A 49074-nucleotide genomic window follows, 5' to 3' on the forward strand; every position below is an offset into this window, starting at 1 on the left:
ACCCGCTTAAGACCGCCAAACTCTAGAAACTCTTTAACTACCTTTAGCTTGAACTGCTTGCTGTACTTGCTCATAAAACAAAACCCCCTTGGTTGGACAAAGCGTCCAACTTTTGGGGGTCAGTTCATTCGGGTGGTTTTTTTATTGAAGAAGACTGGCGACTGAAATCAGCTGCGTCCTGTACTTCCAAACCCACCAGCTCCGCGACTACTCTCGGTGAATTCTTCAACCACCTTAAGTTCTACCTGTTGGACTGGCATGACTACTAGCTGAGCTAGGCGCTCCATTGGCTCTAGTTTGAATGCTGTAGATCCGCGATTCCAGGTGCTGACCATCAGCTGGCCTTGATAGTCCGAGTCAATTAATCCCACTAGATTTCCGAGAACGATGCCATGCTTATGGCCTAGGCCAGAGCGGGGAAGAATAAATGCCGCATAGCGAGGGTCCTCTACATAGATTGCGAGACCTGTTGGGACAAGTACTGTTTGTCCTGGAGCAATTTCAATAGCCTCATCAATGCAGGCGCGCAGATCTAATCCGGCACTACCTGGGGTCCCGTAGGCAGGCAGTTGATCGCGCATACGTTCATCGAGAATTTTGACTTGAAGTTGTTGCATGGAATTTCCTAAAACGGGATAAAAATAATTGGAATAAGTTTTTGGTGAGACTAGATTTTTTTGGCGACCAGCTGAATCAGTTGACGTGCAAGTTGGAGCTTTTCAGCTTTAGCAATTTTCTTGCTGCCACTCTCATCAATGATGAGGAGTTGGTTAAGATCGCTGCCAAAAGTATCTGGGCCAATATTGCCAACTACCATCGGGATGCCTTTGCGCTTACGCTTCTCTTCAGCATGCTTTTGGAGGTCGGTAGATTCAGCTGCAAAGCCCACGCAATAAGGGTGTGCCTTGCCACCTTTGGTTTTGACCGTTTTAGCCATATCGGCAAGGATGTCTGGGTTAGCCACAAACTCTAAGTTTGGAGCTTGCTTACCTTGGCGCTTGATCTTTTCTTTCGCTGGCTTGGCAATACCCCAGTCAGCCACCGCAGCAACTGCAAAGAAAATATCGCAGTCAGAAGATTGCATAGTGGCTGCATGCATTTCTTTAGCGCTGACTACGTTAGTGCGGGTAATTTTTCCAGTTGCGGCGAGTGGTGTATCCAAGTCGCAAGGACCAGCAATCAGGTGCACTTCTGCGCCAGCTTCAACAGCTGCACGAGCGATCGCAAAGCCCATCTTTCCAGAGCTACGATTGGTGATGCCGCGTACAGGATCAATCGCTTCAAAGGTAGGGCCAGCAGTAATGAGTACACGCTTGCCTGCTAATGGTTTCTTCTGAAAGAAGGCAATCAGTTGCTCAGTAATTTCAGCGGGCTCGAGCATGCGTCCGTAGCCTACTTCGCCACATGCCTGAAAGCCACTTGCTGGGCCGAGTAATGTAACTTTATCTGCAAGGAGGCGCTCGGCGCTTCTTTGTGTTGCTGCGTGTTCCCACATCTGTTTATTCATGGCGGGAGCCATCAATAGTGGACAATCTCTTGCTAGGCAAAGAGTGGAGAGCAAGTCATCTGCCAAGCCGAGAGAAAGCTTAGTCATAAGATCCGCGCTTGCAGGTGCAATCACAATTGCGTCTGCTGCTCTGGAGAGTTCAATATGGGCCATATTGTTAGCAATACTGCTATCCCATTGGCTGGTGTAAACCGGGTTGCCAGTGAGTGCCTGCATAGTAACTGGCGTTACAAATTGCTGAGCAGCTTCTGTCATCACCACTTGTACGCTCGCACCTTCTTGCATCAGCTGGCGCGCTAGCTCGGCAGACTTATAGGCTGCAATGCCACCGGAGATGCCAAGAACGATTTTCTTATTTAAAAGTGATTGCATGGCGCCAGCTTAAAGGGATTGGGAAGTTTTGCCAAATGACTTGCGTAGCTCACCCCAAATAATGAGGGCCGCACCGATGCAAATGGCGCTGTCAGCAATATTGAAGGCTGGCCAATGCCAATTGGCGTAATGCAGGTCAATAAAGTCCACTACAGCGCCATACATAATGCGATCGAGGACATTGCCTAGTGCGCCACCCAGAATGAGGCTGAGGGACCAGCAGAGCATTTTGTCGCCTAGGCTCTTGCGCAGCAGCCAAAGGATATAAGTGGAGGCCGCCAAACCAAGAACTGTAAAGAACCAGCGCTGCCAACCAGAACCCTGCGCTAAAAATGAAAACGCAGCTCCTGGATTAAATAAAAGGAGCCAGTTCATAAATGGCAAAACAGGTTCAGGTACCCCTAACTGCAAATTACTTAAGGCAGACCATTTACTCAGCTGGTCTAGCAATAGCGTAACAATTGCAATCGCTAGATAACGGAGAAATGATAGGTTTGCGTTCATAGATCTTGATTGGTTTGCGTATCGTTTACTTACGCAAACAAGCGTGACTCGCCATCACCAAAAAGATTGCTGACGCAACGACCACATAACTCTGGATGTTCCGCATTCGCGCCAACATCGGCAGTGTGATGCCAGCAACGACCGCATTTCTTATATTGGCTGCCACGTACGAGAACTTCAAGGCCTGCATTGCTTAGTTCGAGATTGGCGCTGGAGGTGATAGTCACAAAGCGCAAGTCATCTTCCAGGGAATGCAGAATTGCGAAATCGACGTCACCAACTTTGATGGTGAGTTCGGCTTGCAAGGATGAGCCTACGTTACCTGCTTCACGCTCAATCTCAATTGCTTTAGTCACTTCGGAACGAATTTCTCGGACACGATTCCATTTGGCAAGAAGTTCAGTGGCTTGGGCAATTTCTGGGAAAGTGCCGAATTCTTCCATGAAGATGGATTCACTTAACTTCTCATCCGCACCATGCGGGAATGACAACCAAGCTTCCTCAGCCGTAAAGGAGAGGAACGGCGCTAGCCATTTAAGTAGATTGCGCGTGATATGGAAGAGAGCATTCTGCGCTGCACGACGCTCTTTCGAATCTGGTGCGCTGGTGTAGAGACGGTCTTTCAGAATATCTAAGTAAAAGCCACCCAAATCTTCTGAGCAGAAGGTGAGCATGCGCGCTACAGCTGGCTGGAACTCATAAGCCTTGTAGTGTGCTTGTACATCTTGCTGTAGCTGATTGGCGAGAGCAACAGCATAGCGATCAATTTCCAACCATTCACTTGGGGGCATCGCATGCTTGCTTGGATCAAAGTCAGACAGGTTGGCCAACAAGAAACGCAATGTATTACGAATACGGCGATAGCTTTCCACTACCCGTTTCAGAATCTCATCGGAGATGGTCATCTCGCCGGAGTAGTCGGTAGAGGCTACCCAGAGACGAATAATTTCAGCACCTAACTTGTCGGCAACTTGTTGCGGAGCAATCACATTGCCAACAGACTTACTCATCTTGCGGCCTTGACCATCAACGGTAAAGCCGTGAGTCAGGAGTGCCTTGTATGGCGGCTTGCCATCGAGCATAGCGCCTGTAAGCAGGGAGGAGTGGAACCAGCCGCGGTGTTGGTCTGAGCCTTCAAGATATAAGTCGGCTAAACGGCCATCTGCATTCGCAGACTCGGGGCGATAGAGTTCATTGCGGTGTGAGCCACGAATAACGTGCCAGTGCGTAGTCCCAGAGTCAAACCAGACATCCAAGGTATCGCGATTCTTTTCGTATTGAGCAGCTTCTTCGCCAAGTAGTTCAGCCACTTCAAGTTTTTGCCAAGCTTCAATACCTTCTTTTTCAACACGCCTTGCAATTTCTTCAAGCAACTCAACTGTGCGTGGATGTGGCTCACCACTTTCTTTGTGAACAAAGAAAGCCATTGGGACGCCCCACTGACGCTGACGTGACAAGGTCCAGTCGGGACGGTTGGCAATCATGCTGTTAAGGCGTTGCTTGCCCCACGCTGGGAAGAACTCCGTGTTCTCGATACCTGCCAATGCCGTCTCACGCAAACTTGCGCTGCCATCAGATGGTTTTTTGTCCATGCTTGCAAACCACTGTGAGGTCGCGCGATAAATGATCGGCGACTTGTGGCGCCAGCAGTGCATGTAAGAGTGGGTGTAAGTTTTATCTCGTAAGAGGCTGCCTGCTTCACGCATGGCTTCAACAATCTTCGGATTAGCTTTCCAAATATATTCGTTGGCAAAGAGTGGCAACCAGGATGCGTAGACGCCATTACCCATGACTGGGTTCAAGATATCTTTATCAGCCAGTTTATTTGCCTTGCAAGACTTAAAGTCTTCCTCACCATAGGCTGGAGCAGAGTGCACCACACCTGTACCAGTATCTAAAGTGACGTATTCGGCAGGGTAGATTGGTGAGAGGCGTTTATATCCCTCATGCAATGGAGCGAGTGGATGCCAGAAAGAGATATTGGCTAACTGGCTGCCCAAACAAGTGCCAATCACTTTACCTTCAAGACCAAAGTCTTCCAAGCAAGTTTCCACACGGTCTTCTGCCAAGATGAGCAACTTGTCGCCAGTGTCCACCAAGGCATAGCTGAGCTCAGGATGAACATTGAGTGCTTGGTTTGATGGAATGGTCCAAGGTGTTGTAGTCCAAATCACAATCATTCCAGGCTTAGTTGGAATCTCAGGCAGGCCAAATGCTTTTGCGAGTTGTGGGCGCTGTGCATCATCAAATGCAAAGCCAACATCGACTGTTGGGTCAGTCTTATCTTGATATTCCACTTCAGCTTCAGCTAATGCAGAGCCGCAATCAAAACACCAGTTGACAGGCTTTAGGCCACGGAAAACATATCCCTTTTCCCAGATCTTCCCAAGTGCACGAATTTCATCGGCTTCATTGCGGAAATTCATGGTGAGGTAGGGGTTGTTCCAGTCGCCTAAAACGCCCAAGCGCTCAAAGTCGATCTTTTGCTTGTCTACTTGCACTTGCGCATAGGCTCGAGCCTTAGCCTGCACTTCTGCCGTTGGGAGATTCTTGCCAAACTGTTTTTCAATCTGAATCTCAATCGGCATGCCATGGCAATCCCAGCCTGGGACATATGCAGAGTCAAAACCCATCAACCAGCGAGACTTCACAATCATGTCCTTGAGGATCTTATTTACCGCATGACCAATATGAATATCACCGTTTGCGTATGGAGGGCCATCATGCAGAATGAATTTCGGTTGATTGGCGTGTGCCGCACGAATCTTTTCGTAGAGTTTATTTTTCTGCCATTGAGCAACCCATTGAGGCTCACGCTTTGGTAGGTCTCCCCGCATTGGGAACGACGTCTCTAGAAGATTGACGGGATAAGAGTTTTCTTTTTCAGACATAAGCTTTTTTCTGGAAATAATTTCTGGCATGCGCTGCATCGGATGCAATCGCTTTGGTAAGGGTGTCGAGGTCAGAGTACTTCGCCTCGTCACGAATTTTTTCTAAGAGCTCTACGGTAATAATTTTTCCGTAAACATCTGCGTTGTAATTAAAGATGTGCGTCTCCAGGAGAACACGACCTTCATCTTCGACGGTTGGTCTTACGCCAAGACTGGCTACGGCGGGAAGTGGCTTATCCCCAAGCCCTAATACTTGCGCGGTGAAGATGCCGGAGCATGCAGGCTTACGATGATGCAGGTGATTGGCTACCGCTAAGTTCAGTGTTGGGAAGCCCAAGGTGCGCCCTAACTTTTGACCATGAATCACATGACCAGAGATGCCGTAAGGCCGACCTAATAATTTGGTGGCTTGATCCATATCTCCATTAGCCAATGCATTGCGTAATGCTGAGCTAGAAATTCTTTCACCATCTTCTTGCACGGTGTGAATACTGGAAACTTCAAAACCAAATTGTTCGCCAGCAGCCTTGAGGCTTGCAAAGTTGCCGGCGCGTTTTGCGCCATAGCAAAAATCATCCCCAATCAAAATCCATTTAGCGTGGAGTTGTTTAACGATGATTTCAGAAACAAATTCTTCAGGTGTGAGACGAGCGAATGCCGAATTGAAATGCTCCACCACTACACGATCAATACCAATGTCCGCAAACGCAGCAAGCTTGTCACGCAAATTCAGAATCCGTGGCGGAGCTTGTTCTGGAGAAAAGAATTCCTTGGGGTGCGGCTCGAAAGTCATCACGCAACTCACCAAGCCACGCTCTTGGGCGCCGTCCTTCAGTTGTTTGAGCAGGGCGCGATGACCCCTGTGCACGCCATCGAAATTACCGATGGTTAAGGCACAAGCTGGTCCTGCAGAAAACTGGGTAGGGCCACGGAATACGTTCACTAAATCGCTTTCAGGGTCGCTTTCGGGGTAACCATCAATTATATTGTGGGCATGCCATCTATCGTCACCTTAATCTCAGGCCGCGGATCCAATTTCGAGGCCATCGTCAAAACAGCTCAAAAAGAGCGGTGGCCCGTCACTTTTGCAGGGGTGATTGCTAATCACTCTGCAGCTAAGGGCCTTGATTTTGCTCGCTCTCAGGGCATTCCTGCCTTTGCTATTGAACACAAAGAACATGCCACGCGTGAGTCCTTTGATGCCGCCCTGATCGAGAAAATCGATGAATTGGGTGCGGATTTGGTCGTTCTGGCGGGTTTTATGCGCATTCTGACCCCCGGCTTTATTCGTCATTTTGAGGGTCGACTCATCAATATTCACCCCGCTTTGTTACCAGCCTTCCCGGGTTTGCATACCCACGAGCGGGCTTTGGAGGCTGGCGTAGCCGAACATGGAGCCAGCGTGCACTTTGTAACCGAGGGCGTGGATGAAGGCCCCATCATTTGCCAAGCCTCAGTTCCAGTGCTTCCGGGCGATGATGCGGATAGCTTGGCGGCACGAGTTTTGGCTGCCGAGCATCAGATTTACCCGCGGGCCGTAAAATGGTTCCTAGATGGACGATTGCGAATAGAAGGTAATCAAGTTCAGGTTCAACCACCGGAGTCGCAATTAATAAAATTATGAGTAAAGAACGTTCATCCCGCGGAGCCGGTACTGGCTCAAAGTCTGGATCTAGATCTGGATCACGCCTAGGCCCACAAAAAAGTTACGCCGCTAAATCTAAAGATCCATTGCGTCGCCCAGAGCGTCGAAATGCGAGTGGAAACATCATTGCGCCCGAAGGCCAAAAAAACTTTTCTAATGCCAAGGCTTTGCCTCAGCATGCAATTCATTTGGAGCGCCTGCTTCCAGAGTTGTTGAATTTTGAACAACCGGCAGATCGTGTTGTTAGTCGTTATTTCCGCTCTGAACCGCAGTTAGGTAATCGTGATCGCGCCTTAATTGCTGAGAGTGCTTTTGCTATCTTGCGTCGTAAAAATGAGTTCTCACAGTTCGCTTCCAGTGGCGAGGGATCACAGGCTAGACGCTTAGCCCTATTGGGTTTGCTGTCTGCTTTGTCTGAAGGTGGTTTAGGTTCTGCCAACCGTGCTGAGAGTGCGATTGCTGATTTAGCCCACGTATTGAAGACAGGTGAGTACGAGTGGTTGCAACGTTTTGCAACGGTCGATCCATCAGCGCTTAATCCCTTAGTTCGAAATAATTTGCCCGAATGGTTATGGGATGCTTTTGGAAAATATCCTGGTGAAGAGTCACGTGAAGAGTTAGCTAAATCACTCATGCATCCAGCGCTTTTGGATTTGCGCGCAAACACCATGAAGACAACTCGTGAGCAATTGCTTGCAGAGATGAATGCTCTTGGTGGTCGCTATCAAGCAATCCCAACTCCGTATGCTCCTGATGGTGTTCGCATCATGGGTAAGCCTGCTTTGCAAAATACGGTTGGCTTTAAAGCAGGGATGTTTGAGGTTCAAGACGAAGGTAGTCAGTTGTTGGCTTATTTGCTTGCCCCTAAACGCGGTGAGATGGTGGTGGACTTTTGTGCAGGTGCTGGCGGCAAGACTTTGGCGATTGGGGCAATCATGCGCTCTACAGGTCGTTTGTATGCCCTAGATACATCTGAGCGTCGCTTGGCCAATTTGAAGCCACGACAAGCCCGTAGCGGCCTCTCTAACGTGCACCCCGTATGGATTGATAGCGAGAATGATTCCAAGATCAAGCGCTTGGCTGGCAAGATTGACCGCGTTTTGGTGGATGCTCCTTGTAGCGGTATGGGCACTTTGCGCCGCAACCCAGATCTCAAATGGCGTCAGACCCCAGAAGGTGTTCTGGAGCTCAATCAAAAGCAGATGAATATCTTGGCCTCCGCAAGTCGCTTGCTCAAGCCGGGTGGCCGCTTGGTTTATGCCACCTGCAGCCTATTGCCACAAGAAAACCAGCAAATTGCAGAAGATTTCTTGGCAAAGCACCCTAATTTTGAGGCTGTTCCTGCGGCTGAAGTACTTAAGCCATTGTTTCCAAAGGATAAAATTCCATTGGGATGTAGTCCTGATAACCCCTGGTGGCAGTTATGGCCCCATATTCACGGTACAGATGGCTTCTTTGGGGCTGTTTTTCAGAAAAAAGCGGCTGTTTCTGCGGTAACTGTCGATAAAGATGACGAAAAGTCGGTAAAAGTCAAAAGCAAGAAAGTGGTTAAGGAACTAAAATAAGGGTTTAGACCTCTCCGGGGATACCCTTTTGAATACAGTTTCAGGTTTTGATGCATTTCTCAGTTGGCTTGCTAATGGCTACTTAGATTGGGCTTGGTGGCAGATCCTCGTTTTTACGCTTGTGGCTACCCACATCACTATTGCTAGCGTCACCATTTTTTTGCATCGCTGCCAGGCGCACCGCGCTTTGGAGTTGCATCCCATCATGTCGCATTTTTTCCGTTTTTGGCTCTGGCTGACAACGGGTATGGTCACTAAGGAGTGGGCTGCGATTCATCGCAAACACCACGCCAAGTGTGAGACTGTGGATGATCCACATAGCCCACAAGTTCTCGGCATCAAGACCGTACTTTCTCGCGGCGCTGAGTTGTACAAAAAAGAATCACGCAATCAAGAGACCTTAGATAAGTTTGGTCATGGCACGCCGGATGATTGGCTCGAGCACAACATCTATTCCAAGTTTTCTTGGCAAGGTGTTGCCTTGATGTTGATCATTGATGTGATCTTGTTCGGCGCAATTGGTTTAACTGTCTGGGCAGTACAGATGCTGTGGATTCCGATTACTGCTGCTGGAATTATTAATGGCATTGGTCACTACTGGGGTTATCGTAACTATGACTTCGAGGACGCATCAAGAAACATTTTCCCTTGGGGAATTTTGATTGGTGGTGAAGAGCTACATAACAACCATCACACCTTTGCTACAAGCGCCAAGCTCTCTAGTAAGTGGTACGAGTTTGATATTGGCTGGATGTACATTCAGATGATGAGCGCAGTGGGCTTGGCCAAAGTGAAGAAGACTTCTCCCAAGCCGGTTCTAAGTGACTTGCGTCCTGCCGACCAAGGTACGCTCGAAGCCATCATTGCTAACCGTTATGAAATCATGGCTCGCTATAGCAAGACCCTGGGCGCCTTCTTTAGCAATGAAGTTCAACACATGCAAGTCTTAGCCACTCATTTAAAAGATGCGCGCGCTTGGTTAGGTAAAGATGAATCTCGTTTGACCGCGGATGAAAAAATCAAGCTGGAAGAGCTCATGGCAAGCAATGCGCAGCTACGAAAGATGATTGAGATGCGTCGTGATTTGCAAGCCATCTGGAGTCGTTCTAACGCCACGGGTGATCAATTGGTATCTCAATTACATGCTTGGTGTCAGCGCGCCGAAGAGAGTGGTCTCTCGAGTTTGCGCGACTTCTCATTGAGATTGCGTCGCTACGCTTAGGAAAAAAATCTAGGCAATAAAAAACCCGCTGATGTAGCGGGTTTTTTATTTGCTGCAAATAAATATCGAATCGATAAATTACTTGAGCTTTGTTTCTTTGTAAGCAACGTGCTTGCGAATGGTTGGATCGAATTTCATGATCTCCATTTTCTCAGGCTTTGTACGCTTGTTTTTTGAAGTTGTATAGAAGTGACCAGTACCAGCTGATGACTCTAATTTGATTTTTTCTCTGCCGCCTTTAGCCATTTGTGCGCTCCTTAAATTTCGCCACGTGCACGGAGATCAGACAACACAGCATCAATGCCGTTCTTGTCGATAACGCGCAAACCAGCATTGGTTAAGCGCAAGCTAATCCAACGGTTTTCAGATTCAACCCAGAAACGACGGTTTTGCAAATTCGGCAAAAAGCGACGCTTCGTTTTATTGTTTGCATGGGATACATTGTTGCCAACCATCGGCTTCTTCCCAGTGACTTGGCAAACTTTTGCCATGACATAACTCCATTAATTGCGAAAAAAGAAGATTGTATCAGTCTCCGAGCACTTTGATCTACCCCTAATTGGCTTTAGTTTTAAGGATTTGGCTATCTAGCCGCTAATACTGGTGAAAAAAGCCCTATAAGTTAGTGATTACTTCTAATTAAAGTCATTTTTCATAAGACCTGCATCTGAAAATGAGAAAAAACCGCTCTCACTGACAATGCAATGGTCCAGGAGGGGAATATCCACCATTTGTAAGGCTTTTGACAGCATCCTTGTTAATTCCTGGTCAGCTATGCTGGGAAGTGGGTTTCCGCTGGGGTGGTTATGGGCCACGATGAGGGCGCTGGCGTTCCTTGCTAGGGCTTCCTTGAGGATTTCTCGGGGGTATACGGCAGTGTGGGTTAGGGAGCCTCTAAAGAGCTCCTGGCACTCAATCAGGTGCAAGCGGGAGTCCAGATGCAGGCAGAGGAAGACTTCGTGTGGCAGGCGCCCAAATCGGGCTTGTAAGAACTCTTTGACATAACCGGGGGATGAAAAAACCGAGTCTTGGGAGAGGGATTCTTCAAGACTGCGCTTCACGAGCTCATAAGCGGCTTGAATTTGTGACCACTTGGAAATACCCATGCCATGAATCTGGGTTAATTCTTCTGGGGTGCAGGACAGTAAGCGCGGCAAATTGCCGAAATGGTGAAGAAGATCCTCTGCCAATGCCACTGCAGATTTGCCTTTGACGCCAACACGCAGAAAGATCGCAAGCAGCTCCGCGTCGCTCAGTGCTGCTGCCCCAAGGGCGCGGAGTTTCTCTCGGGGCTGCTCCATTTTTGGCCAATCCGTGATGGGCGAGTGCACGCTGGGGTCAGGCCTAGATACAATTACCTTATGACTAAGCTTACGGTTTTGCCCAACTCCTTCCTGACTCTCAACTATCGGCTGACTTTGCCTAGTGGGGATGATTACATCAATACTTTTATCGATCGCCCTGCGACGGTGCTGATGGGTTCTGGACAATTTGCGCCTTGTTTTGAAAAGGTGTTGATCGGGTTAGCTGTGGGTGAAAAGAAGAGTGCCTTGTTGCCTCCGGAAGAAAGTTTTGGAGAGCGTAAGGAAGAATTGATTCAGTGGGTTTCTTTGGGTGCGCTCAAAGAAGGTCGCGATGATGATGTGGAATTTAATCCTGGCGACGTGATTGAATTTAATGCGCCTGGTGGCGCGCAATATGCTGGTGTACTGCAATCGATTAATGAAGAGGGTGCTTGGTTTGATTTCAATCACCCGCTTGCTGGAAGGCCTGTCACCTTCGAAGCGGAAATCGTCGCGATTCTCTAACGAATGAGTAATCAAGCCCCAGCAGAAATTTTGATGGCGCAGCCCCGCGGCTTTTGCGCGGGCGTTGATCGTGCAATCAATATTGTTAATGAAGCTCTGACACGTTTTGGCGCACCGATTTATGTACGCCATGAAATTGTTCACAATGCCTATGTCGTAAACGGCCTGCGTGAAAAAGGTGCCGTGTTTGTTGATGAGTTGGATGAAGTGCCTAAGGGCGGCATCGTCGTGTTTAGTGCTCATGGGGTTTCTCAAGAAGTGCGCAAGGATGCTGAGGCGCGCGGACTGCAGGTGTATGACGCCACCTGTCCTTTGGTGACTAAGGTTCATCTTGAGGTCGTCAAGATGTGTAAGGATGGTTTCACGGTCTTGATGATTGGTCATGCTGGACATCCCGAAGTTGAAGGCACGATGGGGCAGGTAAAAGAAGGCGTTCATTTGATTGAAAAAGTAGCCGATGTTGCCAAGCTGCCTTTTGCTGAGAGTGAAAAAATTGCTTTTGTAACGCAAACCACACTCTCCGTAGATGAGACGAAAGAAATCGTCGACGCCTTAACTCAAAAATTCCCAAATATTGTTCAGCCTCGCAAACAAGATATTTGTTATGCCACTCAGAATCGACAAGATGCCGTGAAATTTATGGCACCTCAGGTTGAGGTAGTTATTGTGGTGGGTAGCAAGGCAAGTTCGAACTCGAATCGTTTGCGTGAATTAGCTGAAAAACTCGGTGTACCGGCTTACATGGTCGATGCGCCAGAGCAGCTTGAACCCCAATGGTTTGAGGGTAAGAGGCGAGTGGGCCTCACTGCGGGTGCGTCAGCCCCCGAAAGTCTAGCGCTCGCGATTGTGGAAAAGATTCAAGAATTCGGCCCTCGCAGTATTCGTAATTTAGAGGGTGTTGTGGAAGACATTACATTCTCTCTGCCAAAGAATTTAGTTGGCTAGCTATAAAAAATAAAGGGGCTTAAAGCCCCTTTATTACATCGTACTCAATTGTTCCTAGACAACTTGCTTGAGTAGCTCTCTCAAGATGTTGCACATCTGACGGATTTCATCATCGGATACATTCAGGGCTGGCATGAAGCGCAATAGATTGGGTCTTGGTGAGTTAATTAGCAATCCCTCCGGGCCTCTATCGCGAGCTAGCTCAACCAGCTTGCCGCCAATATCACTGCTCAACATCAGTGCGCGCAGTAGTCCTTCGCCACGCTCGCCATTCAGATTAAATTCTACTGAGATAGAAAGCAATTCATTGCTGAGCAATTCACCCTTTGCGCGGACTGCATCCAAAAAACCTGGAGCGAGTAATTGTTCAATCACGCTGATGCCTACTGCAGTCATGAGTGGGTTGCCGTTATAGGTACCGCCTTGGTCGCCAGGAACAAAACAGGCGACAGCATCAGTGGCCATCAGCGCTGCCAATGGAACACCGCCACCAATGCCTTTGCCCAGGGTCATGATGTCTGGTTCGATACCGTAATGTTGATAAGCGAACAGTTTTCCAGTGCGACCACAGCCAGCCTGCACTTCATCCACGATCAACAAAATATTATTTTCTTTAGTGAACTTACGCAGGCTTTGCATAAATTCTTTAGTGACGGGGATTACGCCGCCTTCGCCTTGCACCGGCTCAAGCATTACTGCGACCGTTTTATCAGTCACCAGTTTTTTAACGGAGTCCAAATCATTTAAATCCGCCTTCGGAAAGCCTGGAACTTGTGGGGCAAACATCGTGTCCCAACCTGGCTTACCAGATGCGCTCATCGTCGCTAAAGTACGACCGTGAAAGCTGTGATCAAAGGTGATGATTTCAAAGGCGCCAGACTTATTGAGTTGACCCCATTTGCGTGCCAGCTTGATAGCGCCTTCATTTGCCTCGGCGCCGCTATTAGCAAAAAACACTTTGTTAAAGCAGCTGTTATCAGTCAGTAGATTCGATAGGCGAATCATCGGCTCGTTATAAAAAGCCGGACTCGGATTAATGAGTTTCTTGGCCTGTGCATTCAGCGCTTCAATCATGCCGGGATTACTATGGCCTAAGCAGTTCACTGCCCAACCTTGCAAAAAGTCCAGGTAACGCTTGCCATTGTTATCGGTGAGCCATGAGCCTTTACCCTCAACCATCACTACTTCTGGTCGCGGGGTAATAAACATCACTGAATGGGCATCTACGGATTGGGCTGGCTTATTCATATCGTGTGCAAAGTGAGATCAAATGAGGTTTCTATTATCACGCTTAGTAAGTTAGTTGGTGGCGAGATCCGCTGCGCTGGTAAAGGAGTCCGCAAAGAATTCTTCCTCAGGTAAATGACAATGAGATGAAAAGTCCTGGCGGGCTGCATTGACCATGACGGGTGCGCCACAGGCATAGACCTGGTAATGGCTCATATCCGGATGGTCGGCGATCACGGCTTGATGGACAAAACCGGTTCGTCCAGCCCATTTATCCTCTGGAAGGGCATCAGAAATAACTGGGATGAACTTGAAGTTAGGAATGTCTTTGGCCCATGACTGACAGAGTTCATTGAGGTAGAGGTCATTGGGGCGGCGTCCGCCCCAATACAGGTGAATAGGGCGATGAATCTTCTTAAGCTGCATTTGCTCAACGATGGACTTGATAGGTGCAAAACCAGTACCTGCTGCAACAAAGATAATGGGCTTCTTGGAGTCTTCTCTGAGGAAGAAACTGCCCAAGGGCCCTTCAAAACGCAGAATATCTTTTTCTTTCAGTGCAGGATCTTTCGTGCCGAAAACAAAATCGGTAAAGAGTCCGCCTGGTAAGTGGCGAATATGTAGCTCGAGAGGGCCTTCTTGATCTGGGGCATTGGCAATCGAATAAGCGCGACGTTGCCCATCTTTGAGAAGGAACTCTAAATATTGCCCGGCCAGAAATTGAAAGCGCTCAGCAGCCGGTAATTGCAATTTCAGAATCGCTACATCGGCACTCGGTTTTGTAATGCTGTTCACGCGACAGGGAACTTTGCGGACAGCAATATCGCCGGCGCCTTGAACTTCGCGTGCTTCAATGAGGAGGTCTGATTTAGGGTGGGCGCAGCAAAACAAGGCGCCCCCAGAGGCTTCATCAGCAGGGCTTAAGGCGGCAGCGCTATGTTGGCCATGCTCTACCTGACCCTCTAATACTTTGCCCTTGCAAGAACCGCAGGCACCGTTTTTACAGCCATAGGGAAGGGTGATGCCCTGTTGTAGCGCTGCTTCAAGTAGGGTTTCATCCTTCTGGACAGTAAATTGTTTGCCGCTCGCCTTGAGCGTGACTTGATAAGACACTCTCATTCCTTTCAATAAATCGTTACGATGTGACCTATGCAATCTTTTGGTAAATCTCGAATCCTAATCATCGGCTGCGGCCACATTGGCCTTCGTGTTGCCAAGCAACTTGCCCATAGTCATCGTGTTTATGCCTTAACTTCCCAGAAAGCACGTTTTCAGGAGTTGAGAGCGGTTGGCGCGATTCCGATTTTGGGGGATCTGGATAAGCCCGATAGCTTGTGGCGTTTAAGTGGATTGGCACAAACCGTAATCCACTTGGCACCACCCCAAAATACAGGTCATCGTGATTGCCGAACTCGCAACCTCTTGCGAATTTTATCCCAAGGCTCTGATACTGTTGGGCGCTTGATTTATGTGAGCACTACCGGGGTGTATGGGGATCATGGGGGCGCTAGGGTGAGTGAGGTAACACCGGTGAATCCGCAAAGTGAGCGCGCCAAGCGACGGGTAGATGCAGAAAAGTGCCTACGGCTTTGGGCGCCGGCTCACGGTGTGGCCCTGACCATTTTGCGTGTGCCTGGGATTTATGCGGCCGACCGATTGCCGGTTGAGCGCATTCAGACGGGAACACCTGCCCTAATTGCGGCACAGGATGCCTACTCAAATCATATTCAGAGCGATGATTTGGCGAGATTGATTTGTGCCGCTGTTTATCACGGCAAACCACAGCGTGTCATTAACGCTTGTGACGGTGGTGAGACCAAGATGGGTGATTATTTTGATGAAGTAGCTGATGCGTTTGGTTTGGATCGACCACCAAGGTTGCCAGCTGAGCAGTTGGAGAAAATCGTATCCCCGATGTTGTGGTCGTTTATGCGGGAGTCACGACGCGTAACGAATACGCGACTAGTGGAATTAAAAACCCCGCTACGCTATCCCAGCGTCGCAGAGTTTCTAAAAACTATTTCCAAGAATCCTTAAGTCCGACCGTACGATTAAATACCGGTTGACCTGGTTTAGAGTCGCTTTGATCCGCAACAAAGTAACCATGACGTTCAAACTGAAAACGATCTTCCGCTTTAGCGTCTTTCATGCAAGGCTCTAAGTACGCAGTAATCGTTTGCTTAGAGCTTGGATTGATCGCATCAAGGAAATTTTTATCGCCGCTATCTGGATGCGGGTCATTAAACAAATGGTCGTAAAGGCGCACTTGTGCAGGTACAGCTTCTGCTGCGCTGACCCAATGAATGTTGCCCTTTACCTTGTAATTATTTGAGCCAGGAGTGCCGCTCTTACTATCTGGGAAGTGAGTCGCATTCACTTGAGTCACATTGCCATCGGCATCTTCTTCAAAGCCGGTGCACTCGATCACAAAGCCATGACGTAAGCGCACGCGTCCACCAGGCTGATCACCAATCGGTGGATAAAGCCTGAAGAATCCCTTAACAGGCTCCTTCATAAAGTCATCTTCTTCAATCCACAATTCTTTTGTGAAAGGAAACTCGCGATTACCCCACTCAGGATGTTGTGGATGGCGCGGAGCGGAGCAAGGCTCGCTTGCGGAAGCATCAAAGTTTTCAATCACGAGTTTGAGTGGCTTGAGAACCGCCGTGGCCCGTGGGGCCTTGGCCTCAAGATCATCGCGTAAGGCTTGATCCAGAGTGCTCATGTCAATCCAGCTATCTGCTTTAGAAACGCCAATGCGTTCACAGAACAAACGAATACTCTCTGGTGTGTAACCTCTACGGCGGATGCCTACGATGGTTGGCATCCGCGGATCATCCCAGCCATCAACATGTTTTTCTTCTACCAATTGCAGTAACTTGCGCTTGCTGGTGATGGTGTAAGTGAGGTTGAGGCGGGCGAATTCATATTGATGTGGAACTGGATTTTTGAATATCCCTAGCTCTGCCAGTGAGGCTACGATCCAGTCGTAGAGCGGGCGATTATTTTCAAACTCCAATGTGCAAATGGAGTGTGAAACATTTTCCAGTGCATCAGAAATGCAGTGCGTGAAATCATATAAAGGATAGATACACCACTTGCTACCGGTACGGTGGTGATCGGTGTGACGAATTCGATAAACCACGGGGTCACGCATCACAATATTCGGATGCGCCATATCAATCTTCACGCGCAGAACATGCTCACCGTCTTTGAATTTGCCATCACGCATCTCGCGGAATAAAGCTAGATTCTCATCGGGCGCGCGATCGCGGTAAGGACTATTTTTTCCAACTTGGCCAAAGTTACCGCGATTGGTATGAATGTCATCCGCACTTTGACTATCCACATACGCTTTGCCATTCTGAATCAGAATTTCCGCAAACTCATAGAGTTGGTCAAAGTAATCACTTGCGTGATAAAGGTGTGTACCCCAATCAAATCCCAACCATTTAACGGCATCCAAAATGCTGTCAGCGTACTCAATATCTTCTTTAACTGGATTGGTGTCGTCCAAGCGCATATTGCAACGTGCGCCACCCGCTTGATTGTTGTAGTCCGCAGCCAGGCCAAAGTTCAGGCAGATACTTTTGGCGTGACCAATGTGGAGGTAGCCATTGGGCTCTGGTGGAAAGCGGGTAATGATGGAGGGGATAGCTTGACCACTTCGATCGCTACGGTTCTGGTATGCGCCACTCGCCAGGTCATGGTCGATGATCTGGCGCAAAAAGTTGGAGGGCTCAGCAACAGTGCCGGCAGGCGATTTGGAGGGTTTGCTATCTTGGGACATGCGCCCATTGTAGAGAAAAGCCCTGCCTATAAAGAAAAAGCCCGCAAACTGCTGCGGGCTCGTTTCTGGGAAGCGTTCGAGAATTAATCTTCTACGAAAGCCTCTTCACGGGTTTTCTTAACCGCAGGCAGAGCCACGATCACAACCAAGAGGGCCGCTGCGATGAGCAGGCCTAGAGATAGTGGGCGGGTTACGAATGTTGAGAAATCACCGCGTGACAACAATAGAGCGCGACGGAAGTTCTCTTCCATCATTGGTCCGAGCACGAAGCCGAGCAGCAATGGAGGGGGTTCGCAACCGAGTTTGAAGAATAAGTAACCAATCAAGCCAAAGCCCGCAGTTACATAAACATCAAATACCGCGTTATTTACGGTGTAAACGCCGATACAGCAGAACACCAGAATCGCTGGGTAGAGGAAGCGATAAGGAATCTTCAAGAGCTTTACCCAAATACCAATGAGTGGCAAGTTCAAGAGAATCAACATCACGTTACCAATCCACATGGATGCGATCAGACCCCAGAACAAAGCTGGGTTGCTGGTCATCACTTGTGGGCCTGGCTGAATGTTATGAATCGTCATCGCACCAACCATCAAAGCCATTACCGCGTTTGGTGGGATACCCAAAGTGAGCAATGGAATGAAGGAGGTTTGAGCGGCAGCATTGTTAGCTGCTTCAGGACCTGCTACACCTTCAATCGCACCTTTACCAAACTCATGGCTGTACTTGGAAGATTTCTTTTCAACTGAGTAAGCGCCAAACGCTGCCAAAGCCGCACCGCCGCCTGGCAGAATTCCCAAAATTGAGCCGATGGTAGTACCGCGCAAAATGGATGGAACCATGCGCTTGATATCTTGCTTGGTGGGAACCATGCTGGTGAGCTTATTGAGGAAGCCCTCGTCGTCACCAGTCTTTTCAAGGTTGCCCATGATTTCCGCAAAACCAAATACACCCATTGCAACGGCTACGAAACCAATGCCGTCACTCAATTCAGGGATGTCAAATGCATACCGAGATACACCCGAGTTCACGTCAGTACCAATCAAGCCCATCAAGAGACCCAGGATGATCATGCCGATCGCCTTGATCAAAGAGCCTGAGGCTAGAACAACCGCACCAATTAACCCTAAAATCATTAGGGAAAAGTATTCGGCGGGACCAAACTTAAAGGCAAGCTGAGACAGTGGGGCAGCAAAAGCAGCCAAAACCAATGTAGCTACGCAACCAGCAAAGAAGGAGCCCATGCCGGCAGTAAAGAGCGCTACGCCCGCTCGACCATTTCTGGCCATTTGGTAGCCATCAATCGCCGTCACCACCGAGGACGTTTCCCCTGGGATATTGAGCAAAATTGCAGTTGTAGAGCCGCCATACTGGGAGCCGTAGTAAATACCAGCCAACATGATCAAGGCAGCGATTGGAGGCAATGCATAGGTCGCTGGCAATAGCATCGCAATTGTTGCGATTGGGCCTAAGCCTGGCAAAACACCAATCAAGGTACCCAAAATACAGCCAATAAGGCAATACATGAGGTTTTGTAAAGTAAAGGCGGTATCAAAACCGAGGGCTAAGTTAGCAAATAAATCCATTTTTCAGAGTCCCGGTTCGTTATTGTTGTAGGAATACAGGCAGGAGTGGGAACTGAAGCTTGAGACCCACAACAAACACTGAATAGGTAAAGATTACTAGGAAGCCCGCGTTCAGCAGGGAGCCTTTCCAGGTGAACTCTTTGCTAGCACTGGCGGAAACGAGCACCAAGACCACTACAGCCACCAAGAAGCCCATACGTGGGAGAAGTAGGCCATAGAGCACCACAGAGCCTGTGATTTGAGCCATGATCTTCCAGTTGAACTTCGGGATGGACTCAATTGCAGCTTTAGCGCCCATGGACTTAATAAGAACCAAAAGCCCCAATAAGGTCATCAGAATGCCAAGATAAAAAGGGAAGTAACCTGGCCCCATTTTGGCGGCAGTGCCCATTGGGTACTGCGTGGCTACTACTGTAAAAAAGAGGCCGATAACCATGTACATGATTCCAGCGCCAAAATCCCGTTGATTGCGAATTTTCAAGTTGAGCTCCTTATATCGACTTAAATGCCGATCTATTTATTGATGTTACGGGATTGTAAGGCAGGATTGTGGTGCTTTGCCTAGGGTTTGCCCCCGACTAGTGCCAATGCGATAATTATTCGCATGAAAGTCTCCCAAATTCGCCAGGCGTACCTGGACTACTTCGCCCAAAAAGGCCACCAAATTGTTCCTTCCAGCCCTGTGGTGCCTGGAGATGACCCTACCCTGTTATTTACCAATGCAGGGATGAACCAATTTAAGGACGTATTTTTAGGCTTTGATAAGCGCTCTTATAACCGCGCCACAACCGCCCAGAAATGTATTCGTGCCGGTGGCAAACACAATGACTTGGATAACGTCGGCTATACAGCGCGTCATCACACCTTCTTTGAAATGTTGGGTAACTTCTCTTTTGGGGATTACTTCAAGAAAGATGCCATTCAGTTTGCCTGGGGCTTATTAACAGAAGTATTTAAGCTGCCAGAAGAAAAGCTGCTCGTTACCGTCTATGCGGAAGACGATGAGGCTTATGAAATTTGGAATAAGCAAATCGGTGTTCCGGCAGAGCGCATTATTCGCATCGGCGATAACAAGGGTGCTCGTTACGCTTCAGATAATTTCTGGATGATGGGTGATACAGGCCCATGCGGTCCTTGTACTGAAATCTTCTATGACCATGGCCCCCATATTGCCGGTGGTCCTCCGGGAAGCCCTGATGAAGATGGTGATCGCTACATTGAGATCTGGAATAACGTATTCATGCAGTTCAATCGTGATGAAGCGGGCAATATGCATCCATTGCCTAAGCCTAGCGTAGATACCGGCATGGGTCTTGAGCGTATTGCCGCAGTTCTGCAGCACGTGCACTCTAACTATGAGATCGATCTCTTTGTTAACTTGCTCAAAGCGGCTAAGGAAGCTGTTGATGCGGCCGGTGGTGAGAATTGCGATCCAGCGAGCCCATCACTTAAAGTCATTGCAGACCATATTCGTGCTTGTAGTTTTATCGTAGTAGATGGCGTGATTCCGGGTAATGCTGGTCGTGGCTATGTTCTACGTCGCATCACACGTCGTGCAATTCGCCATGGGTACAAATTGGGCGCACGCAAACCGTTTTTCTATCAACTCGTTCCCGCGCTTGTAAAAGAAATGGGTCTGGCCTATCCCGAGTTGCAAGCAGCAAAAGATAAAGTGAGTGATGTGATCAAGCAGGAAGAAGAGCGTTTCTTTCAGACGATTGCTAACGGTATGGAAATCTTGGAGGGCGCACTTGCTGGTGGCGCCAAGACGGTTGATGGTGAAACCGCCTTCCGTTTGCATGACACCTTTGGTTTCCCATTGGACCTGACTGCGGACGTGTGCCGCGAGCGTGATGTCACGGTGGATGCTGAAGGCTTTGATTTGGCAATGCAAAAGCAGCGCGATCAAGCAAGAGCAGCCGGTAAGTTCAAGGTAGCTCAAGGCTTAGAGTATTCCGGTAAGCCAACTCAGTTCCATGGCTACGACACCTTGAAACATGACGGCGCCAAAGTAACTGCACTCTATGTTGATGGCTCTGCTGTGCAGTCCGTCAAAGCTGGCGATGCCGCTGTGATCGTTTTGGATAACACCCCTTTCTATGCTGAGTCTGGTGGACAGGTTGGCGATAAGGGTGAGTTACGCAATGAAGCAGTGCGCTTTGCAGTTGAAGACACTTTCAAGATTCAAGCCGATGTTTTTGGTCATCAAGGTGAAGTACAAGAGGGCGAACTCAAGGTAGGCGATGCAATCAACGCCTTGGTGGATATCGAACAAAGAACTGAAACGATGCGTAACCACAGTGCTACGCATATTTTGCATAAAGCATTGCGTGAAGTATTGGGTGACCATGTGCAGCAAAAAGGCTCTTTGGTTGATGCTAGCAAAACCCGTTTTGACTTTACTCATAACGCACCTATTACCGCACAAGAAATTCGCCGGATAGAAGATATTGTGAATGCCGAGATCCTCGCTAATACTGCGACCTCTGGAAAAGTAATGTCTTTGGATGATGCACAAAAGACTGGCGCCATGATGCTCTTCGGTGAGAAGTATGGTGACGAGGTGCGCGTTCTAGAAATCGGTAGTTCTAAAGAGTTATGTGGCGGCACTCACGTTGGCCGTACTGGCGACATCGGTAGCTTAAAGATTGTTTCTGAAGGTGGTGTTGCAGCCGGCATCCGTCGCGTTGAGGCGGTCACTGGTAGAAACGCATTGAACTTCCTCCAAGGCTTAGAAGATAAGATTAACGAGGCAGCGACGATCCTCAAAACCCATCCGGGTGATTTGGTGAATCGTGTAGCCCAGCTTCAAGAAAGTTTGCGTCAGGCTGAACGTGAGTTGGATAAAGTCAATTCCAAACTCGCTGCTAGCCAAGGTGATGAATTGGCGACACAAGCAATCGATGTCAATGGTCTGAAAGTATTAGCAGCGCGCTTGGATGGTGCTGATGCGCAAGTTCTTCGCGAAACCATGGACGCCTTAAAAGCAAAACTAAAAACAGCCGCCATTGTCTTGGCTTCTGTGCAGGGCGATAAGGTGAGTTTGATTGCTGGCGTAACTGCGGATTCGATTGCCAAAGTAAAGGCAGGCGACCTGGTGAACTTTGTGGCTCAGCAAGTGGGCGGTAAAGGCGGAGGCAAGCCAGAGATGGCGATGGCTGGCGGCACCGATCCTAGTAAGTTGGGCGCGGCTTTGGCTGGCGTTAAAGACTGGGTGGCTTCTAAGTGAGCGATGCCATCCAATTCAATCTCGAGGTAGATGCGATTGGCATGAACTGCCCGCTCCCAATTTTACGTACCAAGAAAGCTTTAGCCACAATGCAGTCTGGAGAAGTGCTCAAAGTAAAGGCAACGGATTCTGGTGCAGCTCATGACTTTCCTGCATTTGCTAAACAGACTGGTAATGAGCTCTTGTCCAGTACAACTGAAGGTGATGTATTGGTTTTCTTTCTCAAGAGAAGATAAGACGCACTAAAACTCTCAGTACCAAAGAAAAAGGCAGAAAGTGATTTCTGCCTTTTTTGTTTTTATCTCCCGGGAGATGGGTGGCGAGACTTAAGTTAAAGAGCGGCTCTTTAAATACGCTGCAAACTCAGTGCTTACCTCAGGGTGGCGCAAAGCAAACTCTACTGAAGCCTTGAGATAGCCTAGCTTACTTCCGCAGTCGTAGCGCACGCCATCGTATTCATAAGCAAATACTGGTTCTTCTTTAAGCAATGAAGCAATGGCGTCAGTCAGCTGAATTTCGCCACCAGCACCTGGCTTGAGGTTGCGAATGTGGTTGAAGATATCCGAGGACAAGACATAGCGACCTACTACCGCTAGATTAGATGGTGCATCCTTTGGTTGTGGTTTTTCAACGATGCCATCTAAACGATAGATTCCTTTAGATACTTCCGTGCCAGAAATAATTCCGTATGAGCTGCTTTTCGATGGATCAATTTTTTCTACCGCCAAGACTGAACCATTCTGCTCATCAAATACTTTGAGCATCTGCTTGAGGACAGGTGGCTGGCCATCTAGCAAGTCGTCCGCCAGGATGATGGCGAAGGGCTCGTCACGAACAAGCTTTTCTGCACATAAAACTGCATGACCTAAGCCTAGGGCCTCGGGTTGGCGAACATACACGCAATCGACATGGCTTGGTTTTACGCTACGAACAATCTCCAGAAGAGCCTGCTTATTTTTTGCTTCGAGCTCAGCCTCTAATTCATAGGCCTTATCAAAGTGATCTTCAATCGCTCGTTTGCTACGGCCAGTAACGAAAATCATTTCAGTAATGCCGGCGGCAATCGCTTCCTCAACCGCATACTGAATGAGGGGTTTATCCACTACATTGAGCATTTCCTTTGGGCTAGCCTTGGTGGCTGGCAAGAAACGGGTTCCTAGTCCAGCAACAGGGAAGACGGCTTTGGTAACGGCTTTAGTGCTTAATGGCATGGCAATTCCGATCAGTTTTATTGCTGCTTTATTTCAGTCGCTCTAATTGTGCAACAAGCTTCTCATGGTTTTGCTCAAAGCCAGCAAGACGTTGCTTTTCTTGCGCAACAACCTCTTCTGGGGCGCGAGCCACAAAGCTTTCATTTCCAAGCTTGCTGCGTGCTTTAGTGATTTCATTTGCTAAGCGCTCAATTTCTTTGCTTAGACGAATTCTTTCAGCCGCCACGTCAACTTCAATCTTTAAGAGTAGCTTGAGATTGCCAACTAAGGCCATCGGTGCGCCTGGGGCATCTTTTTCTAAAGCCGACTCGTCATCGTAGATTTTGACTTCAGATAATTTGGCCAATGCAGTTAAATATGGACTTGCCTTTTTCAAGAAATCTTGCGGTCCACTAATCCAGAGGGGTACTTTGAGTGCGGGTGAGACCTGCATCTCGCCACGCAGATTACGGCAAGCATCCACAATCGATTTAATTTGGGCAACCCAAGCTTCGCTTTGCTCATCAACCTTATCGAGTTGAGCAACGGGATAGGGCTGCAGGGCAATCGTTTGCTTATCTTGCTTAGCCAACTCTTTACCAACCTTGGGTCCAACGGTTTGCCAGAGGGTTTCAGTGATAAATGGAATTAGTGGATGCGCCATGCGCAAGATCGTTTCTAAAACGCGTAGCAGCGTGCGACGAGTGGCGCGTTGTTGTGCGGGTGTACCAGTCTGTAACTGAACCTTTGCTAATTCCAAGTACCAATCGCAATACTCATCCCAAACAAATTGATAAATACTGGTGGCGATATTGTCAAAGCGATAGTTTTGGAAACCCTTGGCAACATCAGCTTCCGTTCTTTGCAATAAAGAAACAATCCATTTATCCGCTTCTGAAAAATCGAGATAACCTTCCGGGCCGCATTGGTTGTCGCACGGCGCAAAACCATTCTCTTCATCATTGCCAGGGCAGTTCATGAGAACGAAGCGAGTAGCGTTCCATAGCTTGTTACAGAAGTTGCGATAACCTTCGCAGCGTTTCTGGTCAAAGTTAATGTTGCGACCCAGTGATGCGAGTGACGCGAAGGTAAAGCGCAAGGCATCCGTACCAAACGCGGGAATACCTTCCGGAAACTCTTTCTTGGTTTTCTTGCTGATACTTTCGGCTTGCTTCGGATTCATCAAGCCGGTGGTGCGCTTGGCAACTAAGTCTTCAATCTTGATGCCATCAATGAGGTCGATTGGATCCAAAGTGTTTCCTTTGGACTTACTCATCTTCTGGCCTTCTGCGTCACGTACTAAGCCGTGCACATAGACGGTATTGAACGGAACCTTGCCGGTGAAGTGGCAAGTCATCATGACCATTCTGGCGACCCAGAAGAAGATGATGTCAAAGCCAGTTACCAGTACTGAGGATGGTAGGAAGTGATTGAGGGCGGGCGTTTCTTCTGGCCAGCCTAATGAGCTAAATGGCACAAGTGCTGAGCTAAACCAGGTATCCAAAACATCAGGATCGCGATTCAGTTGCCCGTTATAACCAGCAGCAGCAGCCTTAGCTTTGGCTTCCTCTTCAGAGCGGGCTACAAAGATCTGACCATCATCGCCATACCAGGCGGGGATTTGATGGCCCCACCAGAGTTGGCGGGAGATACACCAGTCTTGAATATTTTCTAACCACTGTGTGTAAGTGCTAATCCAGTTTTCTGGAACGAGCTTGATGTCACCTTTGGTAACAGCATCTAAAGCAGCGCCAGCGATAGATGAGCCTGGTTGATATTTGTTATCAGGACTTGGCTTAGATACTGCAACAAACCATTGGTCAGTGAGCATTGGCTCAATGATGGTTTGAGTGCGATCGCCGCGTGGCACCATCAATTTATGTGGCTGTACTTTTTCTAATAAACCGGCAGCATCTAAATCGGCAACGATTTGTTTGCGTGCAGCAAAACGCTCAAGACCTTGATAAACAGCAGGCGCGTTTTCATTAATCTTGGCATCGAGAGTCAAAATATTAATGAGTGGCAATTGGTGGCGTTGTCCGACGGCATAGTCATTGAAGTCATGCGCAGGTGTCACTTTCACTACGCCAGTACCAAAAGCCAAATCAACATAGTCGTCCGCAATAATCGGAATCTCGCGATTGCAGAGTGGCAGTTGTACTGACTTACCAATGAGGTGTTTGTAGCGCTCGTCCTCTGGATTGACCATGACGGCAACGTCACCCAATAAGGTCTCCGGACGAGTGGTAGCAACGGTCAGGTGTCCAGAGCCATCTGCTAATGGATAGCGGATGTGCCACATGGAGCCATCTTCTTCTTCGCTCACTACTTCTAAATCTGATACTGCAGTTCCTAAAACGGGATCCCAGTTCACCAAACGTTTGCCGCGATAAATTAAGCCTTGCTCATGCAAACGAACAAACACTTCGACAACCGCTTTGGACATCTTGCTGTCCATTGTGAAATATTCTTTACCCCAATCAATCGAAGCGCCTAGGCGACGAATCTGACGTGTGATGGTGTTGCCGGAAGTTTCTTTCCACTCCCAGACTTTTTCTAAGAATTTCTCGCGACCTAAATCGTGACGAGAAACTTTCTGTGCATCGAGTTGGCGCTCAACAACGATTTGCGTTGCAATGCCAGCATGATCCGTACCTGGAACCCACAGAGTGTTTTTGCCGGACATACGGGCATGACGCACCAAGCCATCCATGATGGTTTGATTAAAGGCGTGACCCATATGTAGGGTGCCTGTCACATTCGGTGGCGGCAACTGAATCGAGAAATCTCCCTTGCCCTCATCTAGGGTGGCGTCGGCAATGCCTCGGCGTTCCCATTCCGGACCCCAATAAGCTTCAATTGGAGCGGGTTCGTAGGATTTGGCTAGTTCGTCTAAGGAGCTGGCCGCTGGTGAATTAGGGGTATTCGAAGCATTTGGCATAAGAGGCAAATTATAATTGGGGCGATGTACTCAGACCTACTCGCAAACCTTAATCCAGAACAACGCGAGGCAGTGACCCTCCCGCCAGTAAATGAAAATGGCCAGGCCCAGTCAGCCCTGATTTTGGCTGGTGCTGGTAGCGGAAAGACCCGCGTTCTCACGACCCGTATAGCTTGGTTGATCCAAACGGGTCAGGTTTCACCCATTGGCGTCCTGGCGGTGACCTTCACCAATAAGGCCGCCAAAGAGATGATGTTGCGCTTAAGCGCCATGTTGCCCATCAATACTCGGGGTATGTGGATTGGCACTTTCCACGGTCTTTGTAACCGTTTACTGCGTGCGCATCATAAAGAAGCAGGTTTGCCATCCACTTTTCAGATTTTGGACACCCAAGATCAGCTTTCCGCCATTAAGCGTCTTTTGAAGGGCTTAAAGGTCGATGATGAGAAATACCCCCCTAAGCAGTTGCAGTATTTCATTGCGCACGCCAAAGAGCGTGGTCAGCGCGCCAAAGAGTTATCCGCGGGGGATGACTTTCAGGCCAAGATGGCCCAGTTATACGAAGCCTACGATGAGCAGTGTCAACGCGAGGGCGTAGTCGACTTCGCTGAACTCTTATTACGCAGTTATGAATTGCTTAAACATAACGAAGCGATTCGGACGCATTACCAAGAGCGCTTCCGTCATATCTTGATTGATGAGTTCCAAGATACCAATGCCTTGCAATACGCTTGGCTCAAATTGCTCTCTGGCCATGATGCTAGTCGCATCAATGTCAGCGGCATGGGAAGTAGTGCAGTCTTCGCTGTGGGTGATGACGATCAAAGTATTTATGCTTTCCGTGGTGCAGACGTTGAGAACATGCGTCTCTATGAAAAGCAATATCACCCGATGATGGTTAAGCTTGAGCAAAACTACCGCTCGCATGGCCATATCCTTGATACGGCTAATTACCTCATCTCCAACAACACGGATCGTCTTGGCAAAAACCTACGCACCGATGCTGGGCATGGCGAGCCAGTCCGCATCTATGATGCGCCGAGCGATCACGCAGAAGCTGCTTGGCTCGTAGATGAAATCAAAGCACTAGTTAATAGCGGTATCAAGCGTACTGAAATTGCTTTGCTCTATCGCAGTAATGCTCAGTCACGCATCATCGAGCACGCCTTATTTTCTGCAGCGATTCCGTATCGTGTGTATGGTGGACTGCGCTTCTTCGAGCGTGCTGAGATTAAACACGCTTTGGCCTACCTTCGTCTTTTGGAAAATCCAAATGACGATACTTCTTTCTCACGTGTAGTAAATTTCCCGACACGCGGTATTGGTGCAAGATCGATTGAGGCTGTGCAAGATGCAGCGCGTGCGCAAAACAGCTCTTTGTATTTGGCGGCATCGACATTGGATGGCAAGGCGGGCGCAGCTCTAGGCGGCTTTGTGCGTTTGGTAGATCACATGCGTGAAGCTACTCGTCACAATACTTTGCCAGAGACGGTGGAGTTCGTCATTCAACATAGCGGTTTGATTCAACACTATCTTTCTGAGCGCGAAGGTCAAGACCGCGTAGAAAACTTACAGGAATTAATTAACGCTGCGACCGCATTTATTGCGGAAGAGGGTTATGGCCAAGATGCCACTGCCGCCACGCTACCGGGCGAGAATGCACCTGGCGTGGTGGAGGTCTCACCATTGGCAGCATTCCTCTCCCATGCATCGCTCGAGGCTGGTGATAACCAAGCTCAAGCTGGCCAAGACGCCGTTCAGTTGATGACAGTGCACTCCGCCAAAGGCTTAGAGTTCACCTCCGTATTTATTACTGGGCTAGAAGAAGGCCTGTTCCCGCATGAGAACAGCATCAATGAACAGAATGGTTTAGAAGAAGAGCGTCGCTTAATGTATGTTGCGATTACCCGCGCCAAGGAGCGTCTCTATCTCTCTCATACTCAGTCACGGATGCTGCATGGACAAGTGCGTTACAACATGCCTTCTCGCTTCTTGGAAGAGCTGCCATCGGATTCACTGAAGTGGCTTACTCCAAAAGTAAAAGATGCGCGCTGGGGTGGTGCTACTGGTGGGAATAGTGGTCGTTCAGGATCAACTTGGCAGGATGGCTACACGCGTCAGCGTGAGTTTGGATCGAATGACTTCTTTGATTCCGGTAATGAGCGTGAGCGACCTGCAAGACAAATTGGGCGCGTGGGCTCAGCTTCTACTTCCGTTACCCGAATGGCTTCACCACCGCGCGGAAACTATCCATTTACTATCGGACAGAATGTCTTTCATACCAAGTTTGGTGAGGGGCGTGTGACTGGCTTGGAGGGTAATGATGCGGATGCACGTGCTCAAGTGAACTTCAAGCGCCATGGTGTGAAATGGTTACAGCTCAGTATTGCTAAGCTTGCAGCGATAGACTAAGCAACCGCCTAAGCAATTAAGGTTGCTGATTCTTTTTCAGCAAAGCACGCTTTCCAAGTGGCAAAGAACGAGCAATGCATTACCGTCAATCCCGCCATGGAAATGGGGGCGATGATGAATGAGGCAGCTTGACCTAAATCTAGCGCATCAAAGATGGAGCCGATCGTTAAGGGAATGGCGATTAAGATTGCCCCCCAAATAGCGATATACAAAAAGAATGCACCACGATTGGCCCAGCAAGCGATAGCGCTAGAAAAGAGCGCCTGCGCTACCGGCATATCAGCCCAAGCAACGAGTACCGGAGAGAACCACATCAACATCGCTACAGGGATATACAGCAGGCCACCAAAAAAGAGAACCAGATAAATCTGACGAACTACTTCTGGGGAAATGGGCTTATCGTTCGTCATGAGCGGGATGAGCAATTCAAAATCCACCAACATGCTTAAGATAAAACTGAGCGCCAGAATAAGTGCTGCGTATACCAAGCCTAATTGCAGAATGCGTTTACGAATTAATGGCGAGGATTGCAGGGCAATGACATAGACCGATGGGCGAATACGTTCTTTTTGAATCGCTTGGCGACAGGCAGTCATAAAGCCAACCGACAAAGTGGGTGTGAGCAATAAAACGGCAAAAATACCAATCACTGGTACGAGCACTGCTAGCTGCGCCACAAATACATACATGAATACCAACATTAAAAAACCCAAAGGGTTTTGTTTGAACAGCCAAATGCCTTGACGTATCCAGGTGTAACCCTCTTTTGGGGCGACGGAGTTTAGTTTCATAATGCTTTGCGACTTAAGAGGATATTTTCAAAATGACGGGGGTCATGTGGCGTGAGCATTTGCGCATCACGTGGCAAGTAAAAATCCCACAGACGTGAAATCCAGAAGCGGAGAGCTGCAGCACGAATCATCAGGGGCCAGCTTGCCTGCTCTTCCTTGCTTAAGGGGCGAACAGACTGATACGCATCCATCAATGCCTGAAAGCGAGCAGGATCTAAGTCTTGTTTGTTTTCGGCAAGACACCAATCATTTGCAGTCACCGCCAAATCAAACAACCATTTATCTGTTCCGGCAAAATAAAAGTCAAAGAAGCCGCCAAGTTGGTCTTGAGAGCTATCGCTTGCGCCCTGAGGATCAAATAGCACGTTATCTCTAAACAGGTCGCAATGGCTTGCCCCTTGAGGCAGTGATGCATAAGCAGCAGAGGCAAAGAATTGTTCTTGAGTAGCAAGCTCATTCGTGAGTAATTCTTTTTGTGCATCACTTAAATGAGACAAGACTTGCGGAACTGTTTTTTGCCACCAAGACAGGCTGCGTAGATTTTCTTGAGTGTGTTTGAAATCACTACTGGCTAAGTGCATCTTTGCCAAGTTCTCACCAACTAAGGCGCAATGTTTTACTTCAGGTGCCAGTCTAGAGAGGCCTGGAAGCTTGCTCACAATTGCTGCAGGCTTACCTTTGAGGGTAAAAAGAATTTGCCCCTGTTTATTTTCAAGAGGCTTAGGTACTGCAATGCCCTTGTCAGCCAAGTGGCGCATTAACTCTAAATAGTACGGAAGTTGCTCTGCTGATAGCCTTTCAAAAATAGTCAGAACATATTCTTGTTTCTTGCCATCTTTTTCAGTGTCGAGAAAAAAATTGGAGTTCTCAATGCCACCATGAATTCCGCGAATATCGATGGCCCGCCCAATATCAAAATCATTTGAGATCCAGGCAGAGATATCGCTTAATTCAATGGGGGTGAAGACGGCCATGACTAGAAATTAAAAAGGGATGCTGATGCTCGGTACGCTGATCAGATCAGTTTCTTTGGGTACGCCAGGCATCACGGTTGCTGGAGGTGCCATTTCATAGTTGGTGTAGCGCGTCTTTACATCCACCTGCGTTGGTGAATTGGCATCTTTGTATTCAGTAACTTCAGTGCCGGTAGCTTCTTTGTGCTGAAAGCTGGGTTTACGAGCTTCAGGCGCATTTGTCGCTTGCGATGCGCTGACTGCAGGCGCTAAAGGCTGATTGTTAATACGCTGCAACTCAGATGGGCTTAGCGCTTGGGAATTATTTTGGGCGTGTGCTGAATTGAGGCCAAAAGAGGCAAAAGCCACAAAAAAGCTTGTCAGAACAAGGGTTTGGCTCAAAGAAGAGTGGAGTAAGTTAGTTAGAGCGTGCATCATTTTTCACCTTTTTAGGCCTCTTTTCAGGGGGATTTGAACCTGATCTGTAGGCAGTTAGCAACTAGATTGTACGATTGCGGTATGACTAAACATAGACTCTTGTTGGTAGACGGCTCTAGCTACCTCTATCGCGCCTTTCATGCCATGCCAGACCTCAGAAATGGGGCAGGCGACCCAACCGGGGCAATCTATGGGATGGTCAATATGATGCGCCGGGCTCGCTCGGAGCTCAAGGCTGACCATATTGCCTGTGTTTTCGATGCCAAAGGCAAGACTTTCCGGGATGAAATGTACTCTGAGTACAAGGCACACCGCTCCCCTATGCCGGAGGATTTGGTCAAGCAGATTGAGCCGATTCATGCCATGGTGAAGGCTTTGGGCTGGCCGGTATTGATGGTTTCTGGGGTTGAGGCTGATGACGTCATTGGCACATTGGCCTGCCAAGCCACTCAAGCTGGTTGGGAAACCATTATTTCTACTGGCGATAAAGATTTAGCTCAGTTGGTGAACTCATCCGTCATTTTGATTAATACGATGACCAATGAAAAACTGGATATTGATGGGGTCATTGCAAAATTCGGCGTCCCTCCCGAGCGCATCGTAGATTACCTTTCGATTATTGGCGATACGGTTGATAACGTACCAGGCGTTCCTAAGGCGGGTCCTAAAACAGCCAATAAATGGTTGGCTGAGTTTGGCGATTTAGATAACTTGATGGCGAATGCTGATCAAGTAAAAGGTGTTGTCGGTGAGAACCTGCGAGGCAGTTTGGAGTGGCTCCCACAGGCACGTCAACTCATCACCGTCAAAACGGATTGCGATTTATCTCCTCATCTTCCAGGATTAGATGACTTGCATGCAAAACCAGAAGATGCGCCTCTCCTACGAGAGTTGTTTGAACGTTATGCATTTAAAACTTGGTTGCGTGATGTTGAGAAGCAGTTGGGTGGAGCAGCTCCTGAAGCCGCAACTAGTTTTGATTTGGCGGGCAGCCCTATAAAAAATACTGCTGAAGAGAATGTAAAGGCCACGACCAAAAAGTTTGGCCCGACTGCTACAGAAGCGACTACCGCCTTATCTCAAGAAACAACGGATCTGCAAGGTGCGATTGCAAAGCGCTATGAATGCGTTGTCGATGAAGCGGCATTAGACCGCTGGATTAAAAAAATTGAAGGCGCCGAACTTACAGCGGTTGATACTGAGACTACGAGCTTAGATGCACTGGCTGCTGAGCTCGTGGGTATCTCGCTTTGTGTCACGCCTGGAGAGGCCTGCTACATCCCTGTGGCGCACCGTAATGGAGAAACTCAACTCAGTCGCGAATTGGTTTTAGCGCGCATGAAGCCTTGGTTAGAAAGCGCTTCGCATTTGAAAGTGGGGCAAAACCTCAAGTACGACAGCCACATCTTTGCGAACTACGACATTACTTTGCAGGGCATTGCGTTTGACACCATGCTGGAGTCTTACGTGTTGGAATCACATATGCCGCACAACATGGATAACTTAGCTGAGCGACATCTTGGCATGAAGACCATTAAGTATGAAGAGGTATGTGGCAAGGGTGTACATCAGATTGGCTTTGATCAAGTCGACCTGAAGATAGCTACAGACTACGCAGCAGAAGATGCGGACATTACTCTGCGCCTGCATTTAGCTTTGTGGCCGCAAATACAGGAGAGCCCAGGCCTTCTATATGTTTATGAAAATATTGAGATGCCAGCAATGCGCGTCCTTGGCATTATGGAGCGTAATGGGATTCGGATTGATTCAGGGCTGCTGTCTAAGCAGGGTCAAGAGGTTGGCAAACGTTTGCTAGCTTTAGAGGGCGAGATTCATCAGCTTGCCGGGCAACCTTTTAATATTCAATCACCCAAACAGATCGCAGAAATTTTATTTGGTCAGTTGGAGCTTCCGGTAATTAAAAAGACCCCATCGGGTGCACCATCAACCGATGAAGAGGTTTTGCAAAAACTAGCTGAAGACTATCCGCTACCTGCCCGTATTTTGGATTACCGCAGTCTTGCTAAATTGATGTCGACTTATATTGAGAAGCTACCACGCATGGCCGATCCTAAGACAGGACGAGTGCACACGAGCTTTTCTCAAGCGACAGCAGTGACGGGGCGTTTGGCTTCCAGCGATCCGAACTTGCAAAACATTCCCGTACGTACAGAAGAAGGCCGTCGTATTCGGGAGGCGTTCATTCCAGCTGAAGGCTGTAAGTTACTCTCGGCCGACTACTCTCAAATTGAATTGCGCATCATGGCGCACATTGCCGAAGATGAAAATTTATTAGCTGCATTTGCTGCCGGTAAGGACGTGCACCAAGCTACAGCTGCTGAGATTTTTGGTGTGCCACTGGAAAGCGTCAACTCAGAGCAGCGCCGTTATGCCAAAGTCATTAATTTTGGCCTGATCTATGGCATGAGCGCTTTTGGCTTGGCGGGTAACTTGGGTATTGAGCGTTCAGCAGCCCAAAATTACATCGCCAAATACTTTGATCGCTATCCAGGAGTTGCTCAATATATGGAGCGCACTCGCTTGGAGGCCAGAGAGAATGGCTACGTCGAGACGGTGTTTGGCCGACGTCTATGGTTGCCAGAGATTAAGGGCTCAAATGGCCCTCGTCGCCAAGGTGCGGAGCGTGCTGCGATCAATGCGCCAATGCAGGGAACGGCAGCTGACCTGATTAAGTTAGCCATGGTTGCTGTCGAGAACTGGCTAGAAAAAGAGCAACTCAAGACGCGTATGTTGCTTCAGGTGCATGATGAATTGGTATTTGACGTACCCTTGGATGAGTTGGAGCTCCTGCAGGCAAAGCTACCGGATTTGATGTGCAAGGTGGCTGATCTAAAGGTTCCTTTGGTGGTTGGCATTGGGATTGGCGATAATTGGGAAGAAGCGCACTAAATCAGGAGACTAAAAATGACAATGAAAAAAGATCAAGATTCAAAAATAGTGTCTAGTGATAGAAGGGGTTTTATGAAAGCCTCTGCCATTACCGCCACAACTATGGGTATTGGCTTTGTTGCTGCTTCTGAGCCGGTCTTAGCTGCGGCGATTGAGACAGACTTTGTCGGTATTAAAGCTGGCGAGCAAATGATTCCGGTTGGAAGCTTTCAGTTGCCTGCATATGTTTCTCGTCCAGAGAAGGCCAAAGGCAATTTGCCAATCGTAATTATTGCTAGCGAAATTTTCGGTGTGCACGAATACATTGCTGATGTCACGCGTCGTTTTGCAAAATTAGGTTACTTGGCTATTGCCCCAGAATTTTTTACTCGAGCTGGTGATCCAAATACCTACGGCACGATTGCTGAGATTCAGAAAAATATTGTTGCACCAACTACGGATATACAAGTGCTGAATGATTTGCAGGCAGCTATTCAGTGGGCAGGCAAAAATGGCGGTGATTTGAAAAAAGTGGGCGTCACTGGATTTTGTTGGGGCGGCCGCATTACTTGGCTCTCAGCCACGCTGCCTCAGGTTAAGGCTGGTGTTGCTTGGTATGGCCGCGTCATTGGTGAAAAAACAGAAGGCAATCCGCGCCATCCAGTGGATATCGCTGCTGATCTAAAGGCGCCTGTGCTGGGCTTGTATGGCGGCGCTGATACTGGTATCTCCTTAGAGAGTGTTGAGCAAATGCGTCAAGCGCTTGCAAAAGCAGCTCCAAAAAATCCAGCGGCGAAAGCTTGTCGTTTTGAAATCTACCCTGATGCACCGCACGCCTTCCATGCTGACTACCGCGCTACTTATCGCGAAGGTCCCGCTAAAGACGGCTGGGAAAAGTGCATTGCCTGGTTTAAACAAAACGGAGTTGCATAATTTATATGTCAGTACTGCAAAGCATCTTGTTGGTCACAGCGCTAGCGGGAACCGCTAGCGTTCTCGTTGCTGCAAGCTTCTCTTTGTCTTTGCTCTCAAAGATGGTTCACAGCATGGTTAGTGTGTCAGTTGGTATTTTGCTGGCTACTGCTTTGCTACATTCTCTGCCAGAGGCATTTACGATGGCGGGCGCGAGCCCTCAGTTGCTATTTGCTACTTTGCTTGCAGGGCTCTTAGGCTTTTTCTTGCTTGAGAAAATTGCATTACTACGCCACAGTCACCACCATGAGGGAGATGGCCACGGACATCATCACGGTCATGATGCTGAAGTTGCGGGTCGTAGTGGTTGGATGATTTTGGTCGGCGACGGCCTGCACAATTTTGTTGATGGTGTTTTGATTGCTGCAGCATTCATGGCTGATTATCAAGTTGGCATCTTTACTGCGATTGCCATCATTGCTCACGAGATCCCACAGGAGATTGGGGATTTCATCGTATTGCTCAATGCCGGATTCTCTCGAACTCGCGCATTGATGTACAACTTCATTTGTGGTTTGTCTGCGGTAGTGGGCGGCGTACTTGCTTACTTCTTCTTGGAGAAAGCTCATGCAGCAATGCCATATTTACTCGTGATTGCATCCAGTAGCTTTATTTACATTGCGGTGAGCGATCTCATTCCGCAAATGCATCGGCGCCCACATTGGGCTGAGTCTTTACGTCAAACGATTTTGATTGCTTGCGGCGTCGGCTTTGTAATCCTGCTCTCGCTGCTGCATTAAAGCGCTACTGGCCGGCTTGGATCGGCACACCATTCGCTCCAACTACCTGCATATACGCGCGAACCCTTGAGGCCGGCGATTTCCATAGCGAGTAGGTTATGGCAGGCCGTTACTCCAGAGCCACACTGGTGAATTACTTCCGAGGGTTTGGTGGCTCCCAGGAGACCATGAAAATCTTTGAATAACTGCTCCGCAGATTTGAATGATTTACCAGTGAGATTTTCCCTAAAGCAGTAATTGATTGCGTTGGGAATATGCCCACCAACTGGATCTAATGTTTCGTTCTGACCATGAAAGCGATCGTTTGCGCGAGCGTCAACAACGACATTGATTTTGGCTTGAAGATTGTGAGTAACCTCTTCTACCGTCACCAAGCCAACATAAGGCATGCTTGGCACTGGAGCACTTGTAGCCTGAGGCTGGCGTGGCAGGGTGCCGATTGGCCCATTCCAAGCATCTAGACCACCATCCAATACTTGAACATTAGCATGACCAGTAGCTTTGAGCATCCACCATAAGCGGCTGGCGTATACAGAGCCTTGATTGTCGTAGGCGATCACCAAAGTTTTTGAATCCATTCCTAAGCGGGATTTTGTTTGTGCCCAGGCTTCAGGAGTTGGCAGTGGGTGACGACCATTTTTGCCAGTCTTGGCGCCAGATAAATCGTGATCCAGATCGACGTAGATTGCGCCGGGGATATGACCCTCTAAATAAGACTTTCTGCCTGCGAGTGGGTCAACTAAATCAAAGCGGCAATCACACAGCAAAACATTCTCGCCACTATTGAGGATTTCTTCTAACTGGTTTGCAGTAATGAGAGGCGTCATGATGGCTTCCTGATGTGGGCGATGGGTATTACTGGATTATGCGCCTTGATAGTTCATGGCACGGCGGTACCATTCATGGAAATGCTGCATGCCGTCTTCCATCGGGCTTTGGTATGGCCCCACTTCATTTTGACCGCGCGCTAATAGGGCGGCGCGACCAGCATCCATGCGTTCTGCAATCTCATCATCTTCGATGCAAGTTTCCATATAGGCTGCACGTTCTGCCTCTACAAACTCGCGCTCAAAAAGGGCAATCTCTTCTGGGTAATAGAACTCAACCACATTGCGTGTCTTGTTCGGACCCATTGGGTGCAGGGTAGAAACGCATAAAACACCTGGGTACCACTCCACCATCACATTGGGATAGTAGGTCAGCCAGATGGCACCATGACGTGGTGTCTTGCCTTCATGGTGGCGCAATACCGCTTCATGCCACTTTTGGTAAACCGGTGAGCCAGGCTTCTCTAAGTTTTTATGAATGCCCACAGTTTGTACGCTGTGCCAGTCTCCGAATTCCCAACGTAAGTCTTCACAAGAAACAAACTTACCTAAACCTGGATGAAATGGAACGACGTGATAGTCCTCAAGGTAGACCTCGATAAAAGTCTTCCAGTTGTAATTACATTCGTGGACTTCAACGTGATCGAGAACATAACCTTCAAAATTAAGATCATCAGCTACGCCGAGTTTGGCTAGATCAGTGCGTACATCACGCGGACCTTCAAATAAGAGCCCTTGCCAATTCTGTAAAGGCGATTTGCCTAAATTGAGGCAAGGCTTATCTTCAAAATGGGGTGCACCTAAGAGCTGACCATTTAAATCGTAGGTCCAGCGATGCAAGGGGCAAACGATGTTGTCTGCCTTACCTCTGCCATTAAGCATGAGTGCTTGGCGATGACGGCAGACATTGGAAAGAAGTTCAACGCCTTGGGAATTTCGAACCAGCAGGCGCCCTTCGTTTTCTGAGGTCAAGGTTTGATAAGAGCCAAGCTCAGGAACCATGAGTTCGTGACCAACATAGCCTGGGCCCTGCTTAAAAAGCAGTTCGATTTCACGCTGATAGAGATCAACGTCAAAATAGGCCGAAACCGGCAGTTGTAAATTGGACGGCGCAAGCTGCTGCGCGGTAGCCAGATTAGTCATTCTCCCCACCCCCGAAAACGTCAGCCGAAGCTAAGCGGAATAACCAATCCAACCATCGACGGATCGATATTGGAAAGGAAGGAGGGGATTATACCCATCTGACCCCCGTCTCGCTTTAATATGTAGGGCTACACAGGTAAGAAATTTGAAGGAAATAAGCTAATGCCAGCAAAGAAATCTGAGGGTCAGAAACCCGGTCTTGAGGTTCAAATCGACCCCAACTTGCGTTACGAGCAGGCTGTTAAGGAGCTAGAAAAGCTCATTTCCGACATGGAGTCAGGCAAATTCTCCTTGGAAGAGACGTTGTTGGCTTACCAACGGGGTGCGGCGCTCCTCAAGCATTGTCAAGCCATGCTGGCTCAAGTTGAGCAGCAAGTCCGGGTATTTGAAGCCTAAGTTACGCGCAAATTAAGCCTTTATGAACAATACGCTTTCATTTGAAGATTGGGTTCGCGCTCACGGGCAGCGAACTGAATCGGCTTTAGATAATTTGCTTGATGCTGCCAATACCAGTCCTGCGCGTTTGCATGAAGCAATGCGTTACGCCGCTCAAGGTGGCGGCAAACGCATTCGTCCTCTCTTGGTTTATGCCGCTGGTGCATTGAGTGACGATACAAATCAAAACGCATTAGATGCTGCTGCTGTGGCAATCGAATGTATCCACGCCTATTCATTGGTGCATGATGATTTGCCTTGTATGGATGATGATGATTTGCGTCGTGGTCGACCTACGGTACATAAAGCTTATGACGAGGCAACTGCCTTGCTAGTGGGTGATGCCTTGCAGACTCGCGCATTTGAAGTGTTGGCAAATGCACAGTGTGATGCCGATACGCGCTTGACTCTGATCAGCGCATTGGCCGATGCCTCTGGTTCTCGTGGAATGGCAGGCGGCCAGGCAATCGATCTTGATAGCGTTGGTAAAAAATTAGACCTCGCCGGTTTAAAGCAAATGCACGCGATGAAAACGGGCGCTCTGCTTTCTTGCTCGGTGCAGATGGGCGGTATTGCTGCCAAATTGAATCCCGCCCAAATGCAGCATCTTCAAAATTATTCCGAAGCTTTAGGTTTAGCCTTTCAAATTGTGGATGATGTTCTTGATGCCACTGCGGATAGTCAAACCTTAGGTAAAACCGCTGGGAAAGACGCTGCCAATGACAAGCCAACCTATGTCACCTTGATGGGTTTAGACTATGCACAGAAAGCAGCAAAAGATTTGCAAGAAACCGCAATTGCTAGCTTAGAGGGTTTTGGCCCCAAAGCCCAGGCCCTGAAAGATTTGGCTCTATTGGTGGTTAATAGAGGCAAATAAGATTACTGAAGATTTGATGACTTTAAATTCCATTCACTCTCCTGCAGATTTAAAAAAACTTCCCCGTGAGCAGCTTCCTGCTCTCGCAGATGAGTTGCGTCAGTTTGTATTAGATTCTGTTTCTAAAACGGGCGGACACCTTTCATCCAATCTAGGAACGGTTGAATTATCGATTGCGCTGCACTATGTCTTCGATACACCACAGGATCGAATCGTCTGGGATGTGGGTCATCAAAGCTATCCACACAAAATTTTGACTGGTCGTCGTGAGCGCATGAATACCTTGCGTCAGTTTGAAGGCTTATCTGGTTTTCCACGACGCGCTGAAAGTGAATACGATGCCTTTGGTACCGGCCACTCCTCAACAAGTATTTCTGCGGCAATGGGTATGGCGCGCGCCTTCCAAACCAAAGGTGAAAAACAAGTTGCTGTTGCCGTGATTGGCGATAGCGCGATGACTGGTGGCATGGCATTTGAAGCCATGAACAATGCCGGCGTGTATGACGACTTGCCATTGGTAGTAATTCTGAATGACAACGATATGTCGATCTCGCCAGCAGTGGGTGCACTCAATCGACACTTGGCCAGATTATTAAGTGGCAATATTTATTCTGCAACGAAGAAGGGTATTGATAGCGTCTTATCGATTGCCCCTCCATTGCGTGAGTTTGCAAAGCGTTTAGAAGATCATGCCAAGGGCATGGTTTCACCATCAACTATTTTTCAAGAGTTTGGCTTTAACTACTTTGGACCAATCGATGGTCACGATTTAGATGCGCTCATTCCGATGTTGCAAAACGTACGCCGTTTGGCGCTTGAGGGGCGTGGCCCACAGTTCTTGCATGTCGTGACGCGCAAGGGTCAAGGCTATGAGTTGGCTGAAGCGGACCCAGTTCTGTATCACGGTCCTAGTAAGTTCAATCCAGAAGAAGGCGTTAAGAAATCTACTGGCACGACTCAAAAAACCTTTACTCAAGTATTTGGTGAGTGGCTCTGCGATATGGCGCATGCCGATCCATTGTTAATTGGTATTACGCCAGCAATGCGCGAGGGCTCTGGTCTCGTAGAGTTTGAGCAGAATTTCCCGAAGCGTTATTACGACGTCGGCATTGCTGAACAACACGCAGTCACTTTTGCTGCTGGTATGGCATGCGAAGGTATGAAGCCTGTAGTGGCGATCTATTCAACCTTCTTGCAACGCGCCTACGATCAACTGATTCATGATGTGGCGATTCAGGATCTTCCAGTGTTATTTGCATTGGACCGTGCTGGCTTAGTTGGCGCAGATGGCGCAACGCATTCAGGTGCATATGACATTCCGTTCTTACGTTGCATTCCGAATATGTTGGTCTTGACGCCTGCTGATGAAGCAGAGTGTCGCGATTTATTAACTACCGCATTTCATCAGCCACACCCAAGCGCAGTTCGCTACCCGCGTGGCGCTGGTGTTGGCACTATTCCTTCAAAAGAATTACGTACCGTGCCATTAGGCAAAGGTGAGTTACGCCGTAAGTCCAATGCCCCTGCAGGTCAACGCATTGCAATTTTGGCTTTCGGAACTTTGCTCTACCCAGCACTTGAAGTGGCCGAGCAAATTGATGCTTCAGTTGCCAATATGCGCTTTGTAAAACCATTGGATCTTGAGCTTCTTAAATCCTTGGCGCAAGATCATGATTATTTTGTGACGATTGAAGATGGCGCGATTCAGGGTGGTGCCGGAAGTGCTTGCTTGGAAGCGCTCTCCGCTATGGGTATCAATAAGCCCCTATTGCAATTGGGTCTTCCAGATGAATTCGTGGAGCATGGCGATTACAAGCTCTTGATGAGTAAGTGCGGCCTAGACTCTGAGGGGATTGCAAAGGCTATTTCCCTACGTTTTCCTATGAAAACTGCTACAAATCCTATGGTTGCAGGCAAATAAGTCATTTTTGCTTGAAAATAGAGCCATGAACGACATCAACACCGCCTTTCTGAAACCGCAAGCCATGCCGGATATTCAATCCTCGCATGATGAGCGTGCTTTGCCAATTGAGCAGGTGGGGATTCGGGGATTGCGTCATCCATTAACTATTCGCACTCAGACAGGCGTTATGCCTGCTGTTGGTAATTTTGAAATGGATGTGGCTTTACCTGCGCATGTGAAGGGCACTCATATGTCCCGTTTCATTGCGCTTTTGCAAAAACACAATGAGCCTATTGATAGCGCATCTGTAGTTGCAATGGTGCGTGAGATGTTGCCGCTACTCAATGCAACAGAAGGTCGCATTCAATTTACTTATACGCACTTCGTTAAAAAAGCTGCACCAGTATCTGGTGTTGAAAGCTTGATGGATTACGAAGTAACTTGGGTTACAAAAGCTAAACAAAATGCGTCTGGCGTAATCGACGTTGAGTTAAACCTCCGCGCTTTAGTTCCAGTGATGAGTTTGTGCCCTTGCTCAAAAGAGATTTCTGAGTACGGCGCACACAATCAACGCTCACATGTAACGATGTCTGTTGAGCTTGATCCACAGACTAAGATGACAGTAGAAGATTTGGTTGCGGCCGCTGAGAGCCAAGCCTCTAGCGAGTTGTGGGGCTTGCTCAAGCGCCCTGACGAGAAGTGGGTTACTGAGCGTGCGTATGACAATCCAAAGTTTGTAGAAGACTTAGTCCGCGATGTTGCCGGCCAACTTAAAGGCGATGATCGTATTTTGTCTTTAGTGGTTGAGGCTGAGAACTTTGAATCGATTCACAATCACAGCGCCTACGCCAAAATTAGCCTGACTAAGTAATCAGCACTAAATCGAGAGTTACTTAAGCGAGATTATTGCTCGTCAAATCCCAACGGGGTTTGATATCAAAAGCACCTGAAGTAGTTGAGCCATTATTTTCTGCCAACATGCGCAGTGCTCCAGCAAATGCAATCATGACCCCGTTATCGGTGCATAGATCGACTGGCGGGTAGTGCACTTCAAATCGATTCTTCTTAGCGCTGGCATTGAGAGCTGAACGTAATTGCAAGTTGGCACCCACACCACCAGCAAGCACCAAATGTTTGCAACCAGTTTGCTTGAGCGCCTTCTCTGATTTACTAATGAGCACCGCCACCAAAGAGTCGACAAAACTGCGTGCGAGGTCCGCATGAAATGTTGCAATTTCATTGGAATCGGTAATGCCTAGTGCCTCAAATTTTTTCACCTGGTTCAGAACCGCTGTTTTGAGACCGGAGAAAGAAAAATCCAAATCTCCCGAATGCAGCATCGGTTTGGGCAGGTCAAATCTGCCGGATTGACCTTTTTCTGCCAATTTTGAGATGGCGGCGCCACCCGGGTAGTCCAAACCTAGTAATTTGGCGGTTTTATCAAAGGCCTCTCCAGCAGCATCGTCTAAGGTTTCGCCTAGAAGTTGGTATTTACCAACCCCACTGACTAGCATTAACTGGGTATGCCCGCCTGAGACTAAAAGGGCAATAAAGGGAAATTCCGGTACAGAAACCCCTAAAAGTGGGGAAAGTAGGTGTCCTTCAAGGTGATGTACCCCGATGGAGGGCAAATTGAGGCCTTGGGCCAAGGATTTGGCAAAAGCGCTTCCTACAAGCAGTGCGCCAGCCAAGCCGGGGCCTTGGGTATAGGCAACAGCATCAATATTCTTTAACTTGAGCCCAGCCTCATGCAAAGCATCGTCCAGAAGGGGTAAAACCCGCCGTATATGGTCTCTAGAGGCCAATTCTGGGACAACGCCCCCGTAATCCCGGTGCATTGCTATTTGGGAGTGCAAAGCCTGTCCTAGGATGCCCTGATGGGCTGGGGCGTGGTTTTCCCAGGGGGAGGTGTCGTATACGGCTACCCCGGTCTCATCACAAGAAGTTTCTATGCCTAAAACAATCATTTTTTTGCTTGGTCGTGCTAGAATCGCTGTTCAGTTAATTTTTCGATATTTTTCGAGCATATACGAGTTAAACAAGTATGACTACAGTCCGCCTCCGTGAGAACGAACCTTTTGAAGTGGCATTGCGCCGTTTCAAGCGCACCATTGAAAAAAATGGTCTTTTGACAGACTTGCGTGCCCGCGAGTTCTACGAGAAGCCAACGGCTGAACGTAAGCGTAAAAAGGCCGCTGCTGCTAAACGCCATTACAAGCGTATTCGCAGCCAGATGTTGCCTAAAAAGCTTTACTAATCGAATTTAAAAGCTCTCCTCACCGAGAGGCTTTGAAACCCGCTGACGGTGAAACGCAGCGGGTTTTTGCTTTTGAATCGCCAGCAATTTATTAGATATTGAATACCGGGAAAAATGCCATGAGTCTAAAAGATCAAATCACCGAAGATATGAAAAACGCAATGCGTGCAAAAGAAGTAGCGCGCCTTGGAACTATCCGTCTTTTATTGGCAGCTATCAAGCAACGTGAAGTAGACGATCGTATTGTGATGGATGATGCGAGTGTGATTGCTACCGTTGAGAAGATGATTAAGCAGCGCAAAGACTCCATCTCCCAATTTGAAAAAGCCAATCGTGATGATTTAGTCGCAATTGAAGCGGCTGAGATGGTCATTCTGCAAGATTACTTACCTGCACAGTTATCTGATGCTGAAGTGGAAGCGGCCGTGGCTGCAGCAGTTGCATCTACCGGTGCGGCTGGCCCACAAGACATGGGCAAAGTGATTGGCGTTCTTAAAGGTCAGTTAGCTGGTAAAGCTGACATGGGCAAAGTTTCTGGTTTAGTAAAAGCTGCACTCGCCAAGTAAAGTAAAAGTAAGCCTCATCCACTACTGATGGCTCTCATACCCCAATCCTTCATTGCCGATTTATTAAATCGGGTTGACATCGTGGATGTGGTTGGGCAGCACGTGAAGTTAAAAAAAGCGGGCGCAAACTATCAAGGTTTGTGCCCCTTCCATTCTGAGAAGTCTCCTTCATTTTCAGTATCACCTACCAAGCAGTTCTATCACTGCTTTGGTTGTGGGGCGCATGGTTCTGCCATCAGTTTTCTCATGGAGTATTCCGGTCTTGGTTATGTTGATGCAATTGAAGATCTAGCTCGTTCGGCAGGATTGGATGTACCACGTGAAGAGCGCACTGCGAATGATGTTGCACGCCAACAGCAAACCATGGCCTTAAGTGAGGTCATGAGTTCAGCGGCAGACTGGTATCGCCAGCAACTCAAGGTGGCACCTCGTGCAGTTGAATACCTCAAGGGGCGCGGCCTTACTGGTGAGATCGCTAAACGCTACGCTTTAGGTTATGCGCCTGATGGTTGGCAGGGGCTTGAAGCGGTCTTTGGTACTTATGCCAACGATGAAGTGGCAAAGACTTTGCTTGAGGGTGGCTTACTTATTCAGAGTGAGCAAGGCGATAACAATCAAACAGCGCGTCGCTATGATCGTTTTCGTGATCGCATCATGTTTCCGATTCGTAATCCTAAAGGTCAGACAATTGGCTTTGGTGGACGCATTCTCGATCAAGGTGAGCCCAAGTATTTAAATTCTCCCGAGACGCCACTATTCTCCAAAGGCAATACGCTCTACGGATTATTCGAAGCAAGACAAGCCATTCGCTCTCAAGAATACGTACTCGTATGTGAGGGCTATATGGATGTCGTAGCGCTCGCGCAATTGGGCTTCCCCAATGCGGTAGCTACATTAGGTACGGCCTGTACCGCGAATCACGTGCGTATGTTATTACGTCAAACCGATCGCATCGTATTTTCATTTGATGGTGACTCTGCTGGTCAGCGCGCTGCTCAGCGTGCGTTGGAAGCATGCCTACCCCTAATGTCTGATGACAAAGAGATTCGTTTCTTATTCTTGCCGACAGAGCATGATCCAGATAGTTATGTCCGTGCTTATGGCGCACCTGCTTTTGAAAAAGTTATCAAAGAAGCCATGTCGATCTCGAGCTTCTTCTTTAAGATTGCTAGCCAAGACCATGAGCTCACAACACCTGAAGGTAGAGCTCAAACACATCACGCAGCAAAACCTTTGTTGCTATCGATGCCGCCAATCGCATTGCGTACACAAATCTTGCGTGAGCTAGCTATTCGTACAAATTCAACGCCTGCAGAGTTAGAGTCTTTCTGTGGATTGACGGTGGCTCCTGCGCCAGTGCAACAGGGTTCTTATGCAACAACGAATCAGCGTGCACCCAACTTCGTTCAAGCCAATAGTGGCAATCGGACGCAAGGTGCACCGTGGCAAGCATCTAAAGGCTCGGCCAAAAGAGCGCCTATCCAAAACATTCCACCACCTCAGGCTCCTACGGATTTAGCAGAACAGATGTTGCGTGTCTTGATTCAGTTTCCGCATTTAGGAAAAGCTTTGGATGCTAACAAGCGGACGCTTGCTTTGCAGGCCTCCGAATTGCGTTCAGAAAAAGCCTTGGAGCTCATGAAGGATTTGTTAGTCCAATGTGACCAGGTTGAATTGATTCCTGGTGAGAATGGCAAGCCACCATCAGTAGGTGCTGGCGCATTTGCACTATTTCAAGAGCAGTTATCCCGTAGTGAACTTGCCCCACTCTATGAAGTGTTGAGAAAACGCGTGATGGGCTCTGATTTAGATCTTGATGGCGCTGTTGCAGATCTTGAGGGGGCATTCAAAAAACTGGAACTTACCCACCTCAAGATGGAAATGACGGAAATCGCTCAAAAGATCGCTGCTAGCACTGCTACAGAGCAAGATCGAGCTCGATATCGCGAGCTGGGCGAAAGATTGAAATTCTCCTAAGAATTTTCTGATTTAACTCTAGAAAAACCTGAAATTTACCCCATATTTTGAGTGTGGAAGGGGGTAAAAAAGTCGCAATCGACTATAATCCTCTATTCCCAGAAAAAACCGATTTAATTCAGCCACTTGCGCTTTATTTTGAAGAAATTTGGGGCAAGTGGACAAAGTAGCTGCGCCTAAGCAGTCGAGAACAATCATCAGTAACGTGAGTAAGTGCTAATAAATGCCAAATATTAAGAAAAAACCAGCAGCTAAATCAGCCAAGCCAGCAGTCAAAGCTAAGGCACCAGCAAAGCCAGCGGCAAAAGCGAAGGCTCCTGCTAAACCAGTTGCCAAGGCAAAAGCCCCGGCTAAGCCAGTAAAGGCAGCGGCTAAACCAGCTAAGGTGCCAGCAAAACCAGCACCGAAAGCAAAAGCACCAGCTAAGCCTGTAGCAAAAGCGAAAGCACCAGCCAAACCAGTGAAGGCTCCTGCTAAAGCGGCTAAGCCAGTTGCGAAGACAAAAGCACCAGCTAAGCCAGTTGCAAAAGTACCAGCTAAACCAGTAAAGGCTCCTGCAAAGGCAGCGGCTAAACCGGCTAAGACGCCAGCAAAACCTGCAGCAAAGGCCCCAGCCAAACCATTAAACGCTCCCGCAAAGGCGCCGACTAAAGTTGTAGCTCCTAAGGTTGAAGCGGTGAAGGAAGTTAAGCCAGCCAAGGAAGTTAAAGAAGCTAAAGGCAAAAAGGCCAAGGAAGTTCAAGTGGAGGTTGTGGCCACTGAGGAAGTGAAAAAAGGCCGCAAGCCAAAGGCGGATGCTCCTGCAGAAGGCGCTGAGCCAGTATTAACTGATCGTCAAAAAGCACGTGAGCGCAAAGCAAAAGAAAAAGCGCTCCTAAAAGAATTCGCTGCACAACAGTTAGGTTCTGAAGAGCAGCAAGAATTACGCCGTACCCGTCTGAAGACATTGATCAAGATGGGTAAGTCCAAGGGTTACTTAACTCATGGCGAAATGAATGACGTCATGTCAGATGAGTTGTCTGATGCCGATGCATTAGAAACACTGATCAGTCTTTTGAATGACATCAACATTACTGTTTACGAGCAGGCTCCAGATGCTGAGACACTTCTTTTAAATGAGAATGCCTCGGCAACCACTTCTGAAGAAGAGGCTGAAGAAGAGGCGGAAGCCGCTTTAGCTACTGTTGATTCAGAGTTCGGTCGTACAACTGATCCAGTGCGTATGTATATGCGCGAGATGGGTACCGTTGACCTCTTGACTCGCGAAGGCGAGATCGTCATTGCGAAGAAGATTGAAGCAGGCCTCAAAGACATGGTGATGGCTTTGGCCGCTTGCCCTGTCACGATTGGCGAGATCTTGGCTAACGTAGACAAAATTGCTAGTGGTGAGATGGAGATTGATCAGTTTGTAGACGGATTGGTTGACCCTAATGCAGAAGATATTAAGCTTGGACCAGAAGAGCCAGAAGTTGACCCAGATGCTGAAGAGGGTGACGAAGAAGGCGGTGAAGATGAAGGTGGCGGCGGTGGCGGTGGCGCAGCTACAGCTAACGCTAAGCAACTAGAGGAGTTGAAGCAAATCTCCTTAGAGAAGTTTGCGATTGTTCGTACGCAAGCTGACAAGATGCGTCGTGCATTTGATAAAGAGGGTTATAACTGCCCAGCTTATATCAAGGCACAAGAAGCTATTCGTGGTGAGTTGCTTGGTTTCCGTTTGACTGCAAAGAGTGTTGAGAAGTTATGTGACACCATGCGTTCGCAAGTTGATCAGGTTTGGAAACTCGAGCGCGGTATTGTGAGTTTGTTAGTCGACAAAGTTGGAGTCAATCGTGGTGAAGTATTAAAAGACTTCCCTAAGATGTCAATGAACCTCGAGTGGACTGCCAAGTTACTCAAAGAAAACAAGCCATACACAGCATTGTTGCAACGTAACGTTCCAGCGATTCAAGAACTTCAACAGAAGTTAATTGATATTCAAACTCGTGTTGTATTGCCACTTCCAGAATTAAAAGAAGTGAACAAGCAAATGATTGCGGGCGAGAAGCGTGCGCGTGAAGCGAAGCGTGAGATGACTGTTGCCAACTTACGCTTGGTAATCTCGATTGCTAAGAAATACACCAACCGTGGTTTGCAGTTTTTGGATTTGATCCAAGAAGGTAATATCGGTTTGATGAAGGCGGTAGATAAGTTTGAATACCGTCGTGGTTATAAGTTCTCTACTTATGCAACTTGGTGGATCCGTCAGGCGATTACCCGTTCTATCGCTGACCAAGCACGTACGATCCGTATCCCAGTTCATATGATTGAGACGATCAATAAGATGAACCGTATTAGCCGTCAAATCTTGCAAGAAACTGGTCATGAGCCAGATGCTGCAACCTTGGCACTTAAGATGGAAATTCCTGAGGACAAGATTCGCAAGATTATGAAGATCGCTAAAGAGCCAATCTCCATGGAAACACCAATTGGTGACGATGAAGATTCTCATTTGGGTGACTTCATTGAGGATGGCAATACTTTGGCTCCGGCTGAAGCGGCATTGCATGACTCGATGCGTGATGTGGTTAAAGACGTTCTCGATTCATTGACACCGCGTGAAGCAAAAGTATTACGTATGCGCTTTGGTGTTGAGATGAGCACAGACCACACTCTCGAAGAGGTAGGTAAGCAGTTTGACGTTACTCGTGAACGTATTCGTCAGATCGAAGCCAAGGCTCTGAGAAAAATGCGTCATCCAAGCCGCAGTGACAAACTCAAGACCTTCCTCGAAGAAGATTGATCCAAAGACTAACGGGCCTATAGCTCAGTTGGTTAGAGCAGAGGACTCATAATCTAATTAAGTTTTTTGATTTATTAAAATTACTTAATTAAATCAAGTATTTACATGTAGTAAAAGTTGTAAAAATTGCTTCTACAGTGCTTCTACACTTTTTAGACCTAATTACTGGCCTAGCGAGTGGAGAAACACTGAAGCAAGTAAGATTAAGTTTTAGGGCCCATAGCTCAGTTGGTTAGAGCAGAGGACTCATAGCGAAAGTTGTGCCTTATGCGTGGAAACTGCATAAGGGATGGTGTCAAATTCGGCGAAACCTAAAGTCGTTTAAACGAGTTGTTGTATTTTTTACAAAGTACATAAATCGTTTCAAACGAATATGGCAACACCGAGCGAAGCTCAGTAAGAAATTACTTTGAACGTGTAGAGACTAGACGGCACCCATCTAAGTCCAGCAATGGATATGATGAAGGCATAGTCCAGGGAGTAGTGAAAGCTACACAAACCGGAATCCTTTGGTCCCAGGTTCAAGTCCTGGTGGGCCCACCAAAAAAGAAAAACCCCAGTTAGAGATGAACTGACCCACAAAAGTTGGACACTAAATCCAACTCAAAGGGGTCAGCTTCATGAGCAAACACAGCACTCAGTTCAAGCTAAAAGTGGTTACTGAGTATTTAAGGTCTGGGGGCTACCTCAGGG

The 49074-nt window shown here is 48.2% G+C and carries 41 protein-coding genes; 20 read left to right on the forward strand and 21 right to left on the reverse strand.

The features are described from left to right. Window positions 1-167 precede the first annotated feature (167 nt). From dut to ICN11_RS09590, 5 genes are read right to left on the reverse strand one after another with little or no spacing between them, the layout of a single operon-like run. On the reverse strand, window positions 168-617 hold the full coding sequence (dut, locus tag ICN11_RS09570) for a dUTP diphosphatase (protein ID WP_216168850.1): 450 nt from the start codon (window positions 615-617) through the stop codon (window positions 168-170). A gap of 50 nt (window positions 618-667) precedes the next feature. Then, entirely contained in the window at window positions 668-1879 is a 1212-nt protein-coding gene (gene coaBC / locus ICN11_RS09575) for a bifunctional phosphopantothenoylcysteine decarboxylase/phosphopantothenate--cysteine ligase CoaBC (RefSeq protein WP_216230197.1), read from the reverse strand. A 9-nt stretch (window positions 1880-1888) separates the two neighbouring features. Further along, entirely contained in the window at window positions 1889-2383 is a 495-nt protein-coding gene (gene lspA / locus ICN11_RS09580) for a signal peptidase II (RefSeq protein WP_216230198.1), read from the reverse strand. 29 nt (window positions 2384-2412) lie between these two features. Further along, window positions 2413-5292: an isoleucine--tRNA ligase gene (gene ileS, locus ICN11_RS09585; RefSeq protein ID WP_370623624.1), complete on the reverse strand. Its 2880-nt coding sequence runs from the start codon at window positions 5290-5292 to the stop codon at window positions 2413-2415. Next, window positions 5267-6217, reverse strand: coding sequence for a bifunctional riboflavin kinase/FAD synthetase (locus tag ICN11_RS09590; RefSeq protein WP_216230200.1), 951 nt, complete (start codon window positions 6215-6217; stop codon window positions 5267-5269). The genes ileS and ICN11_RS09590 overlap by 26 nt, the downstream gene beginning before the upstream one ends. A gap of 51 nt (window positions 6218-6268) precedes the next feature. Between ICN11_RS09590 and purN the strand changes: the two genes are divergently transcribed. From purN to ICN11_RS09605, 3 genes are read left to right on the forward strand one after another with little or no spacing between them, the layout of a single operon-like run. Next, window positions 6269-6898, forward strand: a complete 630-nt coding sequence (gene purN / locus ICN11_RS09595) for a phosphoribosylglycinamide formyltransferase (RefSeq protein WP_216230201.1) — start codon at window positions 6269-6271, stop codon at window positions 6896-6898. Beyond that, window positions 6895-8484, forward strand: coding sequence for an RsmB/NOP family class I SAM-dependent RNA methyltransferase (locus ICN11_RS09600; protein ID WP_216230202.1), 1590 nt, complete (start codon window positions 6895-6897; stop codon window positions 8482-8484). Before purN ends, ICN11_RS09600 begins: the two co-directional genes overlap by 4 nt. A gap of 28 nt (window positions 8485-8512) precedes the next feature. Next, on the forward strand, window positions 8513-9706 hold the full coding sequence (locus tag ICN11_RS09605) for an acyl-CoA desaturase (protein WP_216230203.1): 1194 nt from the start codon (window positions 8513-8515) through the stop codon (window positions 9704-9706). Between the two features lie 78 nt (window positions 9707-9784). On the opposite strand, the gene rpmG is transcribed toward ICN11_RS09605, so the two are convergent. The 3 genes from rpmG to radC form a co-directional block, all read right to left on the reverse strand. Beyond that, window positions 9785-9952, reverse strand: a complete 168-nt coding sequence (gene rpmG, locus ICN11_RS09610) for a 50S ribosomal protein L33 (RefSeq protein WP_015421876.1) — start codon at window positions 9950-9952, stop codon at window positions 9785-9787. 11 nt (window positions 9953-9963) lie between these two features. Beyond that, window positions 9964-10197 (reverse strand): 50S ribosomal protein L28, encoded by a 234-nt coding sequence (rpmB, locus tag ICN11_RS09615; RefSeq protein WP_011903570.1) that lies wholly within the window; start codon window positions 10195-10197, stop codon window positions 9964-9966. 144 nt (window positions 10198-10341) lie between these two features. Then, entirely contained in the window at window positions 10342-11025 is a 684-nt protein-coding gene (gene radC / locus ICN11_RS09620; protein WP_370623625.1) for a DNA repair protein RadC, read from the reverse strand. A 42-nt stretch (window positions 11026-11067) separates the two neighbouring features. Here radC and ICN11_RS09625 point away from each other — a divergent pair, with 42 nt between their 5' ends. Beyond that, window positions 11068-11514: a peptidylprolyl isomerase gene (locus ICN11_RS09625; RefSeq protein WP_041484945.1), complete on the forward strand. Its 447-nt coding sequence runs from the start codon at window positions 11068-11070 to the stop codon at window positions 11512-11514. A 3-nt stretch (window positions 11515-11517) separates the two neighbouring features. Beyond that, window positions 11518-12459 carry a 4-hydroxy-3-methylbut-2-enyl diphosphate reductase gene (ispH, locus tag ICN11_RS09630; RefSeq protein WP_216230205.1) on the forward strand — a complete coding sequence of 314 codons (942 nt, stop codon included), beginning with the start codon at window positions 11518-11520 and terminating at the stop codon, window positions 12457-12459. Window positions 12460-12513: 54 nt separating this feature from the next. On the opposite strand, the gene ICN11_RS09635 is transcribed toward ispH, so the two are convergent. Together ICN11_RS09635 and ICN11_RS09640 are read right to left on the reverse strand one after the other, a co-directional pair. Next, window positions 12514-13707 carry an acetylornithine transaminase gene (locus tag ICN11_RS09635; RefSeq protein WP_216230206.1) on the reverse strand — a complete coding sequence of 398 codons (1194 nt, stop codon included), beginning with the start codon at window positions 13705-13707 and terminating at the stop codon, window positions 12514-12516. Window positions 13708-13758: 51 nt separating this feature from the next. After that, complete coding sequence (locus ICN11_RS09640; protein ID WP_216230207.1) at window positions 13759-14799, reverse strand: 2Fe-2S iron-sulfur cluster-binding protein; 1041 nt, start codon at window positions 14797-14799, stop codon at window positions 13759-13761. A 36-nt stretch (window positions 14800-14835) separates the two neighbouring features. Here ICN11_RS09640 and ICN11_RS09645 point away from each other — a divergent pair, with 36 nt between their 5' ends. Continuing rightward, the gene (locus ICN11_RS09645) at window positions 14836-15723 is read left to right on the forward strand and encodes an SDR family oxidoreductase (RefSeq protein ID WP_216230208.1); all 888 of its coding nucleotides are present in this window, start codon (window positions 14836-14838) and stop codon (window positions 15721-15723) included. On the opposite strand, the gene ICN11_RS09650 is transcribed toward ICN11_RS09645, so the two are convergent. The 3 genes from ICN11_RS09650 to ICN11_RS09660 all read right to left on the reverse strand — a co-directional run bounded on the left by ICN11_RS09650 (window position 15704) and on the right by ICN11_RS09660 (window position 19543). Further along, a complete protein-coding gene (locus ICN11_RS09650) occupies window positions 15704-17476 on the reverse strand; it encodes a glutamine--tRNA ligase/YqeY domain fusion protein (RefSeq protein WP_216230209.1) in 1773 nt (590 codons plus the stop codon). The two genes, ICN11_RS09645 and ICN11_RS09650, sit on opposite strands and share 20 nt — an antisense overlap. A gap of 83 nt (window positions 17477-17559) precedes the next feature. Continuing rightward, complete coding sequence (locus ICN11_RS09655; RefSeq protein ID WP_216230210.1) at window positions 17560-19062, reverse strand: tripartite tricarboxylate transporter permease; 1503 nt, start codon at window positions 19060-19062, stop codon at window positions 17560-17562. A gap of 19 nt (window positions 19063-19081) precedes the next feature. Next, window positions 19082-19543, reverse strand: coding sequence for a tripartite tricarboxylate transporter TctB family protein (locus ICN11_RS09660; protein WP_216230211.1), 462 nt, complete (start codon window positions 19541-19543; stop codon window positions 19082-19084). A 123-nt stretch (window positions 19544-19666) separates the two neighbouring features. Here ICN11_RS09660 and alaS point away from each other — a divergent pair, with 123 nt between their 5' ends. Continuing rightward, a complete protein-coding gene (gene alaS, locus ICN11_RS09665) occupies window positions 19667-22291 on the forward strand; it encodes an alanine--tRNA ligase (protein ID WP_216230212.1) in 2625 nt (874 codons plus the stop codon). Window positions 22292-22299: 8 nt separating this feature from the next. After that, a complete protein-coding gene (locus ICN11_RS09670) occupies window positions 22300-22527 on the forward strand; it encodes a sulfurtransferase TusA family protein (protein ID WP_114692512.1) in 228 nt (75 codons plus the stop codon). 90 nt (window positions 22528-22617) lie between these two features. Here the strand turns inward: ICN11_RS09670 and galU are convergent, their stop codons facing one another. After that, window positions 22618-23502, reverse strand: coding sequence for a UTP--glucose-1-phosphate uridylyltransferase GalU (gene galU, locus ICN11_RS09675; protein WP_216230213.1), 885 nt, complete (start codon window positions 23500-23502; stop codon window positions 22618-22620). A 28-nt stretch (window positions 23503-23530) separates the two neighbouring features. Then, window positions 23531-26422, reverse strand: coding sequence for a valine--tRNA ligase (locus ICN11_RS09680; protein ID WP_216230214.1), 2892 nt, complete (start codon window positions 26420-26422; stop codon window positions 23531-23533). A 24-nt stretch (window positions 26423-26446) separates the two neighbouring features. Here ICN11_RS09680 and ICN11_RS09685 point away from each other — a divergent pair, with 24 nt between their 5' ends. Further along, window positions 26447-28834 (forward strand): UvrD-helicase domain-containing protein, encoded by a 2388-nt coding sequence (locus ICN11_RS09685; RefSeq protein WP_216230215.1) that lies wholly within the window; start codon window positions 26447-26449, stop codon window positions 28832-28834. An 8-nt stretch (window positions 28835-28842) separates the two neighbouring features. Here the strand turns inward: ICN11_RS09685 and ICN11_RS09690 are convergent, their stop codons facing one another. Genes ICN11_RS09690 through ICN11_RS09700 form a run of 3 tightly spaced genes read right to left on the reverse strand, consistent with a single transcriptional unit; the run spans window position 28843 to window position 31016 of the window. After that, on the reverse strand, window positions 28843-29625 hold the full coding sequence (locus ICN11_RS09690) for a BPSS1780 family membrane protein (RefSeq protein ID WP_216230216.1): 783 nt from the start codon (window positions 29623-29625) through the stop codon (window positions 28843-28845). Further along, window positions 29622-30599 (reverse strand): homoserine kinase, encoded by a 978-nt coding sequence (locus tag ICN11_RS09695; RefSeq protein WP_216230217.1) that lies wholly within the window; start codon window positions 30597-30599, stop codon window positions 29622-29624. The genes ICN11_RS09690 and ICN11_RS09695 overlap by 4 nt, the downstream gene beginning before the upstream one ends. Window positions 30600-30608: 9 nt before the next feature. Further along, entirely contained in the window at window positions 30609-31016 is a 408-nt protein-coding gene (locus ICN11_RS09700) for a hypothetical protein (RefSeq protein ID WP_255539932.1), read from the reverse strand. Between the two features lie 81 nt (window positions 31017-31097). Between ICN11_RS09700 and polA the strand changes: the two genes are divergently transcribed. The 3 genes from polA to ICN11_RS09715 are packed head-to-tail and all read left to right on the forward strand — an operon-like array spanning window position 31098 to window position 35617. After that, window positions 31098-33926: a DNA polymerase I gene (gene polA, locus ICN11_RS09705; RefSeq protein WP_216230218.1), complete on the forward strand. Its 2829-nt coding sequence runs from the start codon at window positions 31098-31100 to the stop codon at window positions 33924-33926. Window positions 33927-33941: 15 nt separating this feature from the next. Further along, window positions 33942-34838 (forward strand): dienelactone hydrolase family protein, encoded by an 897-nt coding sequence (locus ICN11_RS09710; protein ID WP_370623623.1) that lies wholly within the window; start codon window positions 33942-33944, stop codon window positions 34836-34838. A gap of 5 nt (window positions 34839-34843) precedes the next feature. Then, complete coding sequence (locus ICN11_RS09715; protein ID WP_216179754.1) at window positions 34844-35617, forward strand: ZIP family metal transporter; 774 nt, start codon at window positions 34844-34846, stop codon at window positions 35615-35617. Here ICN11_RS09715 and ICN11_RS09720 read toward each other — a convergent pair. Then, entirely contained in the window at window positions 35614-36444 is an 831-nt protein-coding gene (locus tag ICN11_RS09720) for a sulfurtransferase (RefSeq protein WP_216230219.1), read from the reverse strand. The two genes, ICN11_RS09715 and ICN11_RS09720, sit on opposite strands and share 4 nt — an antisense overlap. A gap of 36 nt (window positions 36445-36480) precedes the next feature. After that, window positions 36481-37587 (reverse strand): aromatic ring-hydroxylating dioxygenase subunit alpha, encoded by a 1107-nt coding sequence (locus tag ICN11_RS09725; RefSeq protein WP_216230220.1) that lies wholly within the window; start codon window positions 37585-37587, stop codon window positions 36481-36483. A 162-nt stretch (window positions 37588-37749) separates the two neighbouring features. On the opposite strand from ICN11_RS09725, the gene xseB reads away from it, so the two are divergent. The 4 genes from xseB to folE2 are packed head-to-tail and all read left to right on the forward strand — an operon-like array spanning window position 37750 to window position 41673. Then, entirely contained in the window at window positions 37750-37983 is a 234-nt protein-coding gene (gene xseB / locus ICN11_RS09730) for an exodeoxyribonuclease VII small subunit (protein WP_015421852.1), read from the forward strand. A gap of 22 nt (window positions 37984-38005) precedes the next feature. Further along, window positions 38006-38899 carry a polyprenyl synthetase family protein gene (locus tag ICN11_RS09735; protein WP_216230221.1) on the forward strand — a complete coding sequence of 298 codons (894 nt, stop codon included), beginning with the start codon at window positions 38006-38008 and terminating at the stop codon, window positions 38897-38899. Between the two features lie 16 nt (window positions 38900-38915). Further along, window positions 38916-40820, forward strand: coding sequence for a 1-deoxy-D-xylulose-5-phosphate synthase (gene dxs, locus ICN11_RS09740; protein WP_216230222.1), 1905 nt, complete (start codon window positions 38916-38918; stop codon window positions 40818-40820). Between the two features lie 25 nt (window positions 40821-40845). Beyond that, window positions 40846-41673 (forward strand): GTP cyclohydrolase FolE2, encoded by an 828-nt coding sequence (gene folE2 / locus ICN11_RS09745; RefSeq protein WP_216230223.1) that lies wholly within the window; start codon window positions 40846-40848, stop codon window positions 41671-41673. Window positions 41674-41695: 22 nt separating this feature from the next. On the opposite strand, the gene tsaD is transcribed toward folE2, so the two are convergent. After that, window positions 41696-42769: a tRNA (adenosine(37)-N6)-threonylcarbamoyltransferase complex transferase subunit TsaD gene (gene tsaD, locus ICN11_RS09750; RefSeq protein ID WP_216230224.1), complete on the reverse strand. Its 1074-nt coding sequence runs from the start codon at window positions 42767-42769 to the stop codon at window positions 41696-41698. A 77-nt stretch (window positions 42770-42846) separates the two neighbouring features. On the opposite strand from tsaD, the gene rpsU reads away from it, so the two are divergent. The 4 genes from rpsU to rpoD all read left to right on the forward strand — a co-directional run bounded on the left by rpsU (window position 42847) and on the right by rpoD (window position 48381). Next, on the forward strand, window positions 42847-43059 hold the full coding sequence (gene rpsU / locus ICN11_RS09755) for a 30S ribosomal protein S21 (RefSeq protein WP_011903537.1): 213 nt from the start codon (window positions 42847-42849) through the stop codon (window positions 43057-43059). A 119-nt stretch (window positions 43060-43178) separates the two neighbouring features. Continuing rightward, window positions 43179-43625, forward strand: a complete 447-nt coding sequence (locus ICN11_RS09760) for a GatB/YqeY domain-containing protein (RefSeq protein ID WP_216225261.1) — start codon at window positions 43179-43181, stop codon at window positions 43623-43625. Between the two features lie 27 nt (window positions 43626-43652). After that, window positions 43653-45602 (forward strand): DNA primase, encoded by a 1950-nt coding sequence (gene dnaG / locus ICN11_RS09765; protein WP_216230225.1) that lies wholly within the window; start codon window positions 43653-43655, stop codon window positions 45600-45602. A gap of 223 nt (window positions 45603-45825) precedes the next feature. Then, window positions 45826-48381 carry an RNA polymerase sigma factor RpoD gene (gene rpoD / locus ICN11_RS09770; protein ID WP_216230226.1) on the forward strand — a complete coding sequence of 852 codons (2556 nt, stop codon included), beginning with the start codon at window positions 45826-45828 and terminating at the stop codon, window positions 48379-48381. Window positions 48382-49074: the final 693 nt, after the last annotated feature.

This window comes from Polynucleobacter sp. 78F-HAINBA, assembly GCF_018882325.1.
Classification (GTDB): domain Bacteria; phylum Pseudomonadota; class Gammaproteobacteria; order Burkholderiales; family Burkholderiaceae; genus Polynucleobacter.

What these genes read in the sequence shown, in the direction of transcription:
- dut (WP_216168850.1), bottom strand. Translation starts at nt 617, where the DNA reads ATGCAACAACTTCAAGTCAAAATTCTCGATGAACGTATGCGCGATCAA.
- coaBC (WP_216230197.1), bottom strand. Translation starts at nt 1,879, where the DNA reads ATGCAATCACTTTTAAATAAGAAAATCGTTCTTGGCATCTCCGGTGGC.
- lspA (WP_216230198.1), bottom strand. Translation starts at nt 2,383, where the DNA reads ATGAACGCAAACCTATCATTTCTCCGTTATCTAGCGATTGCAATTGTT.
- purN (WP_216230201.1), top strand. Translation starts at nt 6,269, where the DNA reads ATGCCATCTATCGTCACCTTAATCTCAGGCCGCGGATCCAATTTCGAG.
- ICN11_RS09600 (WP_216230202.1), top strand. Translation starts at nt 6,895, where the DNA reads ATGAGTAAAGAACGTTCATCCCGCGGAGCCGGTACTGGCTCAAAGTCT.
- rpmG (WP_015421876.1), bottom strand. Translation starts at nt 9,952, where the DNA reads ATGGCTAAAGGCGGCAGAGAAAAAATCAAATTAGAGTCATCAGCTGGT.
- rpmB (WP_011903570.1), bottom strand. Translation starts at nt 10,197, where the DNA reads ATGGCAAAAGTTTGCCAAGTCACTGGGAAGAAGCCGATGGTTGGCAAC.
- ICN11_RS09625 (WP_041484945.1), top strand. Translation starts at nt 11,068, where the DNA reads ATGACTAAGCTTACGGTTTTGCCCAACTCCTTCCTGACTCTCAACTAT.
- ispH (WP_216230205.1), top strand. Translation starts at nt 11,518, where the DNA reads ATGAGTAATCAAGCCCCAGCAGAAATTTTGATGGCGCAGCCCCGCGGC.
- ICN11_RS09635 (WP_216230206.1), bottom strand. Translation starts at nt 13,707, where the DNA reads ATGAATAAGCCAGCCCAATCCGTAGATGCCCATTCAGTGATGTTTATT.
- ICN11_RS09645 (WP_216230208.1), top strand. Translation starts at nt 14,836, where the DNA reads ATGCAATCTTTTGGTAAATCTCGAATCCTAATCATCGGCTGCGGCCAC.
- ICN11_RS09650 (WP_216230209.1), bottom strand. Translation starts at nt 17,476, where the DNA reads ATGTCCCAAGATAGCAAACCCTCCAAATCGCCTGCCGGCACTGTTGCT.
- ICN11_RS09655 (WP_216230210.1), bottom strand. Translation starts at nt 19,062, where the DNA reads ATGGATTTATTTGCTAACTTAGCCCTCGGTTTTGATACCGCCTTTACT.
- alaS (WP_216230212.1), top strand. Translation starts at nt 19,667, where the DNA reads ATGAAAGTCTCCCAAATTCGCCAGGCGTACCTGGACTACTTCGCCCAA.
- galU (WP_216230213.1), bottom strand. Translation starts at nt 23,502, where the DNA reads ATGCCATTAAGCACTAAAGCCGTTACCAAAGCCGTCTTCCCTGTTGCT.
- ICN11_RS09680 (WP_216230214.1), bottom strand. Translation starts at nt 26,422, where the DNA reads ATGCCAAATGCTTCGAATACCCCTAATTCACCAGCGGCCAGCTCCTTA.
- ICN11_RS09685 (WP_216230215.1), top strand. Translation starts at nt 26,447, where the DNA reads ATGTACTCAGACCTACTCGCAAACCTTAATCCAGAACAACGCGAGGCA.
- ICN11_RS09690 (WP_216230216.1), bottom strand. Translation starts at nt 29,625, where the DNA reads ATGAAACTAAACTCCGTCGCCCCAAAAGAGGGTTACACCTGGATACGT.
- ICN11_RS09695 (WP_216230217.1), bottom strand. Translation starts at nt 30,599, where the DNA reads ATGGCCGTCTTCACCCCCATTGAATTAAGCGATATCTCTGCCTGGATC.
- ICN11_RS09700 (WP_255539932.1), bottom strand. Translation starts at nt 31,016, where the DNA reads ATGATGCACGCTCTAACTAACTTACTCCACTCTTCTTTGAGCCAAACC.
- polA (WP_216230218.1), top strand. Translation starts at nt 31,098, where the DNA reads ATGACTAAACATAGACTCTTGTTGGTAGACGGCTCTAGCTACCTCTAT.
- ICN11_RS09710 (WP_370623623.1), top strand. Translation starts at nt 33,942, where the DNA reads ATGACAATGAAAAAAGATCAAGATTCAAAAATAGTGTCTAGTGATAGA.
- ICN11_RS09715 (WP_216179754.1), top strand. Translation starts at nt 34,844, where the DNA reads ATGTCAGTACTGCAAAGCATCTTGTTGGTCACAGCGCTAGCGGGAACC.
- ICN11_RS09720 (WP_216230219.1), bottom strand. Translation starts at nt 36,444, where the DNA reads ATGACGCCTCTCATTACTGCAAACCAGTTAGAAGAAATCCTCAATAGT.
- ICN11_RS09725 (WP_216230220.1), bottom strand. Translation starts at nt 37,587, where the DNA reads ATGACTAATCTGGCTACCGCGCAGCAGCTTGCGCCGTCCAATTTACAA.
- xseB (WP_015421852.1), top strand. Translation starts at nt 37,750, where the DNA reads ATGCCAGCAAAGAAATCTGAGGGTCAGAAACCCGGTCTTGAGGTTCAA.
- ICN11_RS09735 (WP_216230221.1), top strand. Translation starts at nt 38,006, where the DNA reads ATGAACAATACGCTTTCATTTGAAGATTGGGTTCGCGCTCACGGGCAG.
- dxs (WP_216230222.1), top strand. Translation starts at nt 38,916, where the DNA reads ATGACTTTAAATTCCATTCACTCTCCTGCAGATTTAAAAAAACTTCCC.
- folE2 (WP_216230223.1), top strand. Translation starts at nt 40,846, where the DNA reads ATGAACGACATCAACACCGCCTTTCTGAAACCGCAAGCCATGCCGGAT.
- tsaD (WP_216230224.1), bottom strand. Translation starts at nt 42,769, where the DNA reads ATGATTGTTTTAGGCATAGAAACTTCTTGTGATGAGACCGGGGTAGCC.
- rpsU (WP_011903537.1), top strand. Translation starts at nt 42,847, where the DNA reads ATGACTACAGTCCGCCTCCGTGAGAACGAACCTTTTGAAGTGGCATTG.
- ICN11_RS09760 (WP_216225261.1), top strand. Translation starts at nt 43,179, where the DNA reads ATGAGTCTAAAAGATCAAATCACCGAAGATATGAAAAACGCAATGCGT.
- dnaG (WP_216230225.1), top strand. Translation starts at nt 43,653, where the DNA reads ATGGCTCTCATACCCCAATCCTTCATTGCCGATTTATTAAATCGGGTT.
- rpoD (WP_216230226.1), top strand. Translation starts at nt 45,826, where the DNA reads ATGCCAAATATTAAGAAAAAACCAGCAGCTAAATCAGCCAAGCCAGCA.